The organism is Corynebacterium casei LMG S-19264 (assembly GCF_000550785.1).
In the GTDB taxonomy this organism is placed as follows: domain Bacteria; phylum Actinomycetota; class Actinomycetes; order Mycobacteriales; family Mycobacteriaceae; genus Corynebacterium; species Corynebacterium casei.
Genome location: NZ_CP004350.1, coordinates 2,814,295 through 2,871,026, shown reverse-complemented (window position 1 = coordinate 2,871,026; position 56,732 = coordinate 2,814,295). Strand labels below are relative to the sequence as shown.

Sequence of the window (56,732 nt, the reverse complement as noted above, 5' to 3'; positions counted from 1 at the left end):
GCGTCTTTGACCTCCCGGCCTTTGTCCAGCTCCTCACGGAAACGCGAGACCATGAACAGGCCATAGTCAATGGCCAGGCCCAAGCCCAGCAGCGTAACCACTGCCTGCGCGAAGACGTTGACCTGCAGGAAACCTGCCAGAATGCCGAGGATGCCGATGGAACCCAAGATGGAGAGACCGCCGACGACCAAGGGCATAAACGCTGCGACGACAGAGCCGAAGACCACCAGCAGCAACAAGCCAACCAGCGGCAGCGCAGCGCGTTCTGCACGCGCGATGTCATCGGCCATGCCGGCATCGAGTGCATCCGCGACGGCGGTCGCGCCGGCGACCTCAACGTCGAGCTCAGTATCTGTCAGCGCATCTTGGATGATACGGAAGTCTTTGAGAGTCTGCTCTTCATCACCGGCCAGCCCAATAGCCACGAATGCGAGGTTGCCCTCCTCATTGAGCAAGTTCGGGTTCTGAGTATCAAAGTAGCTGTTGACCTGTGCAATCTGATCCGGGTAGGAGCTCTTGAGGTTGTCTACATACTCGCGGCCTTCCTCAAGATTGTCTTGAGGATTGTTGACCATGACGATGACATCGCCGGAGTTATCACGCCCGAAGACCTCATTTTCAATCTTCGCAGCCTGCGTGGATGCAGAGTTCGGGTCATCCCAACCCTCCTGGCTCATCTTGTTGCCCAGCTGGGTTCCAAAAACTCCGAAGAGGAACAAGATGACGCCGATGAGCACAAAAGGAATGAGTTTGCGGTAGGCGTAAGAAAAGCGGCCCCATTTCAAAAACACGTCTGAGTATCTCCTAGTGCTCTAACAAGGCGGACAAAGAACGGAATGGCTGCAACCATGCACCTTCCGGCGGCAGAGCGTCCAGGCTCACGCGTGGCAGTGGATCCCTAAACACACCCGGGATGTCTTCTAGGTCCACAAATTCCAGGGACTCGGAAGCAATTGCCCAGGAGACATGCTCATGGAAACCCAGGACGGTGACGGGGATGCCCTCGCCGGCGAGCTCTTCTAGTAGCGGCTGGAAATTCTGGCCATCGGCAGATGCCACGATAAGCCCCGCGAGGTCATCGCGGTTGTCGAGGATGTACTCGATCATGTCCGGATCGACATCAGAATCTTCATCTGTCTTCGGCTTGGCAAAGACAGAGAAACCGACGTTTCGGATGGCTTCTACCCACGGGCGGATGACATCCGCGCCGCCGGGAGTGACATTAGTAAACACGGAAGCCTGCGGTTCAGCGCCGAAGTCCTGGGCGTTGAGAACCACCCAGCGACCAATCGCGTCAAAGCGTGGGCGGTAAGCAGCCGTTGGGCGTCCACCCAAAATTGCGCCGAGGCCCATGTCCATATTGGGCGCGTCCCAGATAAGTGCGTATTTGCTGCTCATTATTTCTTTTCCCACAGGTATTCAGTAATAACGTGGTCTTTGTCCAGACCCTTGCCTTCAAACTTCGTAATAACCTGACGGTCTGTTAGCTGCGGGCACCCATCCCACGGCCAGCCCTTGTATTCCAAGGAAGGCTCGACCTCAACGAGTTCGTTGATCCACTCGGCATAGTCGGCGTGGTCTGTTGCAACGTGCAGCACGCCGCCCTTCTTTAGACGCGACGCGAACAGGTTCAGCGTGCCGGACTGGATGATGCGGCGTTTATTGTGGCGCGCCTTCGGCCACGGATCCGGGAAGAATACACGGATGCCATCGAGGGATTCTGGTTCAAACATGCGAACCATTACTTCCACGCCGTCACCGCGAACCATACGGATATTATCCAGACCATTGCGGACTGCCTGGCCCATCAGCTTGGCCAGACCTGGCTTGTACAGCTCGACCGCGATGATGTTGGTGTCTGCTTCCAGCGGCGCCATTGCAGCAGTGGAAGTGCCAGTGCCGGAACCAATCTCCACGATGGTCGTGTGCCCTGCGCGGCCGAACCAGGCATCGACGTCAATCAATTCATCGCCAAGCTCTTTGCCCATCTGGGGCCAATTCTCATTGAACATGGCCTCCTGGTTGTCTGTCAGCGTGCCACGGCGGAAGGTGACATTGCCCAGACGCGGATAGTCCAGATCATTATTGAACGCTTCATTGAAGTTAGTTTGCGGGGGGCGGCCAGAAATGTTTTCAGTATTATTCATGATTTTTCTTTTAAGTATTTGGATAGAAAGAGCAGCAATAAGGCCAATAAGAACAAGATGTGACAGGAGTTGATTCCTGTTATCTCACACTATTGTCCATGGTCTTTGCGGTATAGGCAAAGATTGACGCCCGAAAGTGCACAAAAACACCCGGAATAATGCAGGTGGATATAACCAGTTAAGTCCCGGGGGTGGTGGTATGGAAATGGATTTGGCAGCTACCTTTCCTTGTCCTCCCCCGTTATGGGGTGTCAAACCCAACCTTTATCTGTGGTTTACGTCCTGTTCTGCCTGTAAATCTTGTGGTAGGTTCGGTGGATATAACCAGTGTGGTGTAAATCCAATCCAATTTCTTCACTCTGACAGTTAGGCTGGTGCTTGAGACTAACTCAGAGAAGATCCTTCCCAAATTATCGCAGGAGATTTAGTAGATGACCACAGCTATTCAAGGCCTCGTTGGCGAAGCGCCAACCAAGAACGAAGAGCTCATTAAGTGGATTAATGAAAACGTGGAGCTTTTCCAGCCAGACCAGGTGGTCTTTATCGACGGTTCACAGGAAGAGGCTGACCGCCTCGCAGGTGAGCTGGTGGAAAAGGGCACCCTGATCAAGCTGAATGAGGAAAAGCGTCCTAATTCTTACTTGGCACGCTCAAACCCTTCGGATGTTGCGCGTGTAGAGTCCCGTACCTTTATCTGTGCTGAAAGCCAGGAAGATGCTGGCCCAACCAACAACTGGGTACCGCCAGCAGCAATGAAGGAAGAAATGACGGAGGAGTTCCGCGGTTCTATGCGCGGACGCACCATGTACGTCGTTCCTTTCTGCATGGGCCCAATCAGCGACCCAGATCCAAAGCTGGGCGTGCAGCTGACTGACTCCGCTTATGTCGTTTTGTCCATGCGCGTGATGACCCGCATGGGCCAGGAAGCACTGGACAAGGTCGGTGAGCACGGTGATTTCGTGCACGCACTGCACTCCGTAGGTGCGCCACTGGAGCCAGGCCAGGAAGATGTTCCATGGCCTTGCAATGACACCAAGTACATCACCCACTTCCCAGACACCAAGGAAATTTGGTCCTACGGTTCGGGCTACGGCGGAAACGCCATCCTGGCTAAGAAGTGCTACGCGCTGCGTATCGCATCTGTCATGGCGAAGGAAGAAGGCTGGATGGCTGAGCACATGCTCATCCTGAAGCTGGTTTCCCCAGAGGGCAAGGCATACCACATCGCTGCGGCATTCCCATCTGCGTGTGGCAAGACCAACCTCGCAATGATCACCCCAACCCTGGAGGGCTGGACCGCTGAGGCTGTCGGTGATGACATCGCTTGGCTGCACCTGCGCGAAGACGGCCTTTACGCTGTCAACCCAGAAAACGGCTTCTTCGGCGTTGCCCCTGGTACTAACTACGCATCCAACCCAATTGCGATGAAGACCATGGAGCCAGGCAACACCATCTTCACCAACGTTGCGCTGACTGATGACGGCGATATTTGGTGGGAAGGCATGGACGGCGACGCACCTGAGCACCTCATTGACTGGCTCGGTGAAGACTGGACTCCAAATTCCGCTACTCCTGCAGCGCACCCGAACTCCCGTTACTGCACCCCGATTGCACAGTGCCCAACTGCTGCACCGGAGTTTGATGACTGGAAGGGCGTCAAGCTGGACGCCATCTTGTTCGGCGGCCGTCGCGCAAGCACCGTCCCACTGGTCACCCAGTCCTTCGACTGGAACCACGGCACCATGATCGGCTCCCTGCTGGCATCCGGTCAGACCGCAGCTTCTGCCGAGGCTAAGGTTGGTTCCTTGCGCCACGACCCAATGGCAATGCTGCCATTCATCGGCTACAACGCTGGTGACTACCTGCAGAACTGGATCGACATGGGCAACAAGGGCGGCGACTTGCTGCCTAAGATCTTCCTGGTTAACTGGTTCCGTCGTGGCGAAGATGGCCGCTTCCTGTGGCCTGGTTTCGGTGAGAACTCCCGTGCACTCAAGTGGATCATTGACCGCGTTGAGGGCAATGTTGGCGCTGAAGAAACCGTTATCGGTAACACCGCCCGCGCGGAAGACCTGGACCTGACCGGTCTGGACACCCCGCTGGAAGACATCAAGGAAGCACTGTCAGTGGATCCTTATGAGTGGGGTGCTGACTTGGAAGACAACCTTGAGTACCTGCGCTTCCTCGGCCCACGCGTGCCACAGGAAGTTCATGATCAGCTGGATGCACTCAAGACCCGCATCGAGTCTGCTTAAATAACTCCTAAGAGTTTTCAGCCCGTCAGCCTTTATTGGTTGGCGGGCTGTTTGCGTAGCACCAGCACCAGGTTGGAGGTTAAAAACTCGCGCAGGATAGGCACGCGCACAATCCACCAGGCCCAGGATGGGTGATAGCGCGGGAACACAAGCAGTACATCTTTGCCGCGTGCATAGTCCAGCCCTTGTTTCGCGGAGACCGCAAACAGGGACGTGCCCCAAACATTCTTCGGCGGATGCCCATGGGTTTTCTCATATCGTCGGCGCGCGAACTCTCCGCCGACATAGTGCTGCCAAAGCCCGGTTTCATGCCCGCCGAAAGGCCCCAGCCACACGGTATAGCTCACTACGGCAAGACCACCAGGGCGGGTGACACGCAGCATTTCATCAGCCATCGCCCATGGCTTGTCGATGTGCTCTGCCACGTTGCTGGAATAGACCACCTCAAAGGTGTCATCGGCAAAAGGCAGGGCAGTGCCATCCCCGCGTACGGCATTGGCAATGGAAATCCCTGCAGCAGTCATCTCCCCGGCATCGGGTTCGACCCCGAAATATTGCGCGCCACGCGCTTCAAACTCGGTGGCGAAATAGCCCGGCCCGCCGCCGACATCCAACACCTTTGCCCCCTGGAGGGTGAGCCCGGCGTCGCGGGAGAGGGAATCGATAAGCAAAGCGGTGTCTTTAGCCAGTCCCCCGTAGAAGATAACCGGGCGGGTTTGCTCAAAGCGGAAAGAACGCAAAAGCTGCCATGCGCGCGAAAACGTAGCCAAAGCCCGGGTGTGTTTCATGGACTTTAGGCTATACCCGCTAGGCTTATTACCCACCATGAAGATCCTCCTGTTGTGCTGGCGCGACTCCACCCACCCCCAAGGCGGCGGTTCAGAACGCTACCTCGAACGCGTCGGGGAGTATCTAGTATCCCACGGCCACGAGGTAGTTTTTCGCACCTCAGGGCACATGAATGCCGCACGCACGGAAGTGCGCAACGGTGTCACCTACTCCCGTGGCGGCGCTAAATACAGCGTATATCCTAAAGCCCTGGCGCTGATTGCCGCCGGGCGTTTCGGCGTTGGCCCCTTGCGCGGCTTTGATGCTGTGGTGGATACCCAAAATGGCATTCCTTTCTTTGCGCGCCTGGTTGCGGGCAAACCCACGGTGCTGTTAACACACCACTGCCACCGCGAAGTCTGGCCGGTTGCCGGGCGCATTATTGGCCCACTCGGCTGGTTCCTGGAATCCAAGGTCGCGCCCTGGGTGTACCGCGACGCTGAAACCGTGACGGTGTCTGAAGCCTCGCGCACGGACCTGGCGGAGCTGGGGGTGCCGGGCGCACACATCATCGAAAACGGCGTGGATCCCATCCCGGAGCACATTCCGATCATTGAGCGTGAGACTCCCATTCACCTGGTCACGCTGTCACGGCTGGTGCCCTATAAGCAGATTGAGCATGCTATTGATACGGTCGCGCAGCTTTCCGATGCAACTCTAGACGTCATCGGCACCGGCTGGTGGGAATCTGAACTCCATGCCTATGCGCGCGCACGTGGGGTGATGGACAAGGTGTTTTTCCACGGGCAGGTCACGGAAGATTACAAGCATGCGCTGTTGGCGCGGGCTGATATTCATCTGATGCCTTCGCGCAAAGAAGGCTGGGGTTTGGCCGTGATGGAAGCCGCCCAGCATGGCGTTCCCACCATCGGTTATTCTTTTGGGCTGCGCGATAGCGTGCTGAATAACAAGACGGGCTTGTTGGTTGCTGATGAGAAGGAGTTCGCGGCGGCAACCCGGCGGCTGATTGCCGATGCCCCGCTGCGCCGCGAACTGGGGGAAGCAGCACGCGAGTTTGCGCTTAAGTTCTCATGGGATTCGACCGGCGCCCGCTTTGAACAGTTGCTGCGAAAGCTAACCCAGCAATAATTGGTCCAAGCATCCAGGCGGTGGTCAAAATCCACGGCGTGCGATAAGAACCGGCGGACGTTTCAGCGATGATTTCTTCATCTTCCACGACCACGCCGATGCCTAGGTCTTCTAGAGCTTTCAGGTCTTCATCTTCCCAGGCTGTCATCGCGGCCTGCCAGCGTGGGCTGGGCAGATCGACTGCTTGCCCATCAACGCTGAGGCTGCCTGATTCCACCTTGTTGACGACCTTGGAATAAGGGTCGATGACCAGGCGGCCATCGACTTCCACCAGCGTATCGCGGTCAACAAAGAGCACATCGCGCCCGGCGATGAATTTAATCAGCGCCTCATCCACTATCTGTGCGTTGGTACCGCGCAGCGAGGACAGCGAGTTTGCCGCGTCCGGGGTCTGTAAGATGACGCAGCCCAGGGCGATTGCCGCTGCCACGGTTTGTTTCGCAGGAAGGTGCCCCAACGCCGCGATGTAAAACGGCAGCGCCAGCATGAGCAGCTTTTGGCTATCGCGCACAAGCCCCGCGCCGGGGATGTACTCCAGTGCCCAGGCCATGCCGGTTGGCCACAGCCAAGCCAGGGTTGCCAGGCCAAGGCCGGCGGCTGCCAGGATCATGAGACGTTTGGGAACAAAACGGGCGCCGATGAGCACGCAGGCAAACACACCAAGACCAAAGAGCGCGAAACCTAAGTGCCGGGATTCCGGGACGGCCTCCGCATTCCAGATTCCGCCCAAGCCCAAGATGGCGCCGAAGGTTCCCACGGCTTCCTCCGCGCGCGGGGCAAAAGCCTCAGCGGCGGCGTGGGCATTCATTTCTTGCCCGCCGCGGAAGGTGGCTATGAGCCCCGGGATGGCCCAGGGCAAAGTGTAAAAAACGCCGAGACCTAAGGTGATAAGCCGGTGGCGGTTAAGACATACCAGTGCCACCACCAGGGCAATGAGCGCGCCGGTGGGGGTGAGCGAGGCAAGGAACATCAAAAGCCAGACCACCAGTGCCTGGCCGGACAGCGCTGCGGCGGCAATCAGTGGCAAAAGCCATGCGGCGATGACCACGGACCAATGTCCTTGCAACAGCCTTTCGATGACAAACGGGTTGCACACCGCCAACCCAATCGCAGCGAGCGAGGGAAACAGTTCCTTGTTGCTGAGCCACCATGCGCCATAAGCCGCGCCGCACGCGGTGAGCACCATGAGTGCTTTGACGACGATGGTGGCGGGCATAATCATCCCGATGATAGCCAGGAAACCATCTTGGGGTGCGTTGCGCGCAAAGAGGTCTCCGCCGCCGAAGTTGGCCGCGGTCATGCCCGGTGAATCCAGCACCAGCATGTCACGCCAGGCAAGTTGCCCGCCGAAGAGAAAAGGCCACACTACGGCCAAGACTGCTGCCGCCGCAAAGGCGGTACAAATCAGCCTATTGCGCACGCTGCCTGCTAAAACGCCACGCGCAGATGAGCAGCAGTACCGCGCCCACAATCGCGAGCGCCCAGCCTAAAATGGTGGCTACTTGCACGCCCAGCACGGTGTTTTTCACCTTGTCCAGCTCCGCCTGGGAAGAAGCCTCGTCCCAGGAAATGTCGGTGGAAAACAAGGTGCGCTCACCGGTTGGTTCCGCGATGTGCGACTGCGCCAGGTAAATCTGCATCTTCTCATTGACATCAATCACGCGTCCCGTGGTGGGTTCAACCCGTACGGTGCGTTCGAAGGCGTAATACGGCTTGAGGTTTACTTCCTCATCGGCGTCTAGATTGATGCGCGCTAGCTCTTCATCGGAGTAAAAGTCGCCGGCGCGGCCCGGGAAGGTCTGGTCATCAAAGATGTCGGAGATATTGATGCCGTGGCGTTTTTGATAGAAGGAATAAGTGGGGATGCCATCAATTTCTTCATCGGTGAGGTAATCAATCGGCTCCGATTTCTGCATCACGGTGTCGAAATAAGGGTAGGAACGCTGCTCGGTCTGGGACGGGAAGAAGTAATCAATACCGTCAATTTCCGCGCCCTCAGCGTTGAGCACCGCGCCGCCGTGAACCGTGAATTCTTGGCTGGTATCGGAATCCGCCATTGGATACGCCGATTCGCGGTTGAGCAGCGCTGATTGCTCAATAGCAGCAATCTGCTCACCATCTAAGGTGACTGAAATATCGCTTTTCGCATGGGCCGCGGCATCATCCACATCCGTCTTTGCGGTGGTGGAGTGCCTGTCAATCTCCAGCTGTTTGGTCTCAACAACGCACTTGAGGCCGTCCTCGCAGCCATCGCCAGCCGCATAGGCGTCCCAATCGGCAACCTGTGCCTCAGCTGGGCCCATGGATACGGAGATGTCTTCTTTGAGCGAAAGTGGACGCGTGCGCTGCGTAAACAGTGCCGGGGCGACGGCACCAACAATCAAGCACACCAGTGCAATGATGGCGGTGAGCTTCAAAGAAGATTGGGTACGTAGCATTTAAGGAATATTGTCCAATTCAAACTCAAGGAGGTGATAACGATTAGTACTTTACCGCAGCACCTGCCAGCCCTAGACGGTATCCGCGCGGTAGCCGCGCTGGGAATCGTTGTCACCCACGTTTCTTTCCAAACCGGCACCGGCTGGGCATTCGCCGAGCGCTTTGATTACTTTGTGGCTGTCTTCTTCGCCCTGTCCGCTTTCGTGCTGTGGCGCCGCCCGCTCAATGAGCACTACTACCGCAACCGCGTTGCCCGCATCGCGCCCGCGTACCTGGTTTGCGTCATCGCGGTGATTTTACTGTTCCCAGATGCGCGCAGCATGGACATTTGGCAGATTCTCACCAACTTAACCTCCACGCAGATTTACATCGCGGATGGTCTCGCGCCGGGGCTAACCCACCTGTGGTCGCTGTGCGTAGAAATCACTTTCTACCTCGCGCTACCGCTCATTGCTTTCGCACTGCAGGGCCTTGGCCGCGTTCAGCGCATCGCTGCGATTCTGGGTGCTGCCGTGCTGTCCTATGGCTGGCCCTGGCTGCCCTTCGTCGCGGCATTTGATGGCGAGGGCATCAACTTTCAGATCTGGCCGGCATCCTATATTTCCTGGTTTGCCGTGGGCATGCTCGCCGCCGAATTCGAGGGCAAAGTAAAAATACCCACCTGGGTGCGTCCCATCGCGTGGGCGCTCGCCACGGCAATCATGTGGGTGGCCTCGCGCGAATGGTTCGGGCCACAGGGCCTAGTTCACCCGGAGCCAGATGAATTCAACCGCCGCATCCTCGCTGGTGCAGCTTTCGCCGCGTGCATCGTTGTGCCTTATGCCCTGGGCGGGCCGAGCAAGATATTGGAAAGCCCGACCTGGCAGTTTCTGGGCAAGATTTCCTATTCCATCTTCCTCTGGCACGTTGCGGTCCTGGGGCTGATGTTCCCGTTGACAGGAATCTCGCTATTCTCCGGGCACTTCACCATCATCTTTATCCTCACCGTCGCATTCACCATCGCGGTGTCATATGCCTGCTATGAACTGGTGGAAGAGCCCGCCCGGCGCTATTTCCGAGGCAAGAAGAGACAAGCCACAGCAGCCGCGGTCAGGGAGACCACTAGGAGCGAGTCGCCCGCATAGCCTTCCGATGGCCACGGCGCCCGCGCCAACATCGCCCCCGCCATGAGCATCAGCGCGGGGCTGAGATATTCAGCTTTCAAGTTGGTCCAGCGCAGCACCGCCCACATGGCTAGTGCTACCGGAGCGAAGACCCAATTGGCCAAGCCCAGGGCAATGATTCCCACCAGCCACGGGGAGCCCATTGGCATCTGCGCATTCTCGCCGCGCAACCGGCTGGTGAATGCGCAGATCACAAGCGTTGCAATGCCTATCAGACCGCCAATGATTAGCCATGCGCGGTAGAGACCATCGGCTTCATGTTCCATCCGGAACTCGCCGGCAATACCGGGCGGAATAACAAAAGCTTGGCTCGCTGCATCAATTTCCACAGGCTCTAGTTCTACGTCACCGAGGTATCCGCGCAGCCCAGAGTTAAACGCCCGGCCGGCGTTGAGAATCCGCTCCGAATCAGCCGCAGCAATGTCCCGGCCGGTTGCTTCATAGGCGACCTGCTGCGGTTCAGCAGTCAGGCTCACCCACTGCGCGCGCGTCTCAAGCCTGTGCGTGCCCTTATCCAACGCGATGGTGTCGCCGGGGGCGTAGGAGGAGGCATCGATAAGCACCTGCTCGCGGTCAGCATCCAAGGTCACCGTCATATCGCGCGGCGCGGTGAACTCGCGAATGATAATGCCGGTGTCCAGGAACAAGCGCTGGAAAATAAACTGCTGCACATCCGGTGAGGTATCCGGCACCGTGACCACGCGCTTGGCTTGCTCAACCTCAGCAATGCCGACGCGTTCTGTGAGCTCCACGCGGATGGCTTCGGTCGGCCCACCCGGCACCGTGATGGTGCGCGGGGTGTTTGCCTCTAGCCGCGCGGTGACTTTTGCGCCATCCGCGCCGTGGATTTCTACCTCGGTGCTGCGCGTTGCGGTTAGCGTGATTTCCGGCGTGGGGAAGTCGCCGTCGAGCTGCAGCCAGCCGGTGTGTCCTGGGGCGGGCCACCAGGCGGTTTCGGGGTTGTCATCGGCAGCCGCGGTCAGTGATCGCGCCGGGTTGGCGCCGCCGAAGGCAGAAGCATCGCTTGCCGATGACTCCGCCGACAACCTCACATCCCCCTCCTTCACGGTGGTCAGCGGCCCAGCGCTCGGGTAGTCCCGGGCAGTGTTATTGGAAGTAGATTCATCACCCGGCGCCATCTGCGCACTAGCCGCGCCATCGAGCGTGCCGAAGTTTCTATCCACCAACGCCGGGGTATCGGTGACAACCTTCGCGTTTTCTTCAACTAATTTGCGCGGTCCAGGCGTGCCGAGCATGTCCAGCAGCGCCAAGATTTCCCCGCCACCGGCGACGGTGGTGGGCTGGTTGTCAGCAATGAGCATGTCCGGTTGCGACTCCAAGAGGATGACGTCGACGTCGCCGAAGGTATGCACCTCGCCGGGCAGTTCCTCCGGATCGAATTCAGTGAAGGAATTCTCCAGGTCATGGCGATAGATAACCGCGCCGATGCCAAGGCGCTGCAAGGCCTTTGCGCCCTGCGCGGGGTCGTAACGCAGCACATCCATGATGCCGTCGAGCCCGCGAATAGATTCCGCAGGAATCAGCGGGATGGCATCCCGGAAAGCCAGCGGAGTATCCACCAGTGGTTGGGCTGGTTCATCGCGCGTCCAACCCCAATCCTGGCGCGCGAAAGACGCCTGCGGTGCAATCAGCGTGCGGGTGTCCTGCGCGTTGTCATTAATAAAGTCCGCGGCCTCTTGCCAATAATGCGGTACTTCTTCATAAGCGCCCTTTGGCAGCAGCCGGCCCGTCCACGCCGGCGCGGTGCTGGTCAGAACCACCAAAACCACCAGAATGGCCGCCGCCATTTTCCGCGTGGCAAGCTTGTACACCGCCAACGTGAGACCCAGTGCCAAGGGCAGGCGCACCAACGGATCAAACTTGTGCAGGTTGCGCATAAACGCGCCGGCACCATCCAGAAAATCCAGGTAGACGCCCAAGTGCGTGCCCATAATCGCGATGCCAATGAGCGACATCGCCGTCCATACCTTGGGCAGGCGCGTGAGCCCCGCCAAACCCACAGCAGCAACTGCGCAGGTGGCGAGGATGAACAGCGGCTGGCTGGTCAACAGCGAACCAGCCTGGCGCTCAGTATCCACAAAGGTGGACCAGCTGGTCGCCCCGCGCAGCAACTCCGGCAGGTTAAGCCAGCGCGTGGTCACAAAAGCGGATTCAATATAGTCCGTGAAAGCCGGGGCGTACTTACCAAGAATGAGCAGCGGGCCAATCCACCACGCACTAACCAGCGCGCAGCCAAGCAGCCACAGCCCGAGAGCTTTGAACTGTTTGCGGTAGAGCAACACAATCGCGGCCGGCACACACGCGGCCAGGGTCGCGGTGGCATTGATCGCGCCCATGCACGCCACCGGCACCACTGCCGCTGCAACATGGCGCCAAGAAATGCGCTGCACCAAAAACGGTGCCACCACCCAGGGTGCGAGCATAACCGGCCAGGTCTCAGAAGAAATCGCCGTTAGCGTCGTCAACGCCCGGGGACTCAGTGCATATACCAGCCCGCCCAGAACCAACCACGCAGGCGAAACACTGAAAACCTTGCGGGCTACAACCACAAAACCGGAAAATCCAACGACTAAAACAATGCTCCACCAGGCGCGCTGCGCTACCCAATCGGGCAGAAAATCAGTGGCAAGAAAAAACGCGCCCTGGGGAAACAGATAGCCATAGGCTTGGTTCTGCAGCTGGCCCAAAGTGAAATTATCGGAATAAGCAGAAAAAGCACCCGCTAAAAACCCAGACGGGTCCGCGGCCAAATCATGTTTAGTATCAGCAGCCGTTAAACCAAAAGGCTGCGCGAACGCCGCAAGGGCACAGATAACCCACCCGATGACGTGGACATACAACTATCCGCGGGATCCGTATTCGGGGCTGCCCAACAGGGCTTTATCGGCAGGCACTGCATGACCTGCCGGAACTGTGTCCTGCCCGGAGAACTGTGCAACGCCAATGATGGTGACAACCCCCAGGGCAATGCCCACGACGACTGAGCCAATGGCCGGTCCGATGGTGCGTGGCATAGATCTATTCCTTATTCGAAGTACTCTGGGTCATCATCAACATCTTCATCATCCTTCTCAGGAGGGACGATGAACACTGGGCGGCCGGCGTGGCGCACAATGTGCTCTGCCGTGGAATTATTCCACCAACCGCGAAAGCCCTTGAGGGCGCGGGTGCCGGTGACAATAATATCGACATCCAACTCATCAGCGGCGTCAACAATAGCAGAAGCAATGGTGGTAGCCGATTCCACCAAATGCGCGCGGCCGGCAAGACCCAAATCTTCAGCCACCTTCACGCCCTCGCGGCAAATAGCCAAAGCCTCTTCATAGGCCGGATCATCTTCGACTGCTTCCGGCTCCATCGCGGCCTGCTGCAAGCCAGTGCGCGTGACCACGCGAGCCGCCTGACGCGCAACCGGTTCCCACGCCGTGAGGATTTCCACGGTGCCAGGTTGCAAGAAACGTGCAGCGTATTCCATGGCGCGCACAGCTCTATCGGAACCGTCGTAGGCGATCAGCATGGTTTGTGCATTATTCATGCTCACAATTGTAACCATCCTATTCGCCAAATTGGGGCAGTTGCGGCACACTAGACAACCGATGAAAAGGTTAGTTGGAATTGTTCTCGCCACAGGGCTGCTCTCAGCATGCGCACAGCCTGCCGATGCACCCCGTGTCACCTCCTCCAGCGCGCCCGAAACAACAACGACAACCACAACCACCACAACTTCTGAAGCGCCGGAGCCGGAACCAGTGGATGTGCGCACACAGGTAGCAAGCATGCTCATGCCCGGCGTGGTCAATTATGGCGACGCTAAAGCCAAGCTTGATGCCGGTGTCGGCGGAATCTTTATCACCAGCTGGGCAGACCCGGCTTTGCTGTATCAACTGCACGGGTTGCGCGAAGAAGTGGGCAGGCCCTTTGACGTCGCCATCGACTTTGAAGGCGGGCGCGTGCAGCGCTTCTCGCACATTCTGGGCGAGCATCCGTCTCCCAGAGATTTAGCCGCGACCATGACCTTGGACGAGGTGGAAGCGAAAGGCGCGGAAATCGGGCAAACCTTGCGCGCCCATGGCATCACCGTGGACTTTGCGCCCGTCATTGATGTCGACGGCGGCGGGCTGGAAGTAGTCGGAGACCGTTCCTTTTCTGAAGACCCCCGCCTGGCCGGAGACTATGGTGCGGCCTTTGCCCGCGGCCTGGAAAGCGCCGGCGTCAAAGCAGTGTTCAAACACTATCCCGGCCACGGGCGCGCCTCCGGCGACACGCACCTGGGTGAGGCAGTTACCCCAGCCCTACCGGACATGTTTGGCCATGACCTGATTCCTTTTGAAGAGGCTTTCGCCCAGGCGCCGGAAGCCGCCGTGATGGTCGGGCACATGGTCGTTCCCGGGCTCGGCGACGGCACTACGCCTGCAAGTTTGAACAATCACGCCTATGGATTGCTGCGCAGCCATCACAACTTCAATGGTCTTGCCTACACTGATGACTTAACTGGTATGGCTGCCATATCCAATACCATGAGCATTGAACAAGCCGTGCCGGCTGCCCTGGCGGCGGGCGCTGACCAGGCACTATGGTCATCGGCAAGTGATATTAATGCAGTCATTGACGCCTGTGTTTATGCAGTAGAAACCGGCCAAATCCACCCATATCGCCTGGAATCTGGGGCGCAGAGAGTGCAGCACAGGTTGGATAGCATTCAATAAGCCATTACTCTAAAGGCTGTGAAGAAAGCTGGGACAGGGAAAAAGTGGGCCATTATCGCCGGGCTCCTCGTGGGCCTTTTGGTGATCTTAGGCGTTGCCTATGCACTCGACGTTGTCAGTGGCAAGGGCAAACTTCCACGCAAGACTTCGGTCGGTGGCGTGGATATTTCGCGTATGGAGCCGGCGGCGGCCATCGATAAGCTGCAAAGCGAGCTTGGTAGCGCGACCACCGAGCCTGTCTCCGTGACCGCCGGTGAGCGCACCGCGGAATTTATCCCTGAGCAGGCCGGCATGTCCCTGGACTTTGAAACTGCCGTCAATTCTATCCCCGAGGCGTCCATGAACCCGTTCTCCCGTCTGGCGGCGTTTGTGGGCAGCCCGAATGAGATTGACGTTGACGCTGATGTTGATGCTCAAGCCCTGGAACCTGTGATTAACCGCCTTGAAGGCGAGCTGTCCTTTGATGCCACCGACGGCCAAGTCGCGATCGAGGAAGGCGAAGTCCGCACCGTTGATGCAGTCTTGGGCCAGGGCGTGGACCGCGCCCAGCTGGAAGAAAATGTGACCAGCAACTGGTTGGACCCAGAAGGCGTTGAGGTAGAGCCAATTGAGGTCGAGCCAGCCATTACCCAGGACAAGGTTGATGAGTTCGCCGACGGTCCGGCTAAGGCCGCACTCAACGGGGCTTTGGAGCTCAAGGGCCGAAGTGACGTCACCGCTACCTTGGACGAGGAAGTAATTTCCAGCTTCGTTGCAGTAGAGCGGGTTGAAGACAACCTCGAGTTGGCCATTAACACCGAGCACGCACAAGAGCTTTTCGATGCCACCTTGGCCGACACCGAAACCGAAATGCAGAACGCGCAGATCTCTTTTGCCTCCGGCTCCATGCAGGTCACTCCGCACTCCGATGGTGAGATCATCGATTGGGAAACCACCCTGGACGGCTTTGACAAGCGCGTTGTGGGCGAGGAGCCACGCGAGTGGGAAGCCGCTTATGAGGACGAGGAAGCAACCTTTACCACTGAGCAGGCACAGAATGCTTCCTTCGACCAGACCGTGGGCGAGTTCACCACTTCCGGCTACTCCGCTGCGTCTGGGCGCAACATTGAACTGACCGCGCAGATGGTCAACGGTGCTGTGGTTTCACCCGGCGATACCTTCTCTTTGAACGGCTACACCGGCCCCCGCGGTACCGCACAGGGCTTTGTGGAATCCGGCATCATCATTGACGGCCACGCCGGCACTGCCGTGGGCGGCGGCATCTCCCAATTCGCGACAACTTTGTACAATGCTTCCTACTTTGGAGGCATGACCGATGTTGCGCATACCCCGCACTCTTATTACATCTCCCGCTACCCAGCGGGCCGCGAGGCAACCGTCTACGAAGGAGCGATTGACCTGCAGTTTAAGAATGACTCTGATTACCCCGTGCAGATTGTCACCAGCGTCGGTGGCGGCAGCGTCACCGTGAAACTCATGGGCGTGAAGACCGTGGACGTGGAATCCGTCAACAACGGCCGTTGGGCACCAACCTCCCCGCACCGCATGGAACTTACCGGCGATGACTGCTCACCTTCCGGCGGCGCACCAGGGTTTACCACCTCTGACACCCGAATTATTCGCGACCTCAACGGCAACGAAATGAACCGCGAAACAACCACCACTGTGTATGACCCACAGCCGATTGTTACCTGCAGTTAGGGTAAAATTTGGAGCCGGCGACGAGAATCGAACTCGCACTCTCAGCTTGGGAAGCTGATGTTCTACCACTAAACTACGCCGGCACGTTGAACAAAAGATAGTCTACACCGAGGCCAAAACGGCCAGAAAATAGGAGGGCCGTTGTGCTTCTATCCGATAAGGACATCCGGGATGCCATCGACAACGGACGTCTAGGTATTGAACCTTTTGCCCCGGAGCTTATCCAGCCATCCAGCGTGGATGTGCGCATTGATAAGTACTTCCGCGTCTTCAACAACTCCAAGTACACCCACATTGACCCGAAGCTGGAAATGCCGGACCTGACCACCGAGGTCGAAGTGCCCGAAGATGAACCTTTCGTGCTGCACCCCGGCGAATTCGTGCTGGCTGCAACTCTGGAAAAGTTCACCCTGCCCAATGACCTGGCTGGTCGACTGGAGGGCAAGTCTTCCCTTGGCCGCCTGGGCCTGCTCACGCACTCCACCGCGGGCTTTATTGACCCGGGCTTTTCCGGCCACATCACCCTGGAACTGTCGAATGTGGCGAACCTGCCCATCACCTTGTGGCCCGGCATGAAAGTCGGCCAGATGGCGATGTTTAAGATGAGCTCGCCAGCCGAAGTCCCTTATGGCTCCGGCGCACTGGGTTCGAAGTACCAAGGTCAGCGCGGGCCTACGCCGTCGAAGTCCTACCTGAATTTCCAATAGAGTTAATCATCGGTTCAACTTGGGTCACTAGGCTGATTTCTTATGCGAATGACAGTCTTTGGTACCGGGTATTTAGGCGCAACTCACGCAGCATGCATGGCCGAACTAGGCCATGAAGTGCTCGGCGTGGACGTGGATGAAAGCAAGATTGAGGCGCTGTCATCCGGCCAGGTTCCCTTCTATGAACCTGGCCTGCCAGAGGTATTAGAGCGCAATTTGGAATCCGGACGCCTGAGCTTTTCGACGAACTACTCTAAAGCCGCAGAATTCGCCCACGTGCACTTCTTGGGCGTGGGTACCCCGCAGCGCCATGGTTCTTATGCCGCAGATATGACCTATGTGCGCGCGGTGATTGAAGAGTTAGTACCGCTTTTGCAGGGTGAGCACGTGATTTTCGGTAAGTCCACTGTTCCTGTCGGCACGGCTGCGGAATTGCAAGAGTTGGCAGATTCTTTGTGTGCTGAAGGTACTTCCGTGGAGATTGCATGGAACCCAGAGTTTCTGCGCGAGGGCTACGCGGTCAAAGACACGATTACCCCGGACCGGATTGTGCTGGGCGTGCGCGCTGGCGAAAGTAGAGCTGAAGAACTTGCGCGTGAAGTTTATGCGCAGCCGCTGTCCCACAACACTCCCTTCTTGGTTACTGACCTGCAGACCGCGGAGCTGGTAAAGGTCTCTGCGAATGCTTTTCTGGCCACCAAGATTTCTTTTATCAACGCAGTGTCAGAGATTTGCGAGATTGCCGGCGGCGACGTTGTCGCCCTCGCCGACGCAATTGGCCACGATGACCGCATCGGCCGCAAATTCCTAGGAGCAGGCCTCGGATTTGGCGGCGGCTGTCTTCCCAAAGACATCCGTGCGTTTATGGCCCGTGCCGGCGAGCTCGGTGCAGACCAAGCCCTGACTTTCCTGCGCGAGGTGGACGCAATTAACATGCGCCGCCGCGACCGCATGGTGGACTTAGCCAAGAAAGCCTTCGCTGGCTCCCTGCTCGGCCACCGCGTGACCGTGCTGGGCTGTGCCTTCAAGCCGAATTCAGATGACGTGCGCGATTCCCCCGCACTGTCCGTGGCAGGCTCGCTCTCCCTGGGTGGCGCCGCTGTAACCGTCTATGACCCGCAAGGCATGGACAATGCGCGCAAGGTCTTCCCAACCCTCGGCTACGCCGAGAGCGTCTCTGAAGCACTTCGTGATGCGGAACTGGTTATCCTGGCCACCGAATGGCAAGAATTCCGCGACCTTGACCCTGCAGAGGTGGGCAAGCTCGTGGCGCGCAAGCACATTATTGATGGACGTAACGTCCTCGACGTCGCTTCTTGGAATGACGCGGGGTGGATCGTGGAGGCTCTGGGTCGGACCTTGACACAGTAAGCGCCGCAATCAGCGTGGTCAGCGGCACCGCAAGTGTTAGCGCAATCGCGCCCACGCCCGAGCGCAAAAGCTCTGTGACCACAATTTCGGAGCTCAACGTGCTGGCGATTGTTCTATCTGCCGCCGAAATCAGAATCAGCAGCGGCAAACTTGCGCCTGTATACGTCAACACCAGCGTGTAGACCATCGACGCGATGTGGTCACGCCCCACCTTCATGGCGGAGACAAACAGCTCCCATACGCTGGCTTCCGGCTGCGCATAGGCCAGCTCATTGACCGTCGAGGCCTGCGCAATAGCCACGTCATTCAAACTGCCCAGCGCGCCGACCACGAATCCGCACAGCAAAATGCCCACGATGGATACGCCGGGGACGTAGAGAAGTAGTTTGAGATTGGAGTCATCGGAAAGCCCTTGCAACGAGGCCGAGTCAATCGCTGCCCACGCGAGAAAGCCTGCCAAGCCCAAGGCTATGAGCACGCCACCCAACGAGGACGCGGCTTTCCAGTTAATACCGTGCACCAGCGGCACGGCCACAAACACAATCGCAGCGCACGCCACCAGAGCTAAGAGCAGGGGATTAGTGCCGGCCATCAGGCCTGGCACGAGGAAGATAAACACTACGCCGAGACTGTATGCCAGGCCGATGAGCGCGCGTAGACCCTGCCACGCAGCAATCGCGATAATGACAATCGCCGCAATCACACCCCACAGCAGCAGGTTGCCGGTGCGCTCATAATCAGCAAAGGAGTACAAAGCGCCGTCGGTTTCAGACATGACAATGCGCTCGCCTTCTGCAAGCTCCGGCTCACCCGCGATGCCATAGTGCACCAGCTGGGTGAAATCACCGTCATCAAACTCCACCAGGGCGCGCGTGCAGTCACCGCCATCACCAGCAGGAATCAGCGGCGCCGTCTCCGTGCGCGTGCCCGTGAGCCCCGAGTCGCACAGATGGTTGTCTATTTTGACCACGGTGCCAGGAACTTGCGGTTGATTAAACGGGAAATCCTCGCCCGCTTTGGTCGCCGCACTAGGCCACAACGAGACAAGTCCCACCAGCGTTATGATGCCTGCCAGAGCCAACATGGCCAGCAAGCCCTTCCGCCAATTATTCATACACATACTCTAGCCTGCGGGTTAACAAATCCGGCGTAGAGTTATCCACAGGTTCGAGGGAAAAATTCTTTTTCCTGTTGGCAGGGCTGTGCGCTGGTCTTAGGCTCAGATTCATGACTAACGCATATTCTTCATACCTCGCCGCGAAGGCGAGTGGGTGGGATGTGTTGTTGGCGTTTCATCGGCAGGCGGGAAGCTTGCAGTCCAGCCGAATTGCGCGCCGTGACGGTATTACCGAGCGCGAGGTCAATGAGCTGAAGCGGATGTACAAGCGCATTCAGCCGCGCGGCAAGGTGGCGGCCAAGCTGGGCTTGAGCTTGGACATGTTGATCCTGGTCTCGAAGTCCATTGGCAAGGTGGACGCACGGCTTAACGATGTCCCCGCGGTCCTTACCCGCATGCTCAAAGCCTGTGAGGGCTCGACGTTGCACCAGGCGGATGCGCGGCTGCGCAAGTTGCTGGAGCAGGTAGAACGCGGAGCGAGCACGCGGCGGACTAGCCGGCTGAACTTTGCCAAGCAGCCCGATGAACACGGCATGTTGAACTTGATGGGCAAGTTTAAATCAGACCAGGCGCGCGCGATTATGGCCGCGGCGGATCCGTTTATTAAGACAGCGATGAAAAAGAACCCAGCGCTGCAATATGACCAGCTGTTAGCCAACTGGGTGATCAAGCGCCTGATGGACGGAACCAGCGATAGCGTAGACGAGACGAATATAACCTACACTCCGATGATCATTCTCTCCGGAGACCCGAACGTGGACATTGCGCGCGGGCACTTAAACACCCTGTCGGGTGCGCAGATTCCGCTGGAAGAAGCAGTGAACTTAAAGCTTGCTGGGACGGGCTATGTGGCGCTGACAACCATCAAAGACGGCAAGGCTCATTTGGAGACCATCGCGCCGATTATCAATGAAAGATTTTCCAAAGGCCTGCACCGGGTGGGCGTGATAATGGAAAACCTGGTGTGCGCGCATGAAGCGTGTAATCTGCCGGCGATGTTGTGCGCGGTGCACCACATTCGCTCCGTGGGCTACCACAACGGCGAAACCAGTTGGGAAAACACCGTCAGCCTGTGCGGACCGCACAACGCGCAAAATGACGATAATCCGAATGCGCCGCCAAGAAACGGGCGTATCGAGCGCGACGAGGACGGCTGGGCTGGACTACAAGAAGAGCCCGAGGGTCCCATCCACCACAACCCAAACCCGCAGTTTAGGGAAGGGTGGCGCGGGACAGCACACGATATGGCAGATAATTTTACTGCTTATAACTAACCAAGAAGTTGCCGAGGCGTTCAATCGCCTCTTCCAACTGAGAAGCCCACGGGAGGGTGACAATACGGAAGTGGTCGGTGGTCGGCCAGTTAAAACCGGTGCCTTGAACCATCAAGATTTTCTCGGAGCGCAGGATGTCCAGCATGAGCTTGGAATCATCATGAATCTCATAGACATTTGGGTCCAGATGAGGGAACGCATAGAGCGCGCCCTGGGCCTTGGTGACGGAGACTCCGGGGATTTCGTTGAGCTTTTCAAAAGCAGCGTCGCGCTGTTGGTGCAGGCGGCCGGTTTCTGCGGTGAGCTCATAGATGGACTGCTTGCCGCCGAGTGCGACCTGGATGGCGTGCTGTGCCGGCACGTTGGGGCACAGGCGAGTGCCGGCCATGAGGTCGAGGCCCTCAATGAAGCCTTCGGCGTGGTTCTTTGGACCTGTCAGCACCATCCAGCCGGCGCGGTAGCCGGCCACGCGGTATGCCTTGGACAGGCCGTTGTAGGTAATGCACAGCAAGTCCGGTACGAGTGATGCCATGGAGATGTGCTTGACGCCGTCGTAGAGGATGCGGTCGTAGATTTCATCAGCGAGTACCAGCAGGGAGTGCTTGCGGGCTACCGCAGCAATCTTTTCCAACACCTCACGCGAGTACACAGCACCGGTGGGGTTGTTCGGGTTGATGACAACAATTGCTTTGGTGCGCTCGGTGATCTTGGATTCGATGTCCTCGATGGACGGATTCCAGTCATCTTCCTCATCGCAGAGATAGTGAACGGGAGTGCCGCCGGACAGGGAGGTTGCCGCAGTCCACAGTGGGTAGTCGGGAGCGGGGATTAAGACCTCATCGTCATCGGAAAGCAATGCTTGCATCGTCATCATGATGAGCTCGGAGACACCATTGCCGAGGTAGACATCATTTATATCAAAAGCCGGGAAGTCTTCTAGCTCATAGCGGGTGTAGATTGCCCGGCGCGCGGACACAATTCCCTTGGAGGTTGAATAACCCTGCGCGGTGGGCAGTGCTGCAATCATATCGCGCATGATGACATCAGGGGCATCGAAGCCGAACAGAGCCGGGTTGCCGGTGTCCAGGCGCAGGATGCGGTTGCCGTCCATTTCCATGCGCTCCGCCTCCGCTGAGACCGCGCCGCGAATGTCATACGCGACGTTGCGTAGTTTGTCGGCTTGGTCAAGGATGCGAAGTCGTGGAGAAGTCATGGACATATTGTGCCACAACTACTTCTTGTTCCACCTTGACAGTTGGCGTTGCGCGATTCCGAGGGCGTCGTCGGAGATTTGGCTCCATTTATCTTTGCGCTGGGCTTCGATTTCGCGTTTGCGTTCGCGTTCTAGTTTGCGCAGGGACGGGGTGTGCCAGGAGTCGGGGCCGACTTTCATGACGTACAGCAAAATCCAGATGGTGGGCACCGCAAGCAAAAATACTAGGCCCAGGCCGACACCGGCGAAGGAAGCTCCGGTGGCAGCAATGGTGAAAGGTCCCGCAGCCAGGCCGACCAGGGAGGTAATCAGGGCAACGCCGAGGCGGGTTTTCCGGCCATCCGCGCGCAGTCTTTCGATGTCCGCGCGCGAGAACTCTTTAATCTCCTGATTGCGAACTTCTGGAATGTCCCGGAGCACGGGGAGGAGGTCGCGGCCGTAGCGGGCTTGCATGACGTCGTCGGAGCGCTGCTCGAATTCTTCCACGCTTAACCGGCCCTCGCCGACGGCGCGGGCTAGCTGGTTCATCGCGTCATTGCGTTCGGAGTCCGATAACCGGATTTCTTTGTTATTCATTGCCTCACAAGTATACGACGGGCGCTTGTCCCGCGCGTAAGTGAACAACTTCCCAGTCAATGGGGTTTTCGGGGCAGCCGCCGCTCCAGGTGGTGAATGCGACTCCGCGTGCGCGCAGGAGGGCTTCGGCGTTGTCGTGGAGAATTTCATCCATGGTGATACCGACGCCGATGCGGATGTTTCCGAATAGTCTTAAAGTGCCGCCATCAGGGCAGTTGTTGAGTAGTCCGAAGGGGGCTGGTTCTTCGGTGAATAAGTCCACGGACATGCCAGCTCTAACGAGGTGCTCTGCTGTCTGTAGGCTCGTGGCAGCGGAGCCGATGATTGATACGCGTGTCATAAACACTCCTTTAATAGACCGCTTAGTCTAAGAGAATAGACCGAGCGTTTCACTTTGGCGAGATATTTATTCTTCCTAAACCTCCCGCTTAAAGGCTTAATGAATCCACCAGGATGAACAAACGGGCTCGGCCGCTTAGAGTAAAGGGCATGACAGACCTATTAAATGCGGGCAAGGAATTTGAGGATGCATCGCTAAGCCCTGAAGGCACGCGTGACACCGCGCCTTTAGCGGCTGACATTGCCGAAGCTAACCAAGCTTTAGTGGAGCAGTGGGCAGACAAGCTTTTCGATGCCTCCGCGACCGACATCATGGAATGGACCGCCGAGCATGCGCCCGGGCGCATTGCGGTGACCATGTCGATGGAAAACACCGTGCTGGCGGAACTGGCGGCGAAAGCCGGCCTGGACGCGGACTTGTTATTCATCGATACCGGCTTCCACTTCCCGGAAACCTTAGAAACCGCCGACGCTGTGGAAAAGCGCTATCCACAACTGCCTTTAAAGCGCATTAAGCCTCTGCTGAGCCCTGAGGAACAAGACGCCGTCTACGGACCACGCATGTACAGCTGGGACCTGGCCGCCTACAACCGGATGCGCAAGGTGGAACCGCTGAACATGGCGATGGATGAGTACGTTGGCTGGGTAACCGGCCTGCGCCGCGCAGATTCTGAACACCGCGCCAGCGCGCCTGCGTTGAGCTTGGACCGCACCGGCCGGTTGAAAATCTCCCCGATTATCACCTGGGACTTGGACTCCACCGATAAGTACATTGCGGATGAGGACCTGGTTATCCACCCGCTGACCTTGCAGGGTTACCGTTCCATTGGCTGCGCACCAGTGACGTTCCCGGTTGGTGAAGGCGACGACGCCCGTTCCGGCCGCGTATTTGCCGGTGGCAAAACCGAATGCGGACTGCACGAATAATTTAAGTAAAGGAACCATTGTTTTCATGACTAATACGCTCTCGCCACACCTGCAGGACTTGGAGAATGAATCCATTCATATCCTGCGCGAAGTGGCTGGCCAGTTCGATAAGGTAGGCCTGCTTTTCTCCGGCGGCAAAGACTCCTGCGTGGTCTTTGAACTCGCGCGCCGGGCATTTGCGCCGCAAACCGTGCCGTTTGAACTCGTGCACATTGATACCGGACACAACTTCCCAGAGGTCATTCAGTTCCGTGATGAGCTGGTGGAAGAAACCGGTGCGCGCCTGCACGTAGCTAAAGTCCAGGATTGGATTGACCGCGGGGATTTGCAGGAGCGCCCTGATGGCACCCGTAATCCGCTGCAGTCGGTACCGCTGGTAGAAACTATTGCTGAGCGAGGCTATGACGCCGTCCTCGGTGGCGCGCGCCGTGATGAGGAGCGTGCGCGTGCGAAGGAGCGCATCTTTTCCGTGCGTGACTCTTTCGGTGGCTGGGATCCGCGCCGTCAGCGCCCTGAGCTGTGGGATCTGTACAACGGCGGCAAGCTCGCCGGTGAGAACATTCGCGTGTTCCCCATCTCCAACTGGACTGAGGCAGATATCTGGGAGTATATCGGTGCGCGCGAGCTGCGCCTGCCGGATATCTACTACTCGCACAAGCGCGAGCTGTTTAACCGCAACGGCATGTGGCTGTCCCCAGGTGACTGGGGCGGGCCAAAGGACGGCGAGACCCTGGAACTCAAGACCGTGCGCTACCGCACCGTGGGCGACATGTCTTGCACGGGTGCTGTGGAATCCACTGCTACCACCCCGGATGAAATTTTGGCAGAGATTTCTATCTCCACGCTGTCAGAGCGCGGCGCAACGCGTGCCGATGACAAGCTATCTGAATCTGCCATGGAAGACCGCAAGAAGGAAGGCTATTTCTGATGAGCTCGGTGGCAACACTAAAAACCCGCGAAACCCTGCGCCTGTGCACCGCCGGCAGCGTTGATGACGGCAAGTCCACCTTCGTGGGCCGCCTTCTGCACGACACCAAGTCCGTGCTGGCTGACCAGCTAGAATCCATGGAGAAGTCTTCGAAGGACCGCGGCTTTGATGGCCTGGATCTTTCGCTTCTTGTCGATGGCCTCCGTGCCGAGCGCGAGCAGGGCATTACCATCGACGTGGCTTACCGCTACTTCGCCACGGACAAGCGCACCTTCATCCTGGCTGATACTCCAGGCCACGTGCAGTACACCCGCAATACCGTCACCGGTATGTCCACCTCCCAGGTAGTGGTTGTTCTCATCGACGCCCGCCACGGCGTGGTGGAACAAACCCGCCGCCACCTCAACGTTGCAGCGCTGTTGGGTGTGCGCCACGTGATTTTGGGAGTGAACAAGATTGACCTGGTGGACTTCTCTGAGTCCGTATTCCGCGAGATTGAAACCGAGTTCAATGCAGCCGCTCACCGGCTGGGCATCGAAGATACCCACGTGGTCCCAATCTCCGCGCTGCGCGGCGACAACGTCGTGGAGCCTTCCACGAACATGCCATGGTACGACGGCCCCACCGTGCTCGAAGTCCTCGAAGACTTTCCAGTCAACCGCGGCCGTGCCGCTGACCTGGATTTCCGTCTGCCAATTCAGTACGTCATCCGCGAACATGCCACCGATTACCGTGGCTACGCCGGACGCATTGAGGCAGGCTCCGTCAAGGTGGGTGACACCGTGCATCTGGAGGGTGGACGCACGACGACAGTGACGCACATTGACCGTCCGGAGGCATCGGAAAGCGCTGCGCATGGCGACTCTGTAACCTTGCGCTTGGCCGATGACATCGACCTGGCACGCGGCGACCTCATCTCCGGTGCTGCACGCCCGGAGTCGGTGCGCTCCTTCGCGGCAACCGTCGTGGCGCTGACCGAGAAGGACCTGCAGGTCGGACCGATGTACAAGATTCGCTACGGCACCAAGCTGGTCAAGGGACGCATCACCGCGATTGAACGCTCCCTGGACCTGGATAATGTGGCAGATGATGTGCTGGAGCCGGAAAAGGTCACGCTCAATGACATCGCACACATCACCATCGAAGTTGCAGAAGAACTCCCAGTTGAGGACTATGCAGCGCGCGGCGCGGTGGGCAACTTCTTGCTTATCGATCCATCGACGGGAAATACCCTTGCAGCCGGGCTGATTGGTCACCGTCTGCGCTAGTGTTGTGATCATGAGTGAACACACAATTGATCAATACAATGTTGGCCAGCTGGTCTCCGGAGAGAGCCTAGCTGGCCGCACGCTATTCGTTGCAGCTGTCCACGGTGAGGCCGAGCGGCTGCCGAAGGATGTTCCGCTGCTCATTACCGGAATCGGTACGCTACCGGCGGCGATTTCATTGACTACCGTCTTGGCGCGCGCGCAGGCGCAGGGGGCATTGCCAGCGCGCGTTGTCAACGTTGGTACCGCCGGAGCTCTGCGCGATGGCATGGCCGGGGTTTATGAGGTCAACCGCGTGACCAAGCATGACTTCCACTTGGATGACCACTCTGGTATTGCGCAGTATTTACTTCCCGATGCCATCGCTATCGAAACCTCCGGACGCCTTCCCACCGCGGGCCTGGCTACGGGTGATCAGTTTGTGGGAGATTCCGAAACCCGCGAGCGTTTGGCCAAAGAATCTAGCCTGTGCGATATGGAAGGCTACGCGGTTGCCGCAGCCTGCGCGCTGTTTGGCGTGCCGGTAACCTTGCTGAAGCAAATCTCCGACTCGGCCGATGAGGTCGCTGAAGAAGCCTGGGCACAAGCGGTTCCTAAGGGCGCGCGTCAACTGTTTAACGCGCTTGGTGAACTCGGATTATTGGAAGAATAATGACGGAAAAAGAAAACCAAGAATTAGTCGCCGAAGAACAAGACGGACTCGGTCAAGACATCAAAGAAGAAGATTCTGCTGTCGATGACAAAGCGGTAGTGATGGGCAAAGATGCCCGCGCTATCACTAGTTTGTCGTGGCGGTTCATCGTCACCGTGGCAGCACTCGGCGTGGCCGGGGTGCTGCTGAAGTTCGTGTGGGTTGGGCTGTTGCCAGTTATCTTGGCGCTGCTGCTCTCCTCGGTGCTCGCGCCGGTCGCGGCGAAGCTGCGCAGCTGGAAGTTCCCGCCGGCACTGGCAGCGATTTCGACACTGCTGGGGCTGCTGTTCATCATTGTCGGCGTGTTCACGGCAATGGGACCGGTGGTCTCCCGTCAGGGTTCGCAGCTTTGGGAGCAAGCCGAACGTGGAGTGGATGAGCTTTTGAAGATGATTGAAAGCTTGCCGTTTAATATCGATGCCACGCAGATTGATCAGCTAATCAAGGAAGCAACCAGTTTTCTGCAGGGCCAGATGTCTTCAATTGCATCGGGTGTTATTTCCGGTGCTTCGGCGGCTTCCTCAATCTTGGTCACCGTCTTCGTGATGTTTATTATCTCTTTCTTCATCTTGAAAGACGGCGATAACTTCCTGCCGTGGCTGCGCAAGTACACCGGTGCTTCCATCGGTTGGCATGTCACCGAGCTGTTCACCCGAGTGTGGAAGACTCTGTCTGGCTTTATCCAGGCGCAGGCAGCCGTGGCATTCGTGGATGCCTTGTTTATTGGCTTGGGTTTGTGGGTGCTGCAAGTACCATTGGCCTTCGTGCTGGCCGTGATCACTTTCTTCGCCGGCTTCATCCCAATCATCGGTGCGGTAACCGCAGGTGCTTTGGCGGTTGTCATTGCGTTGGTGTCCAACGGCATTACCAATGCCTTGCTGGTGCTGGCACTGATTTTGATTGTGCAGCAGGTCGAAGGCAACGTGCTGCAGCCAATCCTGCAGTCCAAGGCCATGGGCCTACACGCAGCAATCGTGTTGCTCTCGGTCACTATTGGTTCTGCGCTCGCCGGCATTGTTGGCGCATTCCTGGCCGTGCCAGTGGCTGCGACCATCGCCGTGCTCTTCCGCTACCACGCTGAAATGGTCGCGCTGCGCGCGAGGGAGATAACACCTGAAGACATAGAAATACGCACCGGCGAGGCGGGTGATAATCCTGAGGATTCACCACGCGCTCGGGTGCGTAAACTCTACGAAGCTATGAGCTCTTAACGCTCAATACCTGCCACCGTGCGGATGATTCCGAAACGGTGCATGGTCACGGTGACCGCCTGCTCGAGTAGGTAAGGAAGAAGTTCGCGGCGGCCATCGGCAAGCACGGGCTGCGCCAAGACCACCGAGTTGGACTTGACCGCGGCCTCGTACACCTCCGGCTCGACTTCGCCAATAGCGCGAATTCGGGCCGATTCTGCATGTGTCACCTCTGCCGCAAACTCCTTAACGTCCTGGGTGTGGACGCGAATGCCGGCATCAGAAAGCTGCGCTGCAATTTCTGCCGGAGCAGAAATACGGATCTCTGCGCCAGTAATTAGCGCAGCCAACTTCTGGCGCACCACGTCACGCAGCTTATAGCCCTCGGTCACGCGGATACGCAGAACATCCAGCAGCGGGCGGTAGCGGAAGACGTTGGCCTCGGCGATAAGTCCGGTCCGGTCATGCTCGCGGCCAAACTCCGACTGCCACGCCAGCTGGTCCAGCTCGGCTGCGCGCCACAGCCACGCGATGTCCTCTTCGCCCAGCTTGGACTCCGCACGATCCGTCAGCGCACGCAACGCCGTGGTGATCTTCGGAGTGATGTCCACGTCCAGCGGGCTGAGTTCAGAATCTGCCCAGGAACCGAACTGCGCCACGTAGTTCGGGCCGCCCGCCTTCGCGCCTGGTCCCATCACGGACTTCTTCCAGCCGCCGAAGGACTGACGCTGCACAATCGCACCGGTAATACCGCGGTTGACATAAGCGTTGCCGACCTCGACATTGTCGATCCAATAGCGCAGCTCATCATCATTAAGCGAATGAATACCACCGGTCAGACCAAAGCCCGTGGAGTTCTGCCACTCGACTGCCTCTTCCAGAGTCTCCGCATGCATGATGCCTAGGACTGGACCAAAGCACTCGTTGAGGTGGTACCAGGAACCAGGCTGAACGTTATCGCGAACGCCCGGGGACCACAGGGTGCCTTCCTCGTTGAGCTTTTCTGGCTTAATCAGCCACTTCTCGCCCGGCTCCAGCTGGGTCAGACCGCGCAGCAGCTTATCGCTTGGCGCTTCTGCCAGGCCGTTCATGGTGGTTTCAATTTCATAACCCGGTCCGACCTTTAGGGTGCGCACGGCATCCAGCAGTTGGTTACGCAGACGATCCGAATCGCCCGCAGCGCCGACGAAGATGACCAAGGATGCCGCCGAACACTTCTGACCCGAGTGACCAAACGCTGAGTCATAGAGGTCCGCGATGGCCAAGTCTGGGTCCGCCGCCGGGGTAATGATCAGTGCATTCTTTCCGGAGGTCTCCGCCGACAGGTTCATCTCTGGACGCCAGGAGCGGAAGAGCTGACCAGTATCGGAAGCGCCGGTGAGAATGACATTGTCTACATCCTCACGGGACATCAACGCCTTGCCGGCATCGCCTTCATCGGTGTAGACCAGCTGCACCAAATCCTTATCCAGGCCCTTTGCCTCAAGCCCTGTGTGAATTGCTTCCACCACGGCCTTGGCACAGTGCACGACCTGCGGCGCTGGCTTGATAATCACAGCGGAGCCCGCCGCCAATGCAGCCATCATGCCGCCGGTTGGAATAGCGATAGGGAAGTTCCACGGTGGGGTCACCACGGTGACCTGGTGCGGGGTGAATTCAGAGCGCGCCGTTTCCAGGGCACGCGCGGAATGCGCGTAGTAGACACAGAAGTCAATGGCCTCAGAAATCTCTGGGTCAGTCTGCGTGACAGTCTTATTCGCCTCATAAGCTGCAACGCTGACCAGCTTGCCGCGGTTGCGCGCAATCTCATCACCAATGGCTTCTAGGACCTGCGCGCGTTCATCGCCAGGCTTTGCGCCCCACTGCGCACCCAACTCCTGTGCCTTAGCCACCGCCGCGTTCACGGTGTCTACCTCAGTGACTTCCTCAATGCCGTGCTCACCAGGATCATTCGCCAACGCCTCCAACGCCCACGCGCGGTTTGGCTCCAGCGCCGGGTCAGTATCTGGCTCATTAACAAAGCGGCCAATCTTGGCAGCCTGACGGCCGCTTTCTTCTTCCAAACGGTTCTGAGTGCGGCGTGGGCCGGCGAAAGCGTCCCATCGGTTAGCAACTGCTTCGCGAAAGACCTTTTCCTGCTTCTGCAACGGCGTCAGGTGCTCGTCACCTGCAACATCCGGCGCGAACAGCGCGTAGAGGAAATTTTGCTCCGCGGAGTTCTCTTCCAAACGGCGCACCAGGTAGGACACGGCGACATCGAAGTCTTCCATGTGCACAACCGGGGTGTAAAGAATCTGGCGGCCGAACATCTCACGCACTGCTGCCTGCTGCGATGGGGACATGCCCTGCAGCATCTCCGAGTCCATCATGGACAACACGCCGCGCTTCTTGCCCAGCTCATAGGCCAGACCCGCGGTGTACAGGTTGTGGGTTGCCACGCCAATGCGCACCGAATCTTGGTACTCGGGGCGCAGAATGAAGTCCAGCAGACGGTAGTAGTTCGAGTCCACCTCATCTTTGGTCAGATACGTTGCAACCGGCCAGCCGTGCACCTCGCCCTGGACGTGCTCCATGGACAGGTTCGCGCCTTTTACAAAGCGAATCTTGATTGGCGCACCACCTGCAGCAACGCGTTCCTTGGCAAACTCAGCGAGCTCCACCAGGCTGTCAAAAGTATCCGGCAGGTAGGCCTGCAGAACGATACCGGCCTCAAGGTCCTTGAACTTCGGGTCTGCCAACAGCTCCTTGAACAGGCGGATGGTCAGGTGCAGGTCGTGGTATTCCTCCATGTCCAAGTTGATGAATACGCTGGGGGAGCGCTTAACTGCTTCATCATATAGCGGCAGCAACCGCTCCTTGAGACGCTTCAACGAGCCTTCAATATCCCACGGGTTCAGCTGCGCCACCATGGAGGAAGCCTTCACGGACACATAAGTAACCAACGGGTTGCGGATAAGCGCCAGTGTGCGCTCCGCACGGGAGCGGGCTTCATCTTCACCCAGCACAGCCTCACCAAGCAGGTTCAGGTTGAGTTGCTCACCGGACTCCGCCGCTTTTGCCAGGGTCTTGTTCAACTTGTCGGATTCAGCATCTAGCACCAAGTGGCCAACCATCTGCCGCATGCGCAAACGCGCCAACGGCATGACCAGGTTAGGAAGGATGGGCCCGAAGAATCCACCCAGTCCCACCAAGGAGCCGTTAATGCGGCCGAGGAAGGACGGATCAAATTTCTTAGTGATGGCCTGCAGCGCATCCGCTGCCACCTTGTCATCTTCCGGGCGCATCACGCGGTCCACGAAGTCCATGGTGAATGCAACACCATCTTCATCGCGCAGCAGGTCAGCTAGCTGCTCGGTGGACTTATCATGCTCACCTTCAGCGGCAGACAACCAGGTGCGTGCGCGCTGGACGGCTGCGTCTACAACAGCTTCAACATCATCTGATTCCGGCAAACGGGTATGTGCAGCAGTAGTCATTGATAAATTCCTCTACAAAAGGGCAGGCCAACATCAGACCTGGAGATGGATGAAAACAAAGCATCGAGGACTATCTCAACAGCTGACCGGCGGACGGTCACTGGAACGGCGCTTACGCACGAGCTCTGCGTTCAACTCTCACCCCTAACACAAGGAAACTGTATATTTGCGGCAATAATACATCTGTGAGGTATATCAATAAAATCGGCGCATGTAATTAGTGCTCCATCTTTATGCCCAGTGTATAGAAAAGTTCGGACTTGGGCTTCGGAGCTTTCATGCTTCGCCGCAGGATGCAACAAGCGTCTAGCTAAACTCGAGCGGCCCCCGCTTCACTTCGGTGAAGTTTTGGGGTCACTTTATGCGTTTGTGTGTTTCGAGGGTGGTGGAGGGGAGTGTCGACAAGCTGCTATGTACTTGTAATGGTTACAGCTCTACGAAATTTTTAACGCTGCTACCTGGCAGTTTAAAGAAAATTGAAAAAAGTTGAGTTTGGCGGGAACAACTTTGGAAGATGTGCCGTTGTAGTAGTTGAGTGACCAACGCTCAGGAATGATGCGAGGAATTGCAATCATCTGTTATTGTGGGCGAGTAGCTCATTAAGGATTGAGTCACAGGCAATCAACTTAAATGAAACCCGAAGCTAGAAGGAGAACAAAACTATGGGACGCGCAGTAGGTATTGACCTCGGTACCACCAACTCGGTTGTATCTGTACTGGAAGGTGGCGAGGCAACTGTTATTGCCAACTCAGAGGGTGCACGTACCACCCCATCTGTTGTTGCTTTTGCAAAGAACGGCGAAATCCTCGTAGGCCAGTCTGCTAAGAACCAGGCGGTCACCAACGTTGACCGCACCATCCGCTCCGTCAAGCGCCACATTGGTACTGACTGGACCGTAGATATTGATGATAAGAAGTACACCTCCCAGGAAATCTCCGCACGCACCTTGATGAAGCTCAAGCGCGACGCAGAGTCCTACTTGGGCGAAGACGTTACCGATGCAGTTATTACCGTTCCTGCATATTTTGAGGACGCACAGCGTCAGGCAACCAAGGAAGCCGGCCAGATTGCAGGCCTTAACGTTCTGCGTATTGTTAACGAGCCAACCGCGGCAGCACTTGCTTACGGCCTAGAAAAGGGCGACAAGGAACAGACCATTCTGGTCTTCGACCTTGGTGGCGGTACCTTCGACGTATCCTTGCTGGAAATCGGCGACGGCGTCGTGGAAGTCATGGCAACCGCTGGTGACAACGCCCTCGGTGGCGATGACTGGGACCAGCGCGTTGTTGACTGGTTGGTAGAGAAGTTCAAGTCCTCCAACAGCATCGACCTGACCAAGGACAAGATGGCCCTGCAGCGTCTGCGCGAGGCAGCAGAGAAGGCAAAGATCGAACTGTCTTCCTCCCAGCAGGCAAACATCAACCTGCCTTACATCACCGTTGACGCAGACAAGAACCCGCTGTTCTTGGATGAGACCCTGTCCCGCACCGAGTTCCAGCGCATCACCCAGGACCTGCTGGACCGCACCAAGAGCCCATTCAACCAGGTCATCAAGGACGCAGAAATGTCCGTCGGCGATGTTGACCACGTTGTTCTGGTCGGTGGCTCCACCCGTATGCCAGCTGTCTCCGACCTGGTTAAGGAATTGACCGGCCGCGAGCCAAACAAGGGCGTTAACCCTGACGAGGTAGTTGCAGTAGGTGCAGCACTTCAGGCTGGTGTCCTGCGCGGTGAAGTTAAGGACGTTCTGCTGCTGGATGTCACCCCACTGTCTCTTGGTATTGAAACCAAGGGTGGCGTGATGACCAAGCTGATTGAGCGCAACACCACCATCCCAACCAAGAAGTCTGAAACCTTCACCACCGCGGAAGACAACCAGCCTTCCGTACAGATTCAGGTCTTCCAGGGTGAGCGCGAGATGGCTTCCGCAAACAAGCTGCTCGGTTCCTTCGAGCTCGGCGGCATCGCGCCAGCTCCTCGCGGTATGCCTCAGATTGAGGTCACCTTCGACATTGACGCAAACGGCATTGTTTCCGTTTCCGCAAAGGACAAGGGCACCGGCAAGGAAAACACCATCAAGATCCAGGACGGTTCCGGTCTTTCCCAGGAAGAGATCGACCGTATGGTTAAGGATGCGGAAGCACACGCTGAAGAAGACAAGAAGCGTCGTGAAGAGCAGGAGACCCGCAACAACGCGGAGAACACCGCTTACCAGACCCGCAAGTTCTTGGAAGAGAACTCCGACAAGGTCGACGAAGCAACCAAGACCAAGGTCACCGAAGCAGCAGATGCTGTCGATGAAGCTCTCAAGGGCGACGACATCGAAGCAATCAAGTCCGCTGTTGAGAAGCTGTCCACCGAATCTCAGGAAATGGGCAAGCAGATCTACGAAGCACAGGCTGCTGAAGGTGCAGAGGCTGGCGCTGGCGCCGAGTCCGCTGACCCTAACGTTGTTGACGCTGAGGTCGTAGACGAAGATGACGCTGCACAGAACCCTGAGGCTGATGCTTCAGAGAACAAGGACGGCGATAAGTAATGACTCAGCCAAACGGAATGCCAGAGAACCCCGGCGACCCAGAGCAGACTGACCCTGAGGCAACCTCTGCAGACCGTGCTGAGGCAGCGGCAGAGGAGGCTTCGAAAGCCCAGGCAGATGCAGTCAAGGATGAGAACTTTGAAGCAGCTGCCGACGGCGAAGCGCAGTTTAGCCCGGAGCTGGATCCAGAGGTAGAAGTTGAGATCGAAGAAACCCTGTCCAACGTCGACCCTGACGCTGACGGTGATGGCGAGGTTTCGGATATCGAGGCGCAGCTCGCTGAGCGCACCGAGGATCTGCAACGCCTCAACGCTGAGTACACCAATTACCGCCGCCGCACCGAGCGTGACCGCCAGGCAGTAATTGAAGCAGCCAAGAGCCAGGTATTGGCAGCATTGTTGCCAATCTTGGATGACTTGGAGCTGGCTCGCCAGCACGGAGACCTCAAGGATAGCCCGCTCAAGGCGATTGCTGACAAGCTCACCTCTACCTTGGAGGGCCAGAAGCTAGAGGCTTTCGGCGCTGAAGGTGACGCGTTTGACCCGGAGATCCACGAAGCAGTACAGGATCTGTCCTCCGGTGGAGAGCAGGTAGTTGGTACCGTTCTTCGCCGCGGCTACCGCGTGGGCGACAAGCTTGTGCGCAATGCCATGGTCATTATCGCTGACCCGGAGTCATCTGAGTCAGAAAGCTAGCAGGCATGAAGGGCGTCAGGGAGTAGTTACACAATCTCTGACGCCCTTACTGTTGCTAATGGCAGTATTAAGAATTAAGCAATGATTACTTTCCCACTTCTATGAAAGGAGGAGATGCCCAGTGAGCGCAAAACCTGAATGGGCAGACAAGGATTACTATGCGGATCTGGGGGTCTCCTCATCCGCATCTGCAGATGAAATCAAGCGCAGCTACCGCAAGCTAGCTCGTGAGAACCACCCGGATACCAATCCGGATAATCCTGAGGCACTAGACCGCTTCAAGCGAGCGGCCGAAGCGTATGACACCTTGTCTGATCCTGATGAGCGCAAGGAGTATGACAACTTCCGCAAGATGGTTCGCTCTGGCGGTTTCGGAAGGTCAGGAGCCGCCGGCTTTCCCGGCGGGTTTCGGTCGACGCAAGAAGACTTCGACCTCTCCGACATCTTCGGAAACAGGACGACTGGACAAAGCGATAGCGGTGGCTTTGGGGATATCTTCGGTAGCGTTTTCAACCGCAGTGGCGGTAGCGGCCGCTCAGCTCGGCCGTCGCGCGGGGCGGACGTCGAAACCGAAGTAACCCTCGAATTCCGCGAAGCTGCCAAGGGGACCACCATCCCGCTGCAGCTCTCCGGTGAGGCGCCATGTACTACCTGTCATGGCTCCGGTTCAAAGTCGGGCAAGACCACCACCTGTTCTAACTGTGGCGGTACTGGCTTTGCCAGCGAAAACCGCGGTGCGTTTGCTTTCTCCAGCCCATGTACCAACTGTGGCGGTTCCGGCCGTGCGGTGTCTGATCCTTGTGATGATTGCAAGGGCCAGGGCACTGTCCACCGCACCCGCTCCATCACGGTGCGTATCCCGGCTGGTGTTATCGATGGCCAAAAGGTTCGTCTTGCGGGTCAAGGTGAGGCCGGGCCGAATGGCACGCCATCGGGTGACTTGTTCGTCAAAGTCAAGGTCAAAGAAGACAAGGTCTTTACCCGTGAGGGCGATGACCTGCACGTGACCGTGCCGGTAAGCTTCGCGGAGTTGACCTTGGGTGACACCATCAACGTGCCAACCCTGGATGCGCCAGTGCGCGTCAAGGTGCCAGCGGGCACTCCCGATGGCCGCACCCTGCGTGTGCGTGGTCGTGGCGTTCCAAAGCGCGGCGGCACCGCCGGTGACCTCATGGTCACAGTCCAGGTGAAGGTTCCAACGAACTTGGACGCGGCGGCATCGTCAGCCTTGCGCACCTATGCGCAAGCTGAAAAGGAATCCGGTTTCAATCCCCGTGCTGGTTGGGCTGGGAATGCGTAGGAGGTGTGAGCATGAGCGAGAAAACCCTATACGTCATCTCCGTCGCCGCCGAACGCGCCGGCATGCACGCGCAGACACTGCGCACCTATGACCGCCTTGGTTTGGTGACCCCGGAGCGCACCTCCGGTGGCGGACGCCGCTATTCAGACCGCGATATTAAGCTACTGCGCAAGATTCAAGAGCTGTCTCAAGAAGACGGTGTGAACCTAGCCGGCATCAAAGCGATTATTGAGTTGACTGAAGAACGCGATCGGCTGCGCGAAGAGCGCGACGCGCTGGCACAGGAGCTGCACGCCGTGCGTAGTTCGCAGGCGCAATCCCGCGGCCAGCGTGGCGGCGAGCTAGTCCACGTACCGCGGTCAACATCCGTGGTGATGTGGAAGCCGCGCCGCCGACGCTACAGCGATAATTGATGGTTCAATATTAGAGATGAATTTTCTAAAATCCTTTTAGAACTTGATTACGAACCAGGTGACTACTTCGAAAAGTCCACTACGGTGAGCAATAGAGGGCTACTTTCCGGTTTTGTAGTGCAAAATATGGATATTCGGTTTAGCGTTGAAATGGGTTTAAGGGCCCATAAAATACTCGCACTTTGTCTCTAGGGGGAACCATTGAAACTTCGGAGTCTGTTTTTACCAGAGCCGCTATAGCTCTAATCACAATCTTTGTACTCGCAGTATCCTTTCATGTCCATGCTCCGAGCGCGAATGCTCGTACCGCTACAGCGACAGGTAAGTCCGAGCAGGGGGCAAAGTTTACCCTGGGTTGGTCTGTCGGAGCGGCCTCGGCTATTTCTGCGCATTCCGTAACCTCAGTTGCGTCAAATCACTCGTACGAGAGCAATGTAACTGCAAGCGGAATGCAAACACTCATCCATATCGAGTCCCCGGAGGCACCTAAGCGATTTGAATTCCCGCTTGATCTGCCAGAGGGTGCTGAAGTGCTTCCATTTAACGATGGAAGTTCATCTATATACGGTATCTTTAAGAACGGCGATCTGCTCGCAACCGTGGAACAGCCTTGGGCCGTAGATGCTTCGGGAGAAGATATCAGAACGGATCTCAAGATTGAAGGTAATTCGTTAGTGCAAACAGTCGATCATAATTCGAGCTTTGAATATCCTATTACTGCAGACCCCGAGGTAGACTGGGGGTGGGAACAGACTACAATTCGTCTTTCATGGAATGAAACCCGCTCTACTGGAGCGGTAACTGGAGCAGGAGGATTGGCTGCGTTGCCCTGGTTGGCCGTTGCCGGTGTATCTGGTGGGGTGATCGGAGTGGCATTGGCGCTGGCATGGGCGAGATTAGCACACGATGCATTGCGTGCTACTCATAGAAATAAATGCCTTGGAATCGTGGCAAATTCTAATCCTTTCTCTTCAAATGTAGGTATTTCCACGTTTGAATACAGCTGTAGGTGATGATTAATGCAACAGAAGCACTACCTACTTTCCGAGGGAAAGATGCTGGGCGGCGTGTGTTCCGGTATCGCAGATCGGCGGGATACGGATCCGAACTTGATTCGATTTTGGTTTGTTCTGGGTCTCGTGTTTGGAGCCCCCATGATTGCGGCTTACTTGTGGGTTTGGCTTACTTACCCAGAGAAAGCAGAGTTGGTTGAGGGCGAGCGCTCATAGTCAGTGGCGCATTCGGAAAAGCTCACCCCAATGACGGGTGTCTTGTTAATTTCGTAGCTTAAACAATGAGCATGTATTAGCATGGTGGCAAACGTGACTTGGTTCATGTTGATTCCATAATGGGGCGCGCATTACTGAGGCTGTTGGGGTGTGCGCATTCGAAGAGAGGCTAATCATGACTGTTTATGCACAACCTGGCACTGAAGGCTCAATCGTTAACTATCGCGAACGCTACGACAACTTCATCGGGGGCGAGTGGGTCGCACCAGTTGACGGTGAATACATGGACAACATCAGCCCGGTCACTGGTGAAGTATTCTGCCAGGTCGCGCGCGGTAAGGCGTCGGACATTGACAAGGCAGTTGATGCCGCTGAGAAGGCTTTTGAAACCTGGGGCAAGACCTCAGCAGCGGAGCGTTCTTTGGTGCTGCTGCGCATCGCTGACATCATCGAAGAGAACCTGGAAGAAATCGCGGTTGCTGAGACCTGGGAAAACGGCAAGGCCGTGCGTGAGTGTCTCGCCGCCGATATCCCATTGGCGGTAGACCACTTCCGCTACTTCGCAGGTGTTCTGCGTGCCCAGGAAGGTCGCCTGTCCCAGATTGATGAAGACACCGTGGCGTACCACTTTTACGAGCCACTCGGCGTGGTGGGTCAGATCATTCCATGGAACTTCCCAATCCTCATGGCAACCTGGAAGATTGCGCCAGCACTGGCAACGGGTAACTGCATCGTCATGAAGCCAGCTGAGCAGACCCCAGCGTCAATCTTGTACTTGATGGAAAAGATTAAGGATGTTGTGCCAGCGGGTGTGCTCAACATCGTCAACGGCTTGGGTGAGGAAGCCGGCGCGGCGCTGACCGCGAATGAGCGCATCAAGAAGATTGCGTTCACCGGTTCCACCCCAGTGGGCAAGATGATTAACAAGAGCACCGCCGAGCGCATCATTCCAGTGACCTTGGAGCTGGGCGGTAAGTCCCCGTCCATCTTCTTCAAGGACATCATGGATGAGGACGATGACTTCCTGGAGAAGTGTGTTGAGGGCTTTACGATGTTCGCACTGAACCAGGGCGAGGTCTGTACCTGTCCATCACGTGCGTTGATTCATGAAGACATTGCCGAGGACTTCCTCAAGCTTGCCATTGAGCGCGTGAAGGCTATCAAGATTGGTAACCCATTGGATACTGAAACCATGATGGGCGCGCAGGCATCCGTGGAGCAGATGGACAAGATCAAGTCCTACCTGGAAATTGGCCCAGCAGAAGGGGCAGAGACCCTTATCGGTGGTGGCATCAACAAGATTGATGGCTTGGAAAACGGTTACTACATTGAGCCAACCGTCTTCCGCGGCAGCAATGACATGCAGATCTTCCGCGATGAGATTTTCGGCCCAGTCTTGGCAGTGGCAACGTTCAAGGATTATGACGAGGCCATCAAGATCGCTAATGAAACCAACTTTGGTCTCGGTGGCGGTGTCTGGACTCGTGGTCAAAACACCGCGTACCGTGCCGGCCGTGACATCCAGGCAGGACGTGTGTGGGTTAACCACTACCACGTCTACCCAGCGCACTCCGCTTTTGGTGGCTACAAGGAGTCGGGACTTGGCCGTGAGAACCACCTGATGATGATGTCTCACTACCAAGAAACCAAGAACATGCTGGTCTCTTACTCTGAGAAGCCAGCAGGTCTGTTCTAATCAGGTATTAACGCTGAGCAATGGTGCGCAGTCCTTTCAAAAATACCGGGTCAGTCCAATAGGAAGAGTGAGTTCCTTTTGTCCTGGTGGGGAAGGGCCGCGCACCAAACAGTGGCGCGGTCGGGTCCACTCCGTGCGCGCCAAAATAATTGCCGCCGGTAAAAGAAATAGGGTCGCCATCATTGGTCACGGCGGTCACCGGGCCATCAAAGCCCAGCTGGGAGACATGTCGCACCCCAGTTCCGGGGCTGCCCACCAACACCAGCTCATCGGCGTCCAGCCCTTCGCGCGCGGCATAGCCTGTGACCACTGAGCCATAGGAATACCCGGCAACAATCTTTTTGGCCGCAGGAAAATGTGCGCCTAGGCTGCGTTGAAAGCGGGCGAGCTCTCCACCGGCGGCCTCAGCAGGGGCGGAATGGACCGCGCGCGTGAGATTTTCTGGCGCCTTATAGCCCAGCCACAATGCAGTCACCCCGCCGGTGGCCTGTGCAATAGAGCGTGAACGCTCAATCGTGGTGGGCCAACGTCCCTCATCCGATGAGCCCACGCCATCAATAAACGTGGTCACCGAACTGGGCCACGTCACCACATCATCGGGGTCAATGATCGCCACCATGGTCTCCTCGCTGACTTCGAGTAGGTAGAGGTCCGGGTTGGCATCGCCAAGCTGGCGTATCTGCGGTGGCGCTTGGGCCATGTTGAGCTCATGAATCGCATCAATGGGCAGCTCGCCGAAGTCATCCAGGCGCTTTGGCGGTGGCGCTGCAAGGGGTGTACACAAAGCATCGATGCTGCGCGCGCACGCCCAATCCAAAGCCTTGCCCAGTGCACCTAGCTCACCCATGAGCGTCTCCGCGAAACCTATCGAACCCAGATTCTCCACACGTTGCTGCAGTGTGGCAAAAGATTCCAAGACACCAGACGCCAGGGACATGCGCATGGCTGGTTCGCTTAAGCTTGCTGCTTCCTCCTCCACATTCCGCACCGCCAACCGCAGGCTCTCACCCTCAAAACCGGCGTCGATGATTGCGCGCTGGTACCCGTGGGATTCATCCTGCAAGTTCAGCGTGGCAGCAGAATGTTGGCGCAATGCGGTGGCGGCGGCAAACATTGAAGTGCTCTGCAGAGTCATAGAATCCTGCCCAACTGGGCGGCCAACCCATCATCCTCATTGCGCAGGGCGGTTAACATTGAGGCAACAGAGCGCAGTTGCTCAGAGGTTGCGCCATTGGATTGGGCTATCGCACCGGACCAGGAGCCCACGGCGCGCGATAATGCCGCGGCTGTCAGTGAGCCGGGGGCGAGGCTGTGTGCTACTTGGCTAATCTCCTGCGCGAGCGCGCACGACGTGGCGTGATCAAGATAGTCATGGACAAGGTTTTCACTGTGGTTATTAAATAAAATTGTCATGTGAGTAATCATTGCGCCCGCCCACGCGCCGCGTCTAGGGTGGGCACTACTAGCTTGTGGATAACTTCCCTCAAATGCGCGAAGAAAGGCAAACATGAAGGTAGCAGCTGTGCAATTTGTATCCGGCGGAGACATTGCGGAGAATCTCGCGAGCGCCAAGGAGCTCATTTCTACCGCCGCGGGTCAAGGCGCGCAGCTGATTGTTCTCCCGGAAGCCACCGCGCAGTCCTTCGCCTCAGGCCGCTTGGATGTGAACGCCGAGGAGCTAGATGGGGACTTTGCCACGCAGCTAAAAACCCACGCGGAAGAACTCGGCGTCACGGTTGTCGCCGGCATGTTCCGTCCCGCCGATAGCGTGGACAAAGATGGCAAGAGCATCAACCGCGTGTACAACACCGCGCTGATTACGGGGCCGGGCGTGCACTTGGGTTACAACAAAATCCACACCTATGACGCCTTCAATTACCGCGAATCCGACACCGTGAAACCCGGCAATGAGCTGGTTACTTTTGAACTAGACGGTGTGACCATCGGTGTCGCTATTTGCTATGACGTGCGCTTCCCGGAGCAGTTCAAGGCGCTCGCACGACAGGGTGCAGAAGTCATCGTGGTGCCAACCAGCTGGGCGGATGGCCCCGAAAAGCGTGACCAGTGGCGCTTGTTGTCTGCCACCCGCGCGCTAGATTCGACCGCCTATGTCATCTGTGCTGGTCAGGCTCGTCCCGGCGGCAATGATAAGGCTGGTGAAGCATCCGGGCCAACCGGTATTGGCCACTCCGTTATTGTCAGCCCCACCGCAGAACGTCTCGCGGAGGCAGGATATGAGGAAGAGATCATCTACGCCGATATTGATCCGGAGCTAGTTACCAAGACCCGGAAAACTCTGCCCGTACTTGAGGCTTTGAGTTAAACGCCCCTCGCCCCAGGGGTGGGTTTCAATAACACCGTCGACGATGCCTGCGCGTGCGAGGCCGAGGTTTAAAATGCCGGCGCCTTCGGTGACTTCATCGGCGGGGCCAACCAGCACGCAGCGCCGAAAGGCCTGCGGGTTGGACACTAACGCTTCCAGCGCCACGCGCGCTGGGTTGTCGACCACGGCCATCTCCGGCACGGGCGTGTGCTCAGGAAAGACCTGCGTGGTGCCAAAAAGTAGCGGGTCTTTCGCGCGGCTTACGGTGTGCTGGATGGAAATCTCCGGCGCAAGTTCCTGCAGGTTGTGTTGAAAGAGCAGGTCATAATGTGCGCCGGGGCTATCAGCGTGTGCGAGCACGGCGACTGGGGTGGAGTCATCGGCAGCAATTTTGCCCAACAAGAAGGAACGCACCGCTGCCCAGCCCGTGCCGTAGCAGATATACAGGTCAGGGCTACTTGCCGATGCCCCCAAGAAACTGACATCAATATCCTCCGGGAACTTCCCGCGCGCAGTACCCAAAGTCCACATGTCACCGGGGTGCGCCAAGGTCAACATGGTGGAGGCGTCACCGGCGTCGGTGACGTGGAAAAACAGTTGCGCGGTGTGATCGGAAATATTGGCTGGCGTTAGTAGTCGCCACGTTCCGGGCAGGTGCGCGGTGGTCACTGGGATGGACTGGCCGGGTTCAAAATCCATGGGAAATGCGGACTCCAGGCGCACCACGGCGGTCTTGCGGTTGGGCCGTTCCACCGCTGCCACCGTCGCCGTATGCGCCGGCGGAATACCTTCCCAATCAGCCTTGGTGGCCTCATCTTTCATGATGGTGCAGATGCTGCGCAGCCGAGTCGCGGCGGTACCGGCAAGCTCAGGCGAAAGCTCAAACAAACCCAAGCCATCAATCAAACACTGCGCGAAAGTGTCATAGACCTCCGGCGGAAAACCCAAACGGCGATGGTCCCGGCCCAGCTGTGCCACCAGCGCATCCACCTTGGGGGCAGGATTTTCCAGGGCCCAGGCGATAGCCACGGTTAAGTCCACATGCCGTGACGCGCGCGCCGGCGCAAAGACTTGCCGGGCTTCAAAAATTCGGCTAAACAGCTGCTCATGCACAACGTCGCGGTAACGCTCATCAGCCTCACGCAAAGCGTCGGCGAGCTCCCACAACGTGGTCAAAGAAGATGTGCCTGTCACGCCGATCGATCGTACAAGGAATTAGTCAATCGGGTAACCGGAAGGACGGCCTTGCGTGTTTGGAATCCAGCCCAGGGCAGGGGCGACGTGCTCGGCGAAGTTCTGCAGAATCTTCGTGTTCACATCCACGCCCATGCCGGTTGGGATGGCAATGAGCAGGCTGTCTGCCTCCATCACCGCTGGGTCGGCCTTGAGTTGTTCGATGAGTACGTCCGGTTCATCGGCGTAGGTGCGGCCAAAGATGGCAGCGCCGGCCTCAGGCAGCATGCCCATCTGGTCAGTGCTGGTCTTGTGCAGGCCAAACATGCGGCGGTCGGCGTCATCCACAATCGGGAAGATGGAACGTGAAACGCTCACGCGTGGGGTCCACTCATGGCCGGCTTCCTTCCATGCGGCGCGGTAGCGGCGAATCTGTTCCACCTGCACATCGCCCAGGGTTTCACCGGAGGTTTCAGAGACCAGCGTCGAAGACATCAGGTTCACGCCGTCTTGCGCTGCCTGCTCCGCAGAGGCGTGGGTGCCGGAGCCGTAGAAAATGCGCTGGCGTACGCCAGGGGAGTGTGGGAACACGGGCAGCGGAATGCCCGGCTGGTACATGTTTGGGTATTGGCGCTCCAAAGGCGCTGCCGTGGTCATGCCGTGGCCATCCAGCGCATCCATTAAGCGCAGGAAGTTCGCGCGCGCTAAATCCGCACCGTTGGGCGCTTCAGCCTTATAACCGAAAGCCTCCCAACCGCGGTCAGCGGCCTCCGGCGCGCCACGGGATAGACCCAAAGCAATTCGGCCTTCCGCGATCTGGTCTAAAGACGTAATCTCTTCCGCGAGGTACAGAGGATTTTCATAACGCATATCAATAACGCCGGTGCCCACCTCAATGTGCTTGGTGGAGCCAGCAATCGCACCCAACAGAGGCATGGGTGCGGCTGCCTGTGGCACAAAGTGGTGCACGCGGAAAGATGCGTTGTTTACGCCAATCTCATCAGCGTTCTTTGCCAACTCAAGGTGGATCTTCGCCATGTCAGCGGCGTTAGGTTTGTTGTTGCCTAGTGCGTAGTGACCGAAACTTAAAAAGCCAAATGATTTCATAGCGTGCAGTCTACCTCAGATTGTTGATTTGTCACTTAAATGTTGAAGTGATTTCTCTCGCCGATTTGCCTTGTGTGGCACAGCTTATGCGTGCCCGCTTTATTGGCGTCGGAAGAATCTTGCGCCCCGCGGGCAATAGAGCAATAAATCTTCCACAACTTCCCTATCTGCGCCTGAAAGTAGGGAGCACATTGCGCGGCTTTCGCCGTAGAGTTTTCCCAGTTAAGCAAGCTGGAACTCAAAGGAGAGATACTGTGGAAACAAGCGTAATCATGGCATTCGCGGCGCTGTCGTTGGCGTTGATTGCCGTTCCGGGCCCGGACTGGGCGTACATCATTGCCGCGGGCGTGCGTGGCCGCGTGGTAGGTCCGGCTGTTGGCGGACTGATGCTTGGATATGTCGTGATTACGGTTGTTGTCGTGCTTGGGCTTGGGCCGATTGCGGCTAACGCACCCCTCCTGCTTGTTGCTCTAACTATTGGTGGCGCGGGCTACCTGATTTATCTCGGGGTTAAAACCTTGCGCAGCACGGCACAAGTAGAAACCGGGACTGTGGCAGTCGTGCCAACCGGCGGTTCCTGGGGCTATATCCTTCGTGGTGCTGCGGTCAGCGGGCTGAATCCCAAAGGCGTGCTGTTCTTTTTGTCCATTTTGCCGCAGTTTGTGCGCACATCTAGTACCTGGCCGCTCTCCGTGCAGCTCGCTGTGCTGGGCGTGGTGTGGATCGTGATTGGTGGAATTTTTTATGCCTTGCTCGGCTCTGCGTTTGGCCGCGTAATTGGCACCCGGCCACGCTTCGCAGATATCACCACCCGCGTGGCTGGGGTCGCCATGCTGCTACTGGGTGTGGTCATGCTGGGGGAGAAGGCCATTGAGTTCGGACAGGCCGGCGGCATGCTGGCGTAAGTCCAGTGGACTTACGGGTTCTTAAAATTTAAGGCCTATTAAATAGGTGGATGGTGCGCCACCACCGTCTTCATCACCATGGTGGAGGTCAGCCGCCCCGCGCCGGGCAGCACGGATAGCTTGCGGTCATAAAGTTCCTGGTAGTGCAGCTTCGATTTCGCCGCCACCAGCAGTTGATAATCAGGCTCGCCGAATAGGCGGTGGGCTTGCACCACGTTGGGGATTTTCGCCAGGGCTTCTTCAAACTCCAGCACGGCTTTGCCGTTGCTCTCGCGCAGGGTGACAAAAACTAGCGCCTCAAACGGAAAGCCCATCAGCTCATGGTTGAGGTCGGCACTAAAACCACGGATGACACCGGATGCTTGCAGGTCGCGGAAGCGACGGTGGCAGGCAGACAGGCTGAGCTTTACCTTCTGCGCAATCTCAGTCATCGTCGCGCGTCCGTCTTGCTGCAGAAGAGTCAAAATCTCCCGGTCAATTGCATCCATGCCTACAGATTCTACAAAGCCGGCAAGTGTTAGCTATGCAATAATGCGGTTATGAAGATTACGCTTCCCTCGGACTGCGGCAATTCGCCACGCATGGCACTGGTCGCAGACCTCGCTGTTGCGTGGGCAGCCGATGATAAGGACACGCTAGAGCAGTGGCTTGTCGATGCTCCCTCATGGTCCACCTTCGGTCCCGCCTTAACGGAAGCAGTGATTTCGGAAGTGGTTGTTCTTGGCGCAATCAATCACGGGCGCGCCGCGTCGTGTGATGGTTATCTCGAATTTGCGGACAGCGAACAGTCCCGGGTGCGCTTTAGTCACGTGTTCGCATTTTCCTCCACCACTAAAACAGCCAAGGTCAAAGCAGTACGCACGTATCTCACAGTCTCGTATTAGATTCGTAACGATTGGCCTGTGCGCCTTAGGACATTCGGTTAACAATCGTGGTTTGCGATACAGTACCTAACGACTCTCCCCACAATCTAGGGAGACATATGCCGTTTTTGCAGGTAATTCCAGTAGAAAACGCTCAATCCGTACATGAAATTCTCTAACACATCACAAGAGGGTGCTTACAAAGACTTATAACGTCTTTCAACGAAAGGAATAGGACACGTGGAATTCTCCCCCTTTGATCTGATGGTAGACGTCGGATTAATTTCAATCCTTCTGGTTATCGGCAACGTCCTGCGCCACCGCATTAAGTTTGTTTTCCAGGATTTGCTGCTCCCAGCACCTGTGACTGCGGGTCTGCTCGGACTTCTGCTCGGCCCAAACGCACTGGGCATTTTGAACTTCTCAGATTCGATGGGGGATTACACCACCATCCTCATCGCAATCGTGTTTGCATCCATGGCATATTCCATGGATGTTGGCGGAAACATGCGCAAGGGTGCGCGGAATATGTGGGCGTATTCCACGGTCATGTTCTTAGGTCAATGGGGCTTGTTTATTCTCCTCGGTCTGTACTTCTTCCGCCCTGTCTTTGATACGCCAGACTGGTTCGGCATGATGCTGCCAGTTGGCTTTACCGGTGGTTTCGGTACTGCTGCCGCCGTGGGCGGCGCGCTGGAAGACATCGGGGCTTCCGATGCTGCTTCCTTAGGCTTTACCTCAGCTACCGTGGGTACTTTGGCTGCTATTGTCGGCGGTATCATCGCCGCAAACTGGGCAATTCGCCGCGGCAAGGTTGCAGAAGTTCCTTCTGAAGGCCTGCCTGAGGATCTGCGTAAGGGCTACATTTCCAAGGTTGAAGACCGTCCTTCCGTGGGCCGTGCGACCACCAACCCTTCGGCAATTGAGCCATTGGCCCTGCACTTGGGCTTTATCGTGTTGACCGTCGTTGCTGCTTATGGTCTCAATAACTTGATTTCCAGCATCTGGGAGCAAGTATCAATCCCGCTGTTCGCGATGTCGATCGTCCTGGGCTTAGTATTCCGCGCGATTATGAATGCCATCGGCGCGAAGGACTACCTGGACCGCGAGACCACTTCCTCTGTCTCCGGTGCTGCAACGGATTACCTGATTGCCTTTGGTATCGCCGCGATTGCACCAGCTGCTATCGCGAGCTACTGGGTACCGCTATCCATTATGTTCGTGCTCGGCACCATTTTCTGTGCGTTCTTCCTACTGTGGTTTCCAGCCGAATTCTTCGGTGAGAACTGGTTTGAGCGCGCACTGTTCGGCTGGGGCTGGGCAACCGCTGCCGTCTCCACCGGTATTGCGCTGCTGAAGATTGTGGACCCGAAGCTCAAGTCTGGCACGCTGTCCGAATACGGCATGGCATACGTTGGCTTTGGTCCATTTGAAATCGGTATGACCGTTATTGCACCAATCGCGGTGGTCTACGGTATGACCGCTGGGCTGGGTTGGCTCTCGGTACTGCTTGCCGTTGGCATCTACCTCCTAGCGAAGTTCGGCGGGTGGATGCCGCCGCGCGGTACGATTTTCGCCCAAGGTATCGGGCACGGCGGGGAGAAAGCCCCCAAAAGCTAGCTTCTAGCACTTTCAACTCAAGCACTCAGGCACACCAGCCTGGGTGCTTTTTGTTCCCGTGCGGGGGTAAGATTTAGCACAAATGTACCGAGTGGTCTATATTAAATGGAATAAACAGTCTTTTTTGGTGTTGAATCCAAAGGCAGGACGGTTTTCTCCCTACCTATTTCTCGATACTTGAGGTTTTCTACTATGACTTTTACCCCTTATAAGAAGCTTGCCGCTGTCCTTGCAGCTGGCTCCGTGGCATTTACCCTCGCAGCATGCGGTTCCGACAGTGAAACCGCCGCTGATGGTGAGACTACGCAGATTCGCGTTGGCACCTCGCCTGGTCCTTATTCCGAGCTCTTCCGCGATGGCATTGACCCGATTTTGACGGAACAGGGCTACGAGATTGATTACACCGAATTCACCGACCTGCGCCAGGCCGATGTTGCACTGTCTGAGGGTGCGGTTGACCTCAACGTTGACCAGCACACTGCGTATATGAACGTTTTCAATGATGAGACCGGTTCCACCCTAGATAACATCACCGATATCCCAACCGTGGCCACCAAGATCTACTCCAATGACTTGACCTCCTTGGATGATGTCGCTGATGGCCAGACCGTAGGCATTCCTGCCGATGGCTCCAACCAGACTCGCGCGTTCCGCCTCCTGATCAAGCTCGGCTGGATTACCGTCAACGATGACGCTGACCAGAACCTGTTGACCCCATCCGATATTGAGGACAATCCACACAACCTGGACATCCAGCCAATGGATTCCGCGACCATCCCGCGCGCGCTCGGTGACCTGGACTGGGGTGTTATCCCAGGCTCGATCGCATACTCCTCTCAGGTTGACCCAGCGCTCGCTCTGGAAGAAGAGGATCTGACTGAGGATCTCATCCTTCAGGCAGTGACCACCGAGGAGCAGGTTGATTCGGAGTGGGCCGCGGCGGTTGCTGAAGCCTACCGCTCCGAGGAATTCCTGGACTTTGTCGCTGAACAAAACGAGGACAACTACTGGTTCATTCCAGAGTCTCTTCAGAACTAGAGCAGGAATATGGTAGCTGTTTCATTCCGCAGTGTTTCCAAGGTCTTTGACTCCAAGGCTGGCAACATCACCGCGCTTGACGATGTCAGCGCGGAGGTCCCCGAAGGCAGCATCGTCGGTGTCGTCGGCACTTCTGGTGCGGGCAAGTCCACCTTGCTGCGCACGGTCAACGGCCTAGAAAAGCCGACCTCCGGCACTGTTCGGGTACTGGGGAAAGAGGTTTCAGCGCTCAAACCCGGCGAGCTGCGTGCGCTGCGCCGTGATGTGTCCATGGTCTTCCAGCACTACAATCTGCTGGGCAGCCAAACCGTCGCACACAACGTGGGCCTGCCGCTGATTCTCGCTGGCACACCCAAAGCACAGGTGAAAAAGCGCGTCGCTGAAGTGCTCGCCATGGTCGGGCTCGAGGACCGTGCGGAGAACTCGCCGAAACAGCTCTCCGGTGGCCAGCGTCAGCGCGTCGGTATTGCCCGTGCGCTGGTGACCAATCCGCAAATCTTGGTCTGTGATGAGCCGACTTCCGCGTTGGATCCCATCACCACCAATCAGATTCTGGACTTGCTCATGAAGGTCAATAGCGAGCTCGGCATCACCGTTTTGATCATCACCCACCAGATGTCAGTGGTTTCACGCATTGCGGATCAGGTCGCGGTTATGGAATTCGGCCGGGTCATTGAGTCCGGCGATGTCGCGCAGGTCTTTGCTCATCCCCAACAGGAACTTACACGCCAGTTCGTAGAGACGGTCGTCCCGCAAAAGCTACCGCTCGCTATTGAGCAGGAGGTGAAAAGCGGCAAGTTCAACCGCGTTATCCGTGCCGTGCATACCGGCGGTGCAGCTCGCGACCTTATCTCCGATTTTGGCCGCCAGGGTGTACATGCGTCCTTGCTGCACGCATCGGACGCCGCGTTGCGTCGCCAGTCAGTGGGCACGGTGGTGTTGGGACTTTCGGCTGCCGATGCCACGGCTATCGAATCCGCCCTCGCCAACCTTGCACACCGACCCGGCCTGGACGTTGAGGAAGTGAACTAATGGATTTAACAGATATCTTTGACACCCGCGTCGGCTTTGAAAAATATGGCGAGGCCGCCGTCGAAACACTGTATATGGTCGGCGTTTCACTGTTCGTCGGCACGCTTTTCGGCGTTGTCCTCGGCGTGATTTTGGTGCTCAACCGCCCCGGCGGTCTGCGGCCTGTGCGTTGGCTCTATGAAATCACCAATTTCCTGGTCAACACCGTGCGTTCGCTGCCTTTCATTATCTTGATGGTTGCTATCTTGCCGTTCACGCGCTTTATCGTCGGCTCTTCCATCGGAACCACCGCCGCGCTGGTTCCGCTGACCTTGTTTATCGCACCCTTTATGGCGCGCCTCATTGAGCAATCCGTGCTCGACGTCGACTCCGGCATCCTTGAAGCCGCTGAATCTATGGGCGCTACCACCTGGCAAACCATCCGCTACTTCCTGCTCCCGGAGGCCAAAGCCGGTATCATTCTGGCGCTGACTACCTCCACTATCACGCTGATTTCCGCCACCGCGATGGCTGGCACCATCGGCGGCGGTGGCGTGGGCGACCTTGCCATTTCCTACGGCTATCAGCAGTTCGATACCGTGGCGATTGTCATCACCGTCATCATCTTGATAGTGGTGGTGCAAGGCATCCAAGCCTTCGGCACTTGGTGGGCACGCCGCGTCCGCAACGCCTAGAAGGCAAAACGCTTAGAAGTCCAAGAAGACTAAACCGAGAGCGCCCAGGGAAATCCCCTGGGCGCTTTTCTTGATCCAATTCGACTCAACTTTCTCTTGAAATTTTTAACCTGAGTGGAATAGACTCAACTTGTGCTGCGTTGGAACAACTGAAGCACCTATGATGGGGGCAGAAAATAGATAAAAGGAGCACTCATGAATTCATTCAATCCAACAACTAAGACTCAAGAGGCTTTGCAGCAGGCGCTGGCGAAGGCTTCTGCTAATGGCAATCCGGATATTCGCCCGGCGCACTTGCTGGCGGCGATTTTGGATCAGAAAGACGGCATCGCAGTTCCGGTTCTCAAGGCCACCGGCGTGGATCCAGACACTGTGCTGGCTGAAGCGCGTGCGTTAGTAGACAGCTATCCAAAGGCGGAGGGTCAGAACATGGCCAATCCGAACTTTAACCGCGATGGCCTCAACGTCCTTACTAATGCGCAGGAGTTGGCAGGGGAACTGGGCGATGAATTTGTGTCCACCGAGGTCCTGCTGGCCGCTATCGCAGCATCTAAGTCTGACGCGGCAGAGCTGCTTATCTCCCGCGGCGCTACCGCCGATGCGATTAAGGGCGCGTTCCCTTCGGTGCGCGGTGCAGCGAAGGTCACCACCGAAAACCCGGAGGACCAGTTCCAGGCATTAGAGAAGTACTCCACTGACCTGACCGCGCGGGCGCGTGAGGGCAAGATTGACCCGGTTATCGGGCGCGACCAGGAGATCCGCCGCGTCGTGCAGGTGCTGTCGCGCCGTACTAAGAACAACCCGGTGCTCATCGGTGAGCCTGGCGTGGGTAAGACGTCCATCGTCGAAGGCCTTGCGCGCCGTATTGTCGCCGGTGACGTGCCAGAGTCGCTGAAGGGCAAGACGCTTTTGTCCCTAGACCTAGGTTCCATGATTGCGGGCGCTAAGTACCGCGGTGAATTCGAGGAGCGCCTCAAGGCTGTTCTTGATGAAATCAAGGGCTCCGACGGCCAGATCATTACCTTTATTGATGAGCTGCACACGCTTGTTGGCGCGGGCGCTACCGGTGAGGGTTCTATGGATGCCGGCAACATGATTAAGCCGATGCTTGCCCGCGGTGAGCTGCGCTTGGTTGGTGCGACGACGCTGGATGAGTACCGCAAGTACATCGAAAAGGATGCCGCCCTGGAGCGCCGCTTCCAGCAGGTCTATGCCGCTGAGCCTTCGGTGGAAGACACCATTGGTATTCTGCGTGGACTGAAGGAGCGTTACGAGGTTCACCACGGTGTCCGCATCATGGACTCCGCGCTGGTTTCTGCCGCTGAGCTGTCCAATCGCTACATCACCAACCGCTTCCTGCCGGATAAGGCCATCGACTTGGTCGATGAGGCCGGCTCGCGCCTGCGCATGGAGATTGACTCTTCGCCGCAGGAGATCGATGAGCTCGAGCGCATTGTGCGCCGCATGGAAATTGAGGAGCTGGCGCTGAAGAAGGAATCAGACGCTGCTAGCCAGGACCGTTTGGCCAAGTTGCAGCAAGAGCTTGCCGATGAGCGCGAGAAACTCGGCGAACTCCAAGCCCGCTGGAACAATGAGAAGAAGTCCATCGATGATGTCCAGCACGCCAAGGAGCAGCTGGAGAACCTGCGCCGCGACGCAGAAATCGCAGAGCGCGACGGCGACTACGAACTGGCTTCGGAGCTGCGCTACGGCCGCATCCCGGAGCTGGAGAAGCAGGTCGAAGATGCTGAGGAACACGCGAACCAACAGAAAAACACCATGCTGGTGGAGGAAGTTTCCCCAGATGTTATCGCCGAGGTTGTCTCCGCGTGGACCGGCATTCCGGCCGGCAAGATGCTCGAGGGGGAGACTGAGAAGCTGCTGAACATGGAAGACGTCCTGGGCCGCCGCGTTGTCGGACAGTCCGAGGCTGTCACCGCGGTCTCCGATGCGGTGCGCCGTTCCCGCGCGGGCATTTCTGACCCGAACCGCCCAACCGGTTCCTTCCTCTTCCTCGGCCCAACGGGCGTGGGTAAGACGGAGCTGGCGAAGGCACTCGCCGAGTTCCTCTTCGACGATGAATCCGCGATGGTGCGTATTGACATGTCGGAGTACGGCGAGAAGCACTCGGTCGCGCGTCTGGTCGGTGCGCCTCCGGGATACGTCGGCCACGAGGCCGGCGGTCAGCTTACGGAGGCCGTGCGCCGTCGCCCGTACACGCTCGTGCTCTTTGACGAGGTGGAAAAGGCCCACTCGGATGTCTTCGATGTGTTGTTGCAGGTACTTGACGATGGCCGCTTGACCGATGGCCAGGGCCGCACCGTCGACTTCCGCAACACAGTAATCATCTTGACCTCCAACCTGGGCTCAGGCGGTGACCGTGAGCAGGTCATGGCGGCTGTGAAGCAGGCGTTTAAGCCAGAGTTCATCAACCGTCTCGATGACGTCGTACTCTTTGATTCGCTGTCCACTGAGCTGATCGAGGGCATCGTGGATATCCAGCTGGGTAGCCTGGCACAGCGCCTGGAGCAGCGCCGTCTGCTTCTGGACGTTGATTCTCAGGCCAAGCACTGGCTCGCTGAGCGTGGCTATGACCCAGCCTATGGTGCGCGTCCGCTGCGTCGTTTGATTCAGCAGGCCATCGGCGACCAGCTTGCCCGCAAGCTGCTGGCCGGTGATATCCGTGACGGCGACACTGTCCACGTCACCACCGCCGAAGACGGCGAAGCATTGATCCTGTCCACCGCCTAAATCCAGACTTTTTCTCGCGCGCGCAGAAACGCCTCAAAACGGTTCTGCGCGCCGATTTTTGTCATGGCTGAAGACAAATAGTTCCTTGTTGTGCCCGGTGCGAGGAACACCAGCTGCGCAATTTCTTCCACCGATCCACCCTGGCCCGCGGCGTTGACTACTTCGGCTTCGCGTTCAGTCAGCGGGCTATCGGACGCGGTAATGGTCATCGCTGCCAGCTCCGGATCGATGTAGCGCCCGCCGCCATGCACCGTGCGCACGGCCGCCGCGAATTCTTCCGCCGACGCGGTCTTGGGCAAAAATCCTTGCACGCCCGTCGCCAGCGCTTTCTTCAGTAGCAGCGGCCGCGAATGGCTGGTCACAATCACCAGCGCCGTCTTCGGCGAGAGCGCCCCGATTTGCTGCGCGACCTCAATCCCATCGATTCCCCCAAGGTTGAGATCCGTCACCAGCACATCCGGTACTTCCTCCCGGATGGTGACTTGCTTGCGCCACCATTCCAGGACTGCCTCTCCAGAGGGAAAGGTTCGCGGCACATCCAAGTCTTCTTCCAGGCTCAAAAGCGTGGCCATGGACGACGCGATGAGCTGTTCATCATCAACAATCACCAGCTGAATCATCAGGCATCCTTCTTCCTTATTGCCACGTCATCACGGCTGCGAACTGGCCATTGCGGTTGCGCAGCTCAATGCTGCCATCAAATTCCAGCGCGCGTTGTTGCAACGGCCTGGTCCCGCCCAGCTTGCCGATGTTCTCCGGCGCCCCATCATTAACCACCCGCACCTGCGCTGCCCCTACGGAAATCTCCGTCCACGTCGCGCGCGAATGTTTGAGCACGTTCGTCGCGGATTCTCTGATAAACCACGCCACGGTCTCTTGCACGTGCGGCGGAACCTGCGTGGCATCGCCGCTCACGCGAACTTCAACTCCCGCGGCGCGAAGCACCTTGCCGGCGGAGACAATCTCATCTTCCACCGATACCTCGCGGTAACCAGAGACCACCTGATTCAAATCCTTGCGCGTGAGCCGAATCAGACCCTCCAAGTCGCGTAGCTCTTCCTCAACTTGGCCATCACCGCGTTTGTAGAGCGACAGCGCCAGCTGCGTCTTCAGTGACATCGCTGCTAGGTGCTGGCCCAAACTATCGTGCAACTCTTGGGCAAAACGCAGCCGCTCCTGATTAACGCGCACCTGGGATTCCAAATCCCTGCTGCGGTCGAGCTCATTGACCACCTGCACTGACCACAGCGTAATTTTGCCCGCTGCCCACAGCACCACGGTGAACGCTGCGATGGCAAGTGGCACCGCAAACGTTGATAGCTGAAACAGATATCCGCCAACTAGACCCAATGCCACCGTTATCCACAGCCCAAAGCGCAGGGTAGGGGTGTAAATCATGGCTAGACAAAACACGGACACCAGCCCGGAGGCAAGCATCACCGGTGACTCCACCTCAACCAACCACGTCAGCCCGGCGTACACCACGAGCGTGGCAACACCTGCGGCAAAGCCCCACCGGCGCAGTTGCGGCCAGCGCCCGGAAGGCTCCCGCGAAATCCCCGGCAACTCCTCTACGGACCACAGCACCAGCACTAGATTCGCTGCGGTTACAACCAACACAGCGACCGTCAACCACAGTGGCTGCGGTTCCCACAGTGCCGGAACTATCAGCACCACGGCCAAAAACGCCACGGACACATGCAGCGAGACGCGCATATAAGCCTGGAACCGTTCCGTGCTATCCATGCGCGCAACCCACTGCGGGATTAGTTGAGTCATAAAATCATGCTACCTAGTGCTCTTCTTCCAACTGTTAAAGCAAGTTTTCTTCTAACCGTTAAAGCAAGTTTGTAAAAGTTGCTTTAACGGTTGGTTTCCCACTTCATGAACCGTACCGACAGCCCAGAAAGCACGACTGCCCACACTGCCAGCGCCGCAATCTGTATGCCGGCAGCGCCAAAGACCGCGAAGCCCTCAGCGATTTCGCCACCGGACGTCAGCTCCGTTAGCGGCGCGCCAGCCCAGTCGATGAAAGACACCTGCCCAATCAGTGCGAAAGGCGTGAATTCCAAAATCTCTCGCGCGCGTTCCGGCAAGATTGCCAGCAGCGGTGACTGTGACAACATGGCCAGCACCATCACCGGCAGCGACGTCATCTGCGCTGCTTCCGCGTTCGAGGTCATGCGGCTGGTCAAAAATGCCAGCGCCGTCGAAATCACAAGTCCCAGCGCCAAACCAACAAACAGCAGCAGCGTCGAATTCGGCATCTCACCGGCCTGCACGGCGAGCACCGCAATCATCAGCGCCGTCAAAATCACTGACAGCAGCACGCCGGGCGTGGAAATCGCCAGCATAATCTCGCCATCGCGTGCTTCACCGGTGCGCAGGCGTTTGAGCACCCGCTCGTCGCGCCGGGTCGTTGCCATGGACAGTACCGAGTAGTACTGCACGAACATCAAAGTAATGAGGAAGAAGACTTCCATCGAGGTTGCCGCCACCAGACGGTCCTCGCCGCCTTGGGCGAGCTGCTGCGAGATTAGACCGATACCGATGGGAAAAATCAGGCCCATCGATAACAAGGTCTTGTTGCGCAGAAACTGAGTGGTCTCGGCCTTGGCTAGTGCAAAATATCGGGAGAATTTCATGAGCTGCTCCTTAAGCAATTTCTTGGTCTGCGATGGATAGAAAGACTTTTTCCAACGTCGCTGGCCGGGCGGAGAAGCCGCGCAGTTCCACGTCGTTCTCACGCGCCCAGTTCAAGACTTTCCAGGTATCGCCCACCAGGTTGTCGGTGGAGATGAGGTGCTTTGAGCCATCGCTGAGCAACGTTGCTCGCTCAACAGCCGGGGCTTTATCAGCGGTGAACTCGATTTCAGACGACACCCGCGCCACCAGTTCATCCAAGGTGCCTTCGGCTGCCACCACACCTTGGTCCATAATCGCGATGCGGTCGCACAGAATCTCGGCTTCCTCCAGGTAGTGGGTGGTTAGCACCATGGTCACTCCCTGGGCCTTTAAATCCAGCAGCAGCTTCCACACATTGCGCCGCGACTCCGGGTCTAAGCCGGTAGTCGGCTCATCCAGAAACAACAACGAAGGGTTGGAAATCAGGGCACAGGCAAGATCCAGTCGGCGCTGTTCGCCGCCAGATAGCACGCCAACGCGCACTGCTTGCCGATGCTCCATTCCCACCTTCCCAAGCACGTCCTCCACTTCGAGGGGATGGGTGCATGTGCCTTGCCACATGGTCAGTGTCTCTTTGACGGTGAGCTGGCTGGGCAGGCCACCGGATTGCAGCATGATGCCCATTTCCGGGCGGACCTCGCTGCGGTGGGTGATGGGGTCTTTGCCGAAGACGGCGACCTCGCCGGAGCTTGCGCGAGAGAGACCTTCGATGATTTCCAGCGTGGTGGTTTTGCCGGCGCCATTGGTGCCGAGCAATCCGTAGACCTCGCCGCGGTTGAGGTGGAAGTTGAGATTATCCACTGCTTTGAGTTCAGATTTTCCAGTTTTATAGGTCTTGTTCAGGTTGTGTACCTGCAAGACTTGCTGTGATTGTGTTGTTGATGTCATGGCTTTAATTCTGCTGCCACGCAGGTGCCTCCGGTAGGGCGTGGTTTCACCCATCGCCATGACATTTGTCATCCGCTTGTCGTCCACTTGTTAACCACTGCCTGATGAAGCCAGGCACTATAGAATGAGCTGCATGAGTATTTTGGTATCTCCGCAAGCCCTCAATGAAGCAATTCATCAAGGTCAGCGCTACACCTTGCTAGCCTCGCTGTGGGGAACTAGCGAATATGACGGCGAACAACAATTCCAGTCCCTGCACATTCCAACCGCGCAATACTGTGACACCGCCGGCGCGCTCGCGGGTCTTCCGGGCTCGCGCGATGGCCGTAACCCGATGCCAGATCCGAAGCTTTTGCAGAAGCACTTTGATAACTGGG

52 protein-coding genes and 1 tRNA gene (2 of these 53 only partly in view) are annotated in these 56,732 nt (G+C 57.5%); 29 read left to right on the top strand and 24 right to left on the bottom strand.

Features of this window, described 5'->3' with window-relative positions:
• The 3 genes in view from CCASEI_RS13090 to trmB are tightly spaced (at most 13 nt apart) and all read right to left on the bottom strand, a layout consistent with a single transcriptional unit that may run on beyond the window.
• Nucleotides 1-791 carry the beginning of an MMPL family transporter gene (locus CCASEI_RS13090; RefSeq protein ID WP_025388228.1) on the bottom strand. Its footprint begins 1,717 nt before the window's first position, so the window shows 791 of its 2,508 coding nt (coding positions 1-791); it begins with the start codon at nt 789-791; its stop codon lies beyond the left edge, outside the window.
• 13 nt (nt 792-804) lie between these two features.
• Nucleotides 805-1,398, bottom strand: coding sequence for an NYN domain-containing protein (locus CCASEI_RS13085; protein WP_006822553.1), 594 nt, complete (start codon nt 1,396-1,398; stop codon nt 805-807).
• On the bottom strand, nt 1,398-2,147 hold the full coding sequence (trmB, locus tag CCASEI_RS13080) for a tRNA (guanosine(46)-N7)-methyltransferase TrmB (RefSeq protein WP_006822554.1): 750 nt from the start codon (nt 2,145-2,147) through the stop codon (nt 1,398-1,400). Before trmB ends, CCASEI_RS13085 begins: the two co-directional genes overlap by 1 nt.
• 431 nt (nt 2,148-2,578) lie before the next feature.
• Here trmB and CCASEI_RS13075 point away from each other — a divergent pair, with 431 nt between their 5' ends.
• A complete protein-coding gene (locus tag CCASEI_RS13075; RefSeq protein ID WP_025388227.1) occupies nt 2,579-4,402 on the top strand; it encodes a phosphoenolpyruvate carboxykinase (GTP) in 1,824 nt (607 codons plus the stop codon).
• Nucleotides 4,403-4,434: 32 nt separating this feature from the next.
• Here the strand turns inward: CCASEI_RS13075 and CCASEI_RS13070 are convergent, their stop codons facing one another.
• Nucleotides 4,435-5,190: a class I SAM-dependent methyltransferase gene (locus CCASEI_RS13070; RefSeq protein WP_025388226.1), complete on the bottom strand. Its 756-nt coding sequence runs from the start codon at nt 5,188-5,190 to the stop codon at nt 4,435-4,437.
• A 37-nt stretch (nt 5,191-5,227) separates the two neighbouring features.
• Here CCASEI_RS13070 and CCASEI_RS13065 point away from each other — a divergent pair, with 37 nt between their 5' ends.
• Nucleotides 5,228-6,319 (top strand): glycosyltransferase family 4 protein, encoded by a 1,092-nt coding sequence (locus CCASEI_RS13065; RefSeq protein ID WP_025388225.1) that lies wholly within the window; start codon nt 5,228-5,230, stop codon nt 6,317-6,319.
• On the opposite strand, the gene CCASEI_RS13060 is transcribed toward CCASEI_RS13065, so the two are convergent.
• Entirely contained in the window at nt 6,252-7,739 is a 1,488-nt protein-coding gene (locus CCASEI_RS13060; protein ID WP_025388224.1) for a hypothetical protein, read from the bottom strand. The two genes, CCASEI_RS13065 and CCASEI_RS13060, sit on opposite strands and share 68 nt — an antisense overlap.
• The gene (locus CCASEI_RS13055; RefSeq protein ID WP_025388223.1) at nt 7,729-8,757 is read right to left on the bottom strand and encodes a porin PorA family protein; all 1,029 of its coding nucleotides are present in this window, start codon (nt 8,755-8,757) and stop codon (nt 7,729-7,731) included. The genes CCASEI_RS13060 and CCASEI_RS13055 overlap by 11 nt, the downstream gene beginning before the upstream one ends.
• Before the next feature lie 33 nt (nt 8,758-8,790).
• Between CCASEI_RS13055 and CCASEI_RS13050 the strand changes: the two genes are divergently transcribed.
• Nucleotides 8,791-9,882 carry an acyltransferase family protein gene (locus CCASEI_RS13050; RefSeq protein ID WP_038574779.1) on the top strand — a complete coding sequence of 364 codons (1,092 nt, stop codon included), beginning with the start codon at nt 8,791-8,793 and terminating at the stop codon, nt 9,880-9,882.
• Here CCASEI_RS13050 and CCASEI_RS13045 read toward each other — a convergent pair.
• The 3 genes from CCASEI_RS13045 to CCASEI_RS13040 are packed head-to-tail and all read right to left on the bottom strand — an operon-like array spanning nt 9,807 to nt 13,477.
• The gene (locus CCASEI_RS13045) at nt 9,807-12,782 is read right to left on the bottom strand and encodes an alpha-(1->3)-arabinofuranosyltransferase domain-containing protein (protein ID WP_006822561.1); all 2,976 of its coding nucleotides are present in this window, start codon (nt 12,780-12,782) and stop codon (nt 9,807-9,809) included. The genes CCASEI_RS13050 and CCASEI_RS13045 overlap by 76 nt on opposite strands.
• Nucleotides 12,783-12,956 (bottom strand): DUF2613 domain-containing protein, encoded by a 174-nt coding sequence (locus CCASEI_RS14855; protein ID WP_006822562.1) that lies wholly within the window; start codon nt 12,954-12,956, stop codon nt 12,783-12,785.
• A gap of 11 nt (nt 12,957-12,967) precedes the next feature.
• Nucleotides 12,968-13,477, bottom strand: coding sequence for a universal stress protein (locus CCASEI_RS13040; RefSeq protein WP_006822563.1), 510 nt, complete (start codon nt 13,475-13,477; stop codon nt 12,968-12,970).
• Nucleotides 13,478-13,538: 61 nt separating this feature from the next.
• On the opposite strand from CCASEI_RS13040, the gene CCASEI_RS13035 reads away from it, so the two are divergent.
• Entirely contained in the window at nt 13,539-14,648 is a 1,110-nt protein-coding gene (locus CCASEI_RS13035) for a glycoside hydrolase family 3 N-terminal domain-containing protein (protein WP_006822564.1), read from the top strand.
• An 18-nt stretch (nt 14,649-14,666) separates the two neighbouring features.
• Nucleotides 14,667-16,349, top strand: a complete 1,683-nt coding sequence (locus tag CCASEI_RS13030) for a VanW family protein (RefSeq protein ID WP_025388222.1) — start codon at nt 14,667-14,669, stop codon at nt 16,347-16,349.
• 9 nt (nt 16,350-16,358) lie between these two features.
• Here the strand turns inward: CCASEI_RS13030 and CCASEI_RS13025 are convergent.
• Nucleotides 16,359-16,432, bottom strand: a tRNA-Gly gene (locus CCASEI_RS13025).
• Between the two features lie 60 nt (nt 16,433-16,492).
• Here CCASEI_RS13025 and dcd point away from each other — a divergent pair.
• Together dcd and CCASEI_RS13015 are read left to right on the top strand one after the other, a co-directional pair.
• A complete protein-coding gene (gene dcd / locus CCASEI_RS13020) occupies nt 16,493-17,056 on the top strand; it encodes a dCTP deaminase (protein ID WP_006822566.1) in 564 nt (187 codons plus the stop codon).
• A gap of 42 nt (nt 17,057-17,098) precedes the next feature.
• Complete coding sequence (locus CCASEI_RS13015) at nt 17,099-18,427, top strand: UDP-glucose dehydrogenase family protein (protein WP_006822567.1); 1,329 nt, start codon at nt 17,099-17,101, stop codon at nt 18,425-18,427.
• Here CCASEI_RS13015 and CCASEI_RS13010 read toward each other — a convergent pair.
• A complete protein-coding gene (locus CCASEI_RS13010) occupies nt 18,339-19,541 on the bottom strand; it encodes a YibE/F family protein (protein WP_051461220.1) in 1,203 nt (400 codons plus the stop codon). The two genes, CCASEI_RS13015 and CCASEI_RS13010, sit on opposite strands and share 89 nt — an antisense overlap.
• A 113-nt stretch (nt 19,542-19,654) precedes the next feature.
• Here CCASEI_RS13010 and CCASEI_RS13005 point away from each other — a divergent pair, with 113 nt between their 5' ends.
• Nucleotides 19,655-20,818, top strand: a complete 1,164-nt coding sequence (locus tag CCASEI_RS13005; protein ID WP_025388220.1) for a hypothetical protein — start codon at nt 19,655-19,657, stop codon at nt 20,816-20,818.
• Here CCASEI_RS13005 and CCASEI_RS13000 read toward each other — a convergent pair.
• From CCASEI_RS13000 to CCASEI_RS12990, 3 genes are read right to left on the bottom strand one after another with little or no spacing between them, the layout of a single operon-like run.
• On the bottom strand, nt 20,802-22,031 hold the full coding sequence (locus CCASEI_RS13000) for a pyridoxal phosphate-dependent aminotransferase (RefSeq protein WP_025388219.1): 1,230 nt from the start codon (nt 22,029-22,031) through the stop codon (nt 20,802-20,804). The two genes, CCASEI_RS13005 and CCASEI_RS13000, sit on opposite strands and share 17 nt — an antisense overlap.
• A gap of 18 nt (nt 22,032-22,049) precedes the next feature.
• The gene (locus CCASEI_RS12995) at nt 22,050-22,607 is read right to left on the bottom strand and encodes a DUF1707 SHOCT-like domain-containing protein (RefSeq protein ID WP_006822571.1); all 558 of its coding nucleotides are present in this window, start codon (nt 22,605-22,607) and stop codon (nt 22,050-22,052) included.
• A 4-nt stretch (nt 22,608-22,611) separates the two neighbouring features.
• Nucleotides 22,612-22,947, bottom strand: a complete 336-nt coding sequence (locus tag CCASEI_RS12990) for a hypothetical protein (RefSeq protein WP_006822572.1) — start codon at nt 22,945-22,947, stop codon at nt 22,612-22,614.
• 149 nt (nt 22,948-23,096) lie between these two features.
• Here CCASEI_RS12990 and CCASEI_RS12985 point away from each other — a divergent pair, with 149 nt between their 5' ends.
• From CCASEI_RS12985 to CCASEI_RS12965, 5 genes are read left to right on the top strand one after another with little or no spacing between them, the layout of a single operon-like run.
• Complete coding sequence (locus tag CCASEI_RS12985; RefSeq protein WP_025388218.1) at nt 23,097-23,873, top strand: phosphoadenylyl-sulfate reductase; 777 nt, start codon at nt 23,097-23,099, stop codon at nt 23,871-23,873.
• Nucleotides 23,874-23,898: 25 nt separating this feature from the next.
• The gene (gene cysD / locus CCASEI_RS12980; protein ID WP_025388217.1) at nt 23,899-24,801 is read left to right on the top strand and encodes a sulfate adenylyltransferase subunit CysD; all 903 of its coding nucleotides are present in this window, start codon (nt 23,899-23,901) and stop codon (nt 24,799-24,801) included.
• Complete coding sequence (locus CCASEI_RS12975) at nt 24,801-26,069, top strand: sulfate adenylyltransferase subunit 1 (RefSeq protein WP_025388216.1); 1,269 nt, start codon at nt 24,801-24,803, stop codon at nt 26,067-26,069. The genes cysD and CCASEI_RS12975 overlap by 1 nt, the downstream gene beginning before the upstream one ends.
• Nucleotides 26,070-26,079: 10 nt before the next feature.
• Nucleotides 26,080-26,721, top strand: coding sequence for a nucleosidase (locus CCASEI_RS12970; protein WP_025388215.1), 642 nt, complete (start codon nt 26,080-26,082; stop codon nt 26,719-26,721).
• Nucleotides 26,721-27,971, top strand: coding sequence for an AI-2E family transporter (locus tag CCASEI_RS12965; RefSeq protein WP_025388214.1), 1,251 nt, complete (start codon nt 26,721-26,723; stop codon nt 27,969-27,971). The genes CCASEI_RS12970 and CCASEI_RS12965 overlap by 1 nt, the downstream gene beginning before the upstream one ends.
• On the opposite strand, the gene CCASEI_RS12960 is transcribed toward CCASEI_RS12965, so the two are convergent.
• A complete protein-coding gene (locus CCASEI_RS12960) occupies nt 27,968-31,426 on the bottom strand; it encodes a bifunctional proline dehydrogenase/L-glutamate gamma-semialdehyde dehydrogenase (protein WP_025388213.1) in 3,459 nt (1,152 codons plus the stop codon). The genes CCASEI_RS12965 and CCASEI_RS12960 overlap by 4 nt on opposite strands.
• Before the next feature lie 662 nt (nt 31,427-32,088).
• Between CCASEI_RS12960 and dnaK the strand changes: the two genes are divergently transcribed.
• From dnaK to exaC, 7 genes are all read left to right on the top strand, one after another.
• Complete coding sequence (gene dnaK / locus CCASEI_RS12955; protein ID WP_025388212.1) at nt 32,089-33,963, top strand: molecular chaperone DnaK; 1,875 nt, start codon at nt 32,089-32,091, stop codon at nt 33,961-33,963.
• A complete protein-coding gene (grpE, locus tag CCASEI_RS12950; RefSeq protein ID WP_025388211.1) occupies nt 33,963-34,658 on the top strand; it encodes a nucleotide exchange factor GrpE in 696 nt (231 codons plus the stop codon). The genes dnaK and grpE overlap by 1 nt, the downstream gene beginning before the upstream one ends.
• Nucleotides 34,659-34,779: 121 nt before the next feature.
• Complete coding sequence (gene dnaJ, locus CCASEI_RS12945) at nt 34,780-35,958, top strand: molecular chaperone DnaJ (RefSeq protein WP_006822583.1); 1,179 nt, start codon at nt 34,780-34,782, stop codon at nt 35,956-35,958.
• 11 nt (nt 35,959-35,969) lie between these two features.
• The gene (locus tag CCASEI_RS12940) at nt 35,970-36,371 is read left to right on the top strand and encodes a heat shock protein transcriptional repressor HspR (RefSeq protein WP_006822584.1); all 402 of its coding nucleotides are present in this window, start codon (nt 35,970-35,972) and stop codon (nt 36,369-36,371) included.
• Nucleotides 36,372-36,820: 449 nt separating this feature from the next.
• Entirely contained in the window at nt 36,821-37,384 is a 564-nt protein-coding gene (locus tag CCASEI_RS14850) for a hypothetical protein (protein WP_035095121.1), read from the top strand.
• Nucleotides 37,385-37,390: 6 nt separating this feature from the next.
• Nucleotides 37,391-37,600 carry a PspC domain-containing protein gene (locus CCASEI_RS12935; protein ID WP_006822586.1) on the top strand — a complete coding sequence of 70 codons (210 nt, stop codon included), beginning with the start codon at nt 37,391-37,393 and terminating at the stop codon, nt 37,598-37,600.
• Between the two features lie 175 nt (nt 37,601-37,775).
• A complete protein-coding gene (gene exaC, locus CCASEI_RS12930) occupies nt 37,776-39,296 on the top strand; it encodes an acetaldehyde dehydrogenase ExaC (RefSeq protein ID WP_006822587.1) in 1,521 nt (506 codons plus the stop codon).
• 7 nt (nt 39,297-39,303) lie between these two features.
• Here the strand turns inward: exaC and CCASEI_RS12925 are convergent, their stop codons facing one another.
• Nucleotides 39,304-40,431, bottom strand: coding sequence for an alpha/beta hydrolase (locus CCASEI_RS12925; protein ID WP_006822588.1), 1,128 nt, complete (start codon nt 40,429-40,431; stop codon nt 39,304-39,306).
• Nucleotides 40,428-40,709 (bottom strand): hypothetical protein, encoded by a 282-nt coding sequence (locus CCASEI_RS12920; protein WP_006822589.1) that lies wholly within the window; start codon nt 40,707-40,709, stop codon nt 40,428-40,430. The genes CCASEI_RS12925 and CCASEI_RS12920 overlap by 4 nt, the downstream gene beginning before the upstream one ends.
• A gap of 94 nt (nt 40,710-40,803) precedes the next feature.
• Between CCASEI_RS12920 and CCASEI_RS12915 the strand changes: the two genes are divergently transcribed.
• Nucleotides 40,804-41,619, top strand: a complete 816-nt coding sequence (locus CCASEI_RS12915; RefSeq protein WP_025388210.1) for a carbon-nitrogen hydrolase family protein — start codon at nt 40,804-40,806, stop codon at nt 41,617-41,619.
• Here the strand turns inward: CCASEI_RS12915 and CCASEI_RS12910 are convergent.
• Together CCASEI_RS12910 and CCASEI_RS12905 are read right to left on the bottom strand one after the other, a co-directional pair.
• On the bottom strand, nt 41,569-42,813 hold the full coding sequence (locus tag CCASEI_RS12910) for a hypothetical protein (RefSeq protein WP_051461219.1): 1,245 nt from the start codon (nt 42,811-42,813) through the stop codon (nt 41,569-41,571). The genes CCASEI_RS12915 and CCASEI_RS12910 overlap by 51 nt on opposite strands.
• 21 nt (nt 42,814-42,834) lie before the next feature.
• Entirely contained in the window at nt 42,835-43,899 is a 1,065-nt protein-coding gene (locus CCASEI_RS12905; protein WP_006822592.1) for an LLM class flavin-dependent oxidoreductase, read from the bottom strand.
• Nucleotides 43,900-44,153: 254 nt separating this feature from the next.
• On the opposite strand from CCASEI_RS12905, the gene CCASEI_RS12900 reads away from it, so the two are divergent.
• Nucleotides 44,154-44,804 (top strand): LysE family translocator, encoded by a 651-nt coding sequence (locus tag CCASEI_RS12900; protein WP_006822593.1) that lies wholly within the window; start codon nt 44,154-44,156, stop codon nt 44,802-44,804.
• Nucleotides 44,805-44,842: 38 nt separating this feature from the next.
• Here CCASEI_RS12900 and CCASEI_RS12895 read toward each other — a convergent pair whose 3' ends face one another.
• Entirely contained in the window at nt 44,843-45,292 is a 450-nt protein-coding gene (locus CCASEI_RS12895) for an Lrp/AsnC family transcriptional regulator (protein WP_006822594.1), read from the bottom strand.
• A gap of 51 nt (nt 45,293-45,343) precedes the next feature.
• Here CCASEI_RS12895 and CCASEI_RS12890 point away from each other — a divergent pair, with 51 nt between their 5' ends.
• The 6 genes from CCASEI_RS12890 to clpB all read left to right on the top strand — a co-directional run bounded on the left by CCASEI_RS12890 (nt 45,344) and on the right by clpB (nt 52,782).
• Nucleotides 45,344-45,688, top strand: a complete 345-nt coding sequence (locus CCASEI_RS12890; protein ID WP_025388208.1) for a hypothetical protein — start codon at nt 45,344-45,346, stop codon at nt 45,686-45,688.
• A gap of 243 nt (nt 45,689-45,931) precedes the next feature.
• Nucleotides 45,932-47,287 (top strand): sodium/glutamate symporter, encoded by a 1,356-nt coding sequence (locus CCASEI_RS12885; protein ID WP_038575283.1) that lies wholly within the window; start codon nt 45,932-45,934, stop codon nt 47,285-47,287.
• A 192-nt stretch (nt 47,288-47,479) separates the two neighbouring features.
• Complete coding sequence (locus tag CCASEI_RS12880; RefSeq protein WP_006822597.1) at nt 47,480-48,325, top strand: MetQ/NlpA family ABC transporter substrate-binding protein; 846 nt, start codon at nt 47,480-47,482, stop codon at nt 48,323-48,325.
• A 9-nt stretch (nt 48,326-48,334) separates the two neighbouring features.
• The gene (locus CCASEI_RS12875) at nt 48,335-49,357 is read left to right on the top strand and encodes a methionine ABC transporter ATP-binding protein (RefSeq protein WP_025388206.1); all 1,023 of its coding nucleotides are present in this window, start codon (nt 48,335-48,337) and stop codon (nt 49,355-49,357) included.
• Nucleotides 49,357-50,031 carry a methionine ABC transporter permease gene (locus CCASEI_RS12870; RefSeq protein ID WP_006822599.1) on the top strand — a complete coding sequence of 225 codons (675 nt, stop codon included), beginning with the start codon at nt 49,357-49,359 and terminating at the stop codon, nt 50,029-50,031. Before CCASEI_RS12875 ends, CCASEI_RS12870 begins: the two co-directional genes overlap by 1 nt.
• A gap of 195 nt (nt 50,032-50,226) precedes the next feature.
• Nucleotides 50,227-52,782: an ATP-dependent chaperone ClpB gene (gene clpB / locus CCASEI_RS12865; protein WP_025388205.1), complete on the top strand. Its 2,556-nt coding sequence runs from the start codon at nt 50,227-50,229 to the stop codon at nt 52,780-52,782.
• Here clpB and CCASEI_RS12860 read toward each other — a convergent pair.
• The 4 genes from CCASEI_RS12860 to CCASEI_RS12845 all read right to left on the bottom strand — a co-directional run bounded on the left by CCASEI_RS12860 (nt 52,779) and on the right by CCASEI_RS12845 (nt 56,355).
• Nucleotides 52,779-53,402: a response regulator transcription factor gene (locus CCASEI_RS12860; RefSeq protein ID WP_006822601.1), complete on the bottom strand. Its 624-nt coding sequence runs from the start codon at nt 53,400-53,402 to the stop codon at nt 52,779-52,781. The two genes, clpB and CCASEI_RS12860, sit on opposite strands and share 4 nt — an antisense overlap.
• A gap of 16 nt (nt 53,403-53,418) precedes the next feature.
• Nucleotides 53,419-54,561, bottom strand: a complete 1,143-nt coding sequence (locus tag CCASEI_RS12855) for a sensor histidine kinase (RefSeq protein ID WP_025388204.1) — start codon at nt 54,559-54,561, stop codon at nt 53,419-53,421.
• 83 nt (nt 54,562-54,644) lie between these two features.
• The gene (locus CCASEI_RS12850) at nt 54,645-55,427 is read right to left on the bottom strand and encodes an ABC transporter permease (RefSeq protein WP_038574773.1); all 783 of its coding nucleotides are present in this window, start codon (nt 55,425-55,427) and stop codon (nt 54,645-54,647) included.
• A gap of 10 nt (nt 55,428-55,437) precedes the next feature.
• Entirely contained in the window at nt 55,438-56,355 is a 918-nt protein-coding gene (locus tag CCASEI_RS12845; RefSeq protein WP_025388202.1) for an ABC transporter ATP-binding protein, read from the bottom strand.
• 133 nt (nt 56,356-56,488) lie between these two features.
• On the opposite strand from CCASEI_RS12845, the gene CCASEI_RS12840 reads away from it, so the two are divergent.
• On the top strand, nt 56,489-56,732 hold the 5' end (the start) of the coding sequence (locus tag CCASEI_RS12840; RefSeq protein WP_025388201.1) for a sulfurtransferase. The gene runs 611 nt beyond the window's last position; the window shows 244 of its 855 coding nt (coding positions 1-244); its start codon is at nt 56,489-56,491; its stop codon lies beyond the right edge, outside the window.

What these genes read in the sequence shown, in the direction of transcription:
- CCASEI_RS13085 (WP_006822553.1), bottom strand. Translation starts at nt 1,398, where the DNA reads ATGAGCAGCAAATACGCACTTATCTGGGACGCGCCCAATATGGACATG.
- trmB (WP_006822554.1), bottom strand. Translation starts at nt 2,147, where the DNA reads ATGAATAATACTGAAAACATTTCTGGCCGCCCCCCGCAAACTAACTTC.
- CCASEI_RS13075 (WP_025388227.1), top strand. Translation starts at nt 2,579, where the DNA reads ATGACCACAGCTATTCAAGGCCTCGTTGGCGAAGCGCCAACCAAGAAC.
- CCASEI_RS13070 (WP_025388226.1), bottom strand. Translation starts at nt 5,190, where the DNA reads ATGAAACACACCCGGGCTTTGGCTACGTTTTCGCGCGCATGGCAGCTT.
- CCASEI_RS13065 (WP_025388225.1), top strand. Translation starts at nt 5,228, where the DNA reads ATGAAGATCCTCCTGTTGTGCTGGCGCGACTCCACCCACCCCCAAGGC.
- CCASEI_RS13055 (WP_025388223.1), bottom strand. Translation starts at nt 8,757, where the DNA reads ATGCTACGTACCCAATCTTCTTTGAAGCTCACCGCCATCATTGCACTG.
- CCASEI_RS14855 (WP_006822562.1), bottom strand. Translation starts at nt 12,956, where the DNA reads ATGCCACGCACCATCGGACCGGCCATTGGCTCAGTCGTCGTGGGCATT.
- CCASEI_RS13040 (WP_006822563.1), bottom strand. Translation starts at nt 13,477, where the DNA reads ATGAATAATGCACAAACCATGCTGATCGCCTACGACGGTTCCGATAGA.
- CCASEI_RS13035 (WP_006822564.1), top strand. Translation starts at nt 13,539, where the DNA reads ATGAAAAGGTTAGTTGGAATTGTTCTCGCCACAGGGCTGCTCTCAGCA.
- CCASEI_RS13015 (WP_006822567.1), top strand. Translation starts at nt 17,099, where the DNA reads ATGCGAATGACAGTCTTTGGTACCGGGTATTTAGGCGCAACTCACGCA.
- CCASEI_RS13010 (WP_051461220.1), bottom strand. Translation starts at nt 19,541, where the DNA reads ATGAATAATTGGCGGAAGGGCTTGCTGGCCATGTTGGCTCTGGCAGGC.
- CCASEI_RS13005 (WP_025388220.1), top strand. Translation starts at nt 19,655, where the DNA reads ATGACTAACGCATATTCTTCATACCTCGCCGCGAAGGCGAGTGGGTGG.
- CCASEI_RS13000 (WP_025388219.1), bottom strand. Translation starts at nt 22,031, where the DNA reads ATGACTTCTCCACGACTTCGCATCCTTGACCAAGCCGACAAACTACGC.
- CCASEI_RS12995 (WP_006822571.1), bottom strand. Translation starts at nt 22,607, where the DNA reads ATGAATAACAAAGAAATCCGGTTATCGGACTCCGAACGCAATGACGCG.
- CCASEI_RS12990 (WP_006822572.1), bottom strand. Translation starts at nt 22,947, where the DNA reads ATGACACGCGTATCAATCATCGGCTCCGCTGCCACGAGCCTACAGACA.
- CCASEI_RS12985 (WP_025388218.1), top strand. Translation starts at nt 23,097, where the DNA reads ATGACAGACCTATTAAATGCGGGCAAGGAATTTGAGGATGCATCGCTA.
- cysD (WP_025388217.1), top strand. Translation starts at nt 23,899, where the DNA reads ATGACTAATACGCTCTCGCCACACCTGCAGGACTTGGAGAATGAATCC.
- CCASEI_RS12975 (WP_025388216.1), top strand. Translation starts at nt 24,801, where the DNA reads ATGAGCTCGGTGGCAACACTAAAAACCCGCGAAACCCTGCGCCTGTGC.
- CCASEI_RS12970 (WP_025388215.1), top strand. Translation starts at nt 26,080, where the DNA reads ATGAGTGAACACACAATTGATCAATACAATGTTGGCCAGCTGGTCTCC.
- CCASEI_RS12965 (WP_025388214.1), top strand. Translation starts at nt 26,721, where the DNA reads ATGACGGAAAAAGAAAACCAAGAATTAGTCGCCGAAGAACAAGACGGA.
- CCASEI_RS12960 (WP_025388213.1), bottom strand. Translation starts at nt 31,426, where the DNA reads ATGACTACTGCTGCACATACCCGTTTGCCGGAATCAGATGATGTTGAA.
- dnaK (WP_025388212.1), top strand. Translation starts at nt 32,089, where the DNA reads ATGGGACGCGCAGTAGGTATTGACCTCGGTACCACCAACTCGGTTGTA.
- grpE (WP_025388211.1), top strand. Translation starts at nt 33,963, where the DNA reads ATGACTCAGCCAAACGGAATGCCAGAGAACCCCGGCGACCCAGAGCAG.
- CCASEI_RS12940 (WP_006822584.1), top strand. Translation starts at nt 35,970, where the DNA reads ATGAGCGAGAAAACCCTATACGTCATCTCCGTCGCCGCCGAACGCGCC.
- CCASEI_RS14850 (WP_035095121.1), top strand. Translation starts at nt 36,821, where the DNA reads ATGCAAACACTCATCCATATCGAGTCCCCGGAGGCACCTAAGCGATTT.
- CCASEI_RS12935 (WP_006822586.1), top strand. Translation starts at nt 37,391, where the DNA reads ATGCAACAGAAGCACTACCTACTTTCCGAGGGAAAGATGCTGGGCGGC.
- exaC (WP_006822587.1), top strand. Translation starts at nt 37,776, where the DNA reads ATGACTGTTTATGCACAACCTGGCACTGAAGGCTCAATCGTTAACTAT.
- CCASEI_RS12925 (WP_006822588.1), bottom strand. Translation starts at nt 40,431, where the DNA reads ATGACTCTGCAGAGCACTTCAATGTTTGCCGCCGCCACCGCATTGCGC.
- CCASEI_RS12920 (WP_006822589.1), bottom strand. Translation starts at nt 40,709, where the DNA reads ATGACAATTTTATTTAATAACCACAGTGAAAACCTTGTCCATGACTAT.
- CCASEI_RS12915 (WP_025388210.1), top strand. Translation starts at nt 40,804, where the DNA reads ATGAAGGTAGCAGCTGTGCAATTTGTATCCGGCGGAGACATTGCGGAG.
- CCASEI_RS12905 (WP_006822592.1), bottom strand. Translation starts at nt 43,899, where the DNA reads ATGAAATCATTTGGCTTTTTAAGTTTCGGTCACTACGCACTAGGCAAC.
- CCASEI_RS12895 (WP_006822594.1), bottom strand. Translation starts at nt 45,292, where the DNA reads ATGGATGCAATTGACCGGGAGATTTTGACTCTTCTGCAGCAAGACGGA.
- CCASEI_RS12890 (WP_025388208.1), top strand. Translation starts at nt 45,344, where the DNA reads ATGAAGATTACGCTTCCCTCGGACTGCGGCAATTCGCCACGCATGGCA.
- CCASEI_RS12885 (WP_038575283.1), top strand. Translation starts at nt 45,932, where the DNA reads ATGGTAGACGTCGGATTAATTTCAATCCTTCTGGTTATCGGCAACGTC.
- CCASEI_RS12880 (WP_006822597.1), top strand. Translation starts at nt 47,480, where the DNA reads ATGACTTTTACCCCTTATAAGAAGCTTGCCGCTGTCCTTGCAGCTGGC.
- CCASEI_RS12875 (WP_025388206.1), top strand. Translation starts at nt 48,335, where the DNA reads ATGGTAGCTGTTTCATTCCGCAGTGTTTCCAAGGTCTTTGACTCCAAG.
- CCASEI_RS12870 (WP_006822599.1), top strand. Translation starts at nt 49,357, where the DNA reads ATGGATTTAACAGATATCTTTGACACCCGCGTCGGCTTTGAAAAATAT.
- clpB (WP_025388205.1), top strand. Translation starts at nt 50,227, where the DNA reads ATGAATTCATTCAATCCAACAACTAAGACTCAAGAGGCTTTGCAGCAG.
- CCASEI_RS12860 (WP_006822601.1), bottom strand. Translation starts at nt 53,402, where the DNA reads ATGATTCAGCTGGTGATTGTTGATGATGAACAGCTCATCGCGTCGTCC.
- CCASEI_RS12855 (WP_025388204.1), bottom strand. Translation starts at nt 54,561, where the DNA reads ATGACTCAACTAATCCCGCAGTGGGTTGCGCGCATGGATAGCACGGAA.
- CCASEI_RS12850 (WP_038574773.1), bottom strand. Translation starts at nt 55,427, where the DNA reads ATGAAATTCTCCCGATATTTTGCACTAGCCAAGGCCGAGACCACTCAG.
- CCASEI_RS12845 (WP_025388202.1), bottom strand. Translation starts at nt 56,355, where the DNA reads ATGACATCAACAACACAATCACAGCAAGTCTTGCAGGTACACAACCTG.